General features: G+C 50.7%; 63 protein-coding genes, 1 tRNA gene and 1 riboswitch (1 of these 65 running past the window's edge). Of the genes, 9 read left to right on the forward strand and 55 right to left on the reverse strand.

Going from position 1 to position 56,525, the window contains the following annotated elements; translation table 11 throughout:
* Nucleotides 1-241: 241 nt before the first annotated feature.
* On the reverse strand, nt 242-1,210 hold the full coding sequence (locus PsAD46_RS21520; RefSeq protein ID WP_063292816.1) for a putative phage abortive infection protein: 969 nt from the start codon (nt 1,208-1,210) through the stop codon (nt 242-244).
* Between the two features lie 101 nt (nt 1,211-1,311).
* Here PsAD46_RS21520 and PsAD46_RS21525 point away from each other — a divergent pair, with 101 nt between their 5' ends.
* Nucleotides 1,312-2,376 carry a trypsin-like peptidase domain-containing protein gene (locus tag PsAD46_RS21525; protein WP_206599642.1) on the forward strand — a complete coding sequence of 355 codons (1,065 nt, stop codon included), beginning with the start codon at nt 1,312-1,314 and terminating at the stop codon, nt 2,374-2,376.
* 292 nt (nt 2,377-2,668) lie between these two features.
* Here PsAD46_RS21525 and PsAD46_RS21530 read toward each other — a convergent pair whose 3' ends face one another.
* The 3 genes from PsAD46_RS21530 to PsAD46_RS21540 all read right to left on the reverse strand — a co-directional run bounded on the left by PsAD46_RS21530 (nt 2,669) and on the right by PsAD46_RS21540 (nt 4,683).
* Nucleotides 2,669-4,030 (reverse strand): DUF6538 domain-containing protein, encoded by a 1,362-nt coding sequence (locus tag PsAD46_RS21530; RefSeq protein WP_084404506.1) that lies wholly within the window; start codon nt 4,028-4,030, stop codon nt 2,669-2,671.
* Nucleotides 4,031-4,149: 119 nt separating this feature from the next.
* Nucleotides 4,150-4,236: transfer RNA gene (locus PsAD46_RS21535), tRNA-Leu, on the reverse strand.
* Between the two features lie 180 nt (nt 4,237-4,416).
* Nucleotides 4,417-4,683, reverse strand: coding sequence for a FliM/FliN family flagellar motor switch protein (locus PsAD46_RS21540; protein WP_063289457.1), 267 nt, complete (start codon nt 4,681-4,683; stop codon nt 4,417-4,419).
* 143 nt (nt 4,684-4,826) lie between these two features.
* Here PsAD46_RS21540 and lipB point away from each other — a divergent pair, with 143 nt between their 5' ends.
* Nucleotides 4,827-5,546 (forward strand): lipoyl(octanoyl) transferase LipB, encoded by a 720-nt coding sequence (lipB, locus tag PsAD46_RS21545; RefSeq protein WP_063307854.1) that lies wholly within the window; start codon nt 4,827-4,829, stop codon nt 5,544-5,546.
* Nucleotides 5,547-5,564: 18 nt separating this feature from the next.
* Here the strand turns inward: lipB and PsAD46_RS21550 are convergent, their stop codons facing one another.
* Nucleotides 5,565-5,834, reverse strand: a complete 270-nt coding sequence (locus PsAD46_RS21550) for an acylphosphatase (RefSeq protein ID WP_057463397.1) — start codon at nt 5,832-5,834, stop codon at nt 5,565-5,567.
* Nucleotides 5,835-5,995: 161 nt separating this feature from the next.
* Here PsAD46_RS21550 and PsAD46_RS21555 point away from each other — a divergent pair, with 161 nt between their 5' ends.
* Nucleotides 5,996-7,261 carry a hypothetical protein gene (locus PsAD46_RS21555; RefSeq protein WP_063292662.1) on the forward strand — a complete coding sequence of 422 codons (1,266 nt, stop codon included), beginning with the start codon at nt 5,996-5,998 and terminating at the stop codon, nt 7,259-7,261.
* A gap of 46 nt (nt 7,262-7,307) precedes the next feature.
* Here PsAD46_RS21555 and PsAD46_RS21560 read toward each other — a convergent pair whose 3' ends face one another.
* The 4 genes from PsAD46_RS21560 to PsAD46_RS21575 form a co-directional block, all read right to left on the reverse strand.
* Nucleotides 7,308-8,207, reverse strand: a complete 900-nt coding sequence (locus tag PsAD46_RS21560) for a DMT family transporter (protein WP_063292663.1) — start codon at nt 8,205-8,207, stop codon at nt 7,308-7,310.
* Nucleotides 8,208-8,340: 133 nt separating this feature from the next.
* A riboswitch (FMN riboswitch) is annotated at nt 8,341-8,490 on the reverse strand.
* A 133-nt stretch (nt 8,491-8,623) separates the two neighbouring features.
* A complete protein-coding gene (locus PsAD46_RS21565; RefSeq protein ID WP_063292664.1) occupies nt 8,624-9,046 on the reverse strand; it encodes a gamma-glutamylcyclotransferase family protein in 423 nt (140 codons plus the stop codon).
* 24 nt (nt 9,047-9,070) lie between these two features.
* Entirely contained in the window at nt 9,071-9,727 is a 657-nt protein-coding gene (locus tag PsAD46_RS21570) for an HAD hydrolase-like protein (protein ID WP_063292665.1), read from the reverse strand.
* Nucleotides 9,728-9,768: 41 nt separating this feature from the next.
* Complete coding sequence (locus PsAD46_RS21575; protein WP_063307872.1) at nt 9,769-11,781, reverse strand: acetyl/propionyl/methylcrotonyl-CoA carboxylase subunit alpha; 2,013 nt, start codon at nt 11,779-11,781, stop codon at nt 9,769-9,771.
* Between the two features lie 248 nt (nt 11,782-12,029).
* Between PsAD46_RS21575 and folB the strand changes: the two genes are divergently transcribed.
* From folB to PsAD46_RS21605, 6 genes are all read left to right on the forward strand, one after another.
* The gene (folB, locus tag PsAD46_RS21580; protein ID WP_063289462.1) at nt 12,030-12,410 is read left to right on the forward strand and encodes a dihydroneopterin aldolase; all 381 of its coding nucleotides are present in this window, start codon (nt 12,030-12,032) and stop codon (nt 12,408-12,410) included.
* Nucleotides 12,411-12,547: 137 nt separating this feature from the next.
* Entirely contained in the window at nt 12,548-12,850 is a 303-nt protein-coding gene (locus PsAD46_RS21585; RefSeq protein WP_063292819.1) for a hypothetical protein, read from the forward strand.
* Nucleotides 12,851-12,864: 14 nt separating this feature from the next.
* Nucleotides 12,865-13,185 carry a hypothetical protein gene (locus tag PsAD46_RS21590; RefSeq protein ID WP_063289463.1) on the forward strand — a complete coding sequence of 107 codons (321 nt, stop codon included), beginning with the start codon at nt 12,865-12,867 and terminating at the stop codon, nt 13,183-13,185.
* A 551-nt stretch (nt 13,186-13,736) separates the two neighbouring features.
* A complete protein-coding gene (locus tag PsAD46_RS21595) occupies nt 13,737-14,027 on the forward strand; it encodes a hypothetical protein (protein WP_057463404.1) in 291 nt (96 codons plus the stop codon).
* A gap of 117 nt (nt 14,028-14,144) precedes the next feature.
* Complete coding sequence (locus tag PsAD46_RS21600; RefSeq protein ID WP_057463405.1) at nt 14,145-14,435, forward strand: hypothetical protein; 291 nt, start codon at nt 14,145-14,147, stop codon at nt 14,433-14,435.
* 121 nt (nt 14,436-14,556) lie between these two features.
* Nucleotides 14,557-14,856, forward strand: coding sequence for a hypothetical protein (locus PsAD46_RS21605; RefSeq protein WP_063292666.1), 300 nt, complete (start codon nt 14,557-14,559; stop codon nt 14,854-14,856).
* Between the two features lie 100 nt (nt 14,857-14,956).
* Here PsAD46_RS21605 and PsAD46_RS21610 read toward each other — a convergent pair whose 3' ends face one another.
* From PsAD46_RS21610 to rpoB, 46 genes are all read right to left on the reverse strand, one after another.
* A complete protein-coding gene (locus PsAD46_RS21610) occupies nt 14,957-16,489 on the reverse strand; it encodes an acyl-CoA carboxylase subunit beta (protein ID WP_057463407.1) in 1,533 nt (510 codons plus the stop codon).
* A gap of 174 nt (nt 16,490-16,663) precedes the next feature.
* The gene (gene bfr / locus PsAD46_RS21615; RefSeq protein WP_063307855.1) at nt 16,664-17,149 is read right to left on the reverse strand and encodes a bacterioferritin; all 486 of its coding nucleotides are present in this window, start codon (nt 17,147-17,149) and stop codon (nt 16,664-16,666) included.
* A gap of 235 nt (nt 17,150-17,384) precedes the next feature.
* Complete coding sequence (gene bfr, locus PsAD46_RS21620) at nt 17,385-17,870, reverse strand: bacterioferritin (RefSeq protein ID WP_063297923.1); 486 nt, start codon at nt 17,868-17,870, stop codon at nt 17,385-17,387.
* 252 nt (nt 17,871-18,122) lie between these two features.
* Nucleotides 18,123-18,917 carry an ATP12 family protein gene (locus PsAD46_RS21625; RefSeq protein ID WP_063307856.1) on the reverse strand — a complete coding sequence of 265 codons (795 nt, stop codon included), beginning with the start codon at nt 18,915-18,917 and terminating at the stop codon, nt 18,123-18,125.
* Nucleotides 18,917-19,597, reverse strand: a complete 681-nt coding sequence (locus PsAD46_RS21630) for an HAD-IA family hydrolase (RefSeq protein ID WP_057463411.1) — start codon at nt 19,595-19,597, stop codon at nt 18,917-18,919. The genes PsAD46_RS21625 and PsAD46_RS21630 overlap by 1 nt, the downstream gene beginning before the upstream one ends.
* Nucleotides 19,598-19,625: 28 nt before the next feature.
* Nucleotides 19,626-20,675 (reverse strand): RluA family pseudouridine synthase, encoded by a 1,050-nt coding sequence (locus tag PsAD46_RS21635; protein WP_063292669.1) that lies wholly within the window; start codon nt 20,673-20,675, stop codon nt 19,626-19,628.
* A 180-nt stretch (nt 20,676-20,855) separates the two neighbouring features.
* Nucleotides 20,856-21,236 (reverse strand): fluoride efflux transporter CrcB, encoded by a 381-nt coding sequence (crcB, locus tag PsAD46_RS21640; RefSeq protein WP_063289470.1) that lies wholly within the window; start codon nt 21,234-21,236, stop codon nt 20,856-20,858.
* Between the two features lie 53 nt (nt 21,237-21,289).
* Nucleotides 21,290-23,686, reverse strand: coding sequence for a patatin-like protein (locus PsAD46_RS21645; protein WP_063307857.1), 2,397 nt, complete (start codon nt 23,684-23,686; stop codon nt 21,290-21,292).
* A gap of 233 nt (nt 23,687-23,919) precedes the next feature.
* Complete coding sequence (locus PsAD46_RS21650) at nt 23,920-25,230, reverse strand: replication-associated recombination protein A (protein ID WP_057463415.1); 1,311 nt, start codon at nt 25,228-25,230, stop codon at nt 23,920-23,922.
* A 54-nt stretch (nt 25,231-25,284) separates the two neighbouring features.
* Complete coding sequence (locus PsAD46_RS21655) at nt 25,285-26,730, reverse strand: Do family serine endopeptidase (protein ID WP_063292671.1); 1,446 nt, start codon at nt 26,728-26,730, stop codon at nt 25,285-25,287.
* A 265-nt stretch (nt 26,731-26,995) separates the two neighbouring features.
* Entirely contained in the window at nt 26,996-29,194 is a 2,199-nt protein-coding gene (locus tag PsAD46_RS21660) for a methyl-accepting chemotaxis protein (RefSeq protein WP_063292672.1), read from the reverse strand.
* 336 nt (nt 29,195-29,530) lie between these two features.
* Nucleotides 29,531-29,965, reverse strand: coding sequence for a 50S ribosomal protein L17 (rplQ, locus tag PsAD46_RS21665; protein ID WP_057463418.1), 435 nt, complete (start codon nt 29,963-29,965; stop codon nt 29,531-29,533).
* Nucleotides 29,966-30,047: 82 nt separating this feature from the next.
* Nucleotides 30,048-31,076: a DNA-directed RNA polymerase subunit alpha gene (locus PsAD46_RS21670; RefSeq protein WP_057463419.1), complete on the reverse strand. Its 1,029-nt coding sequence runs from the start codon at nt 31,074-31,076 to the stop codon at nt 30,048-30,050.
* A 74-nt stretch (nt 31,077-31,150) separates the two neighbouring features.
* Nucleotides 31,151-31,540, reverse strand: a complete 390-nt coding sequence (rpsK, locus tag PsAD46_RS21675; protein ID WP_054664941.1) for a 30S ribosomal protein S11 — start codon at nt 31,538-31,540, stop codon at nt 31,151-31,153.
* A gap of 65 nt (nt 31,541-31,605) precedes the next feature.
* Nucleotides 31,606-31,974, reverse strand: a complete 369-nt coding sequence (gene rpsM / locus PsAD46_RS21680; protein WP_063289475.1) for a 30S ribosomal protein S13 — start codon at nt 31,972-31,974, stop codon at nt 31,606-31,608.
* Between the two features lie 221 nt (nt 31,975-32,195).
* Nucleotides 32,196-32,768 carry an adenylate kinase gene (locus PsAD46_RS21685; protein WP_063307858.1) on the reverse strand — a complete coding sequence of 191 codons (573 nt, stop codon included), beginning with the start codon at nt 32,766-32,768 and terminating at the stop codon, nt 32,196-32,198.
* Entirely contained in the window at nt 32,765-34,105 is a 1,341-nt protein-coding gene (gene secY / locus PsAD46_RS21690; protein ID WP_063292673.1) for a preprotein translocase subunit SecY, read from the reverse strand. The genes PsAD46_RS21685 and secY overlap by 4 nt, the downstream gene beginning before the upstream one ends.
* 48 nt (nt 34,106-34,153) lie before the next feature.
* Complete coding sequence (gene rplO, locus PsAD46_RS21695) at nt 34,154-34,621, reverse strand: 50S ribosomal protein L15 (RefSeq protein WP_063300623.1); 468 nt, start codon at nt 34,619-34,621, stop codon at nt 34,154-34,156.
* Between the two features lie 19 nt (nt 34,622-34,640).
* Nucleotides 34,641-34,835 carry a 50S ribosomal protein L30 gene (rpmD, locus tag PsAD46_RS21700; protein ID WP_057463423.1) on the reverse strand — a complete coding sequence of 65 codons (195 nt, stop codon included), beginning with the start codon at nt 34,833-34,835 and terminating at the stop codon, nt 34,641-34,643.
* A gap of 37 nt (nt 34,836-34,872) precedes the next feature.
* Nucleotides 34,873-35,436: a 30S ribosomal protein S5 gene (gene rpsE / locus PsAD46_RS21705; protein WP_063292674.1), complete on the reverse strand. Its 564-nt coding sequence runs from the start codon at nt 35,434-35,436 to the stop codon at nt 34,873-34,875.
* A gap of 41 nt (nt 35,437-35,477) precedes the next feature.
* Complete coding sequence (gene rplR, locus PsAD46_RS21710; RefSeq protein WP_057463424.1) at nt 35,478-35,831, reverse strand: 50S ribosomal protein L18; 354 nt, start codon at nt 35,829-35,831, stop codon at nt 35,478-35,480.
* An 11-nt stretch (nt 35,832-35,842) separates the two neighbouring features.
* Nucleotides 35,843-36,376, reverse strand: coding sequence for a 50S ribosomal protein L6 (rplF, locus tag PsAD46_RS21715; RefSeq protein ID WP_063297934.1), 534 nt, complete (start codon nt 36,374-36,376; stop codon nt 35,843-35,845).
* 44 nt (nt 36,377-36,420) lie between these two features.
* Nucleotides 36,421-36,819, reverse strand: a complete 399-nt coding sequence (gene rpsH / locus PsAD46_RS21720; protein ID WP_057463426.1) for a 30S ribosomal protein S8 — start codon at nt 36,817-36,819, stop codon at nt 36,421-36,423.
* A gap of 12 nt (nt 36,820-36,831) precedes the next feature.
* On the reverse strand, nt 36,832-37,137 hold the full coding sequence (rpsN, locus tag PsAD46_RS21725; protein WP_057463427.1) for a 30S ribosomal protein S14: 306 nt from the start codon (nt 37,135-37,137) through the stop codon (nt 36,832-36,834).
* 33 nt (nt 37,138-37,170) lie between these two features.
* On the reverse strand, nt 37,171-37,728 hold the full coding sequence (gene rplE, locus PsAD46_RS21730) for a 50S ribosomal protein L5 (RefSeq protein WP_057463428.1): 558 nt from the start codon (nt 37,726-37,728) through the stop codon (nt 37,171-37,173).
* The gene (gene rplX, locus PsAD46_RS21735) at nt 37,721-38,038 is read right to left on the reverse strand and encodes a 50S ribosomal protein L24 (RefSeq protein ID WP_057463429.1); all 318 of its coding nucleotides are present in this window, start codon (nt 38,036-38,038) and stop codon (nt 37,721-37,723) included. The genes rplE and rplX overlap by 8 nt, the downstream gene beginning before the upstream one ends.
* Nucleotides 38,038-38,406: a 50S ribosomal protein L14 gene (gene rplN / locus PsAD46_RS21740; protein WP_057463430.1), complete on the reverse strand. Its 369-nt coding sequence runs from the start codon at nt 38,404-38,406 to the stop codon at nt 38,038-38,040. The genes rplX and rplN overlap by 1 nt, the downstream gene beginning before the upstream one ends.
* A gap of 58 nt (nt 38,407-38,464) precedes the next feature.
* A complete protein-coding gene (gene rpsQ, locus PsAD46_RS21745; protein WP_057463454.1) occupies nt 38,465-38,707 on the reverse strand; it encodes a 30S ribosomal protein S17 in 243 nt (80 codons plus the stop codon).
* Nucleotides 38,708-38,717: 10 nt separating this feature from the next.
* The gene (rpmC, locus tag PsAD46_RS21750; RefSeq protein WP_063289479.1) at nt 38,718-38,918 is read right to left on the reverse strand and encodes a 50S ribosomal protein L29; all 201 of its coding nucleotides are present in this window, start codon (nt 38,916-38,918) and stop codon (nt 38,718-38,720) included.
* Between the two features lie 23 nt (nt 38,919-38,941).
* Nucleotides 38,942-39,355, reverse strand: coding sequence for a 50S ribosomal protein L16 (gene rplP / locus PsAD46_RS21755; RefSeq protein ID WP_057463432.1), 414 nt, complete (start codon nt 39,353-39,355; stop codon nt 38,942-38,944).
* 43 nt (nt 39,356-39,398) lie between these two features.
* The gene (rpsC, locus tag PsAD46_RS21760) at nt 39,399-40,115 is read right to left on the reverse strand and encodes a 30S ribosomal protein S3 (RefSeq protein WP_057463433.1); all 717 of its coding nucleotides are present in this window, start codon (nt 40,113-40,115) and stop codon (nt 39,399-39,401) included.
* Nucleotides 40,115-40,495: a 50S ribosomal protein L22 gene (gene rplV, locus PsAD46_RS21765; protein ID WP_057463434.1), complete on the reverse strand. Its 381-nt coding sequence runs from the start codon at nt 40,493-40,495 to the stop codon at nt 40,115-40,117. Before rplV ends, rpsC begins: the two co-directional genes overlap by 1 nt.
* A 2-nt stretch (nt 40,496-40,497) precedes the next feature.
* On the reverse strand, nt 40,498-40,776 hold the full coding sequence (gene rpsS, locus PsAD46_RS21770) for a 30S ribosomal protein S19 (protein ID WP_057463435.1): 279 nt from the start codon (nt 40,774-40,776) through the stop codon (nt 40,498-40,500).
* A gap of 12 nt (nt 40,777-40,788) precedes the next feature.
* Nucleotides 40,789-41,622, reverse strand: coding sequence for a 50S ribosomal protein L2 (gene rplB, locus PsAD46_RS21775; RefSeq protein WP_057463436.1), 834 nt, complete (start codon nt 41,620-41,622; stop codon nt 40,789-40,791).
* 13 nt (nt 41,623-41,635) lie between these two features.
* On the reverse strand, nt 41,636-41,929 hold the full coding sequence (locus PsAD46_RS21780) for a 50S ribosomal protein L23 (protein WP_057463437.1): 294 nt from the start codon (nt 41,927-41,929) through the stop codon (nt 41,636-41,638).
* Nucleotides 41,929-42,546: a 50S ribosomal protein L4 gene (gene rplD / locus PsAD46_RS21785; RefSeq protein WP_057463438.1), complete on the reverse strand. Its 618-nt coding sequence runs from the start codon at nt 42,544-42,546 to the stop codon at nt 41,929-41,931. Before rplD ends, PsAD46_RS21780 begins: the two co-directional genes overlap by 1 nt.
* Nucleotides 42,546-43,262: a 50S ribosomal protein L3 gene (gene rplC, locus PsAD46_RS21790; RefSeq protein ID WP_057463439.1), complete on the reverse strand. Its 717-nt coding sequence runs from the start codon at nt 43,260-43,262 to the stop codon at nt 42,546-42,548. The genes rplD and rplC overlap by 1 nt, the downstream gene beginning before the upstream one ends.
* Before the next feature lie 21 nt (nt 43,263-43,283).
* Nucleotides 43,284-43,592, reverse strand: a complete 309-nt coding sequence (rpsJ, locus tag PsAD46_RS21795; RefSeq protein ID WP_008547405.1) for a 30S ribosomal protein S10 — start codon at nt 43,590-43,592, stop codon at nt 43,284-43,286.
* 69 nt (nt 43,593-43,661) lie between these two features.
* Nucleotides 43,662-44,837: an elongation factor Tu gene (tuf, locus tag PsAD46_RS21800; RefSeq protein WP_063289481.1), complete on the reverse strand. Its 1,176-nt coding sequence runs from the start codon at nt 44,835-44,837 to the stop codon at nt 43,662-43,664.
* A 48-nt stretch (nt 44,838-44,885) separates the two neighbouring features.
* Nucleotides 44,886-46,961, reverse strand: coding sequence for an elongation factor G (gene fusA, locus PsAD46_RS21805; protein WP_063292675.1), 2,076 nt, complete (start codon nt 46,959-46,961; stop codon nt 44,886-44,888).
* A 24-nt stretch (nt 46,962-46,985) separates the two neighbouring features.
* Nucleotides 46,986-47,456, reverse strand: a complete 471-nt coding sequence (gene rpsG, locus PsAD46_RS21810; protein ID WP_057464825.1) for a 30S ribosomal protein S7 — start codon at nt 47,454-47,456, stop codon at nt 46,986-46,988.
* Between the two features lie 16 nt (nt 47,457-47,472).
* Complete coding sequence (rpsL, locus tag PsAD46_RS21815; protein ID WP_057464826.1) at nt 47,473-47,844, reverse strand: 30S ribosomal protein S12; 372 nt, start codon at nt 47,842-47,844, stop codon at nt 47,473-47,475.
* 581 nt (nt 47,845-48,425) lie between these two features.
* Nucleotides 48,426-49,190: an SDR family oxidoreductase gene (locus PsAD46_RS21820; protein ID WP_206599643.1), complete on the reverse strand. Its 765-nt coding sequence runs from the start codon at nt 49,188-49,190 to the stop codon at nt 48,426-48,428.
* A 196-nt stretch (nt 49,191-49,386) separates the two neighbouring features.
* The gene (locus PsAD46_RS21825; protein WP_057464828.1) at nt 49,387-49,689 is read right to left on the reverse strand and encodes a hypothetical protein; all 303 of its coding nucleotides are present in this window, start codon (nt 49,687-49,689) and stop codon (nt 49,387-49,389) included.
* A gap of 222 nt (nt 49,690-49,911) precedes the next feature.
* The gene (rpoC, locus tag PsAD46_RS21830; RefSeq protein WP_063289483.1) at nt 49,912-54,114 is read right to left on the reverse strand and encodes a DNA-directed RNA polymerase subunit beta'; all 4,203 of its coding nucleotides are present in this window, start codon (nt 54,112-54,114) and stop codon (nt 49,912-49,914) included.
* Nucleotides 54,115-54,215: 101 nt separating this feature from the next.
* Nucleotides 54,216-56,525: the 3' portion of a DNA-directed RNA polymerase subunit beta gene (rpoB, locus tag PsAD46_RS21835; protein WP_057464830.1), read on the reverse strand. Its footprint extends 1,833 nt past the window's final position; 2,310 of the gene's 4,143 nt are visible here — the last part of the coding sequence; its start codon lies off the right edge, out of view; it ends in the stop codon at nt 54,216-54,218.

A 56,525-nucleotide genomic window follows, 5' to 3' on the forward strand; every position in this document is an offset into this window, starting at 1 on the left:
TTCTCAGCTGCAGCGCTGGCGGTCCGTGTGTTGTGCCCCATTGTTCACTCCTAATCTCATGATCATGAGCCAAAACACTCCCTTATTCAAATTAACCGATCTGTCCATAAGGCTTCGATGGGGAACACGCCAGAGGTCGCTTCCTGTACCAAGAGCGGAAAAGGTCTTTTGCTGTGCAACCTGTGAACCATGGCTTTGCATCGCATCAATTGTCATTGAGATAAATGCATGCGTTTCTGCCTTATTCCACATAGTCTACATGTGGCGAGATCACATTTTTTTGCGAGTTTTGGATCGACTTTTTACCTTGCCCCTTTTTCTCATCATACTCCTGCGCGAGCAGTGAAGGAGGCCAACTTGTTGGTCTCGGTCGTTTGGGCTCCCCGAAAGATCGCCGCGAATATAGGTTTTTATGAGTTGGATCGATTAGCAAAGCTGGCAGTAAATTATCGAGCAATTGATACTTATGAATGTATACCCAATAGTTGATACCGTGCTTATTCAAAGCAGTATAGAAAAGCAAAACTAGTTCGTAGTCCGATAGCTGCGCCCGGAGCAACTTTACGTAAGGGACCTTATCCTCAATGCCTTCATAATCATAAACAAAACGTAGTACATTGTAGAGGTATCGATAGTAATGAGCTAGGTCCTGCTGACGGTCTACCCAGAAATTATCGTAGGCGTGTTGAAGGTGATCTTTCTCGTTCTCCTTCTCGTATAAAGCGGAGGAGTTATGATACTCATCGCGGAAATTTTCAAAAAATTGCTTAAAGCAATCACGCCCTTTCGTCTCTTTGCTAGTTGGTCGCTTGCTGTAATAGAGGTCGATCGAATTTACGATAGTATTGTGCAGAGTTAACATTTGGAAAAATGTTGACTCAAAGTTCTGACGATCTGTAGCTTTTAGCTGACTTTCTAATGCGGTCGCTGACCGTTTTAGTTCGCTCCGAGTTTCTCTAAGCTCGGCTTGCTGAAGGACTATTGTTAGCAACAATCCCATAAAAGTCAGAAACGTCAAAAGAGGATTTACAACGCCACCGAAAAAATCTCCAAAAGAACCAGCATCTTTGCCTAGAAAGGCAATGATACATGCGGTTAAAAAAACAACGGCTAGAATGCTTGCGGCAAAAACAAACAGGGTGAAAAGGCTGTTGTGAGAACTTTCTGCTTCAGGAGTTAGAAATTGATCAAACCGTTTACGAATACTCATCTTAAGTATACCCATCAACCAAAAGCAATTTAAAATGTACATATCAGTCAATAACCGCTGCTGAGTAAAATGCCAATGACATGATCTTATAGGAAAACGAAATGGCAATAAGATTTCCACTCGAGGCATTAAAATCACTATGGGTGCGCCGCCCGGACGGAAGGTGGGCGATGAGCAGCATGAAGGGGTTAACACTTTCATCTGAAACTGGTGGCGATGAGCAATATTTTCTTTTACGTGGAGATGTAGAGCTTCTGACCGATAGACCGAACTGTCGTTTTGATGATGCAATGTCGCTTTTTGGCACTGCAGACTTCTTAATGCAGCAAAGCATTGTTCCTGTCGTGGCATGGCTGGAAGGCGAGAATGCAATCAAGTGCATTGGGACCGCATCTATCATAAGCTGTACAGGTTACCTGATCACTGCCGCACACGTTTTACTTGATCCGTTAGAAGCCGGCTATGGTGCTTACCGAGAGGGGCAGCAGGTAAAGCTGCGGGATGACCTCAATTTTGGCGTCCTCATCCTTTATTGGACACAAGGAATAGGAATGCACTTTCACAAAGCAGTTCGTTTTTTTCCCATTGAAAAGATGTGGGCTTGGGGCAAGTGGAAACAAAGCCCACTGTTGTCTGAAGCAGACCGATGGGAGCACTCAACCGACGTAGCAGTGTGTAAAATCCCAGAAATGCCTAGTGGTCAAGCTCACCAGCCATTGAACATGTCATTAAACCCGTTTGTCCCGAATGAGGAGGCATATGCACTTGGATACGCGGAAATGCCTGATATCGAAATAGATCCGTATACTAGCCGGATCATGGACACCAGCATTCGATTTGATCTCTACGTTACCGTTGGAAATATTCTGCAGACATTTCCTCAAAATCACGTAGCCAAAGAAGTACCGACACCCGGCCCCTGCTTTGATTTCAACGCTCGTGTCCCTGGTAAAATGAGCGGAGCGCCTATTTTCGGTGCCAAGGGAGCGGTTATCCGAGGCATAGTCAGCCGGAGCTATTCGGGTGAAGAGCATGCTTACGGTTCTATGCTAGGCCCAGCAATGGAACTACCTATGAATGAGCCGGAGATTTACGGGCGTTCATTAAAGACATTACTCAAGAACGGTAATGAAGGAATGGCACAAGTTCACGGTTTAGGATTATAGCCACGTGTAGCAACTTGCATCTATTTTCCGAGAGCTTGGTCTCGGGCCCCTGTCTTCAGACGAAACAGAAAATTCAAGACTACATCGGAGGCAAATAACTGAAAGAGGAAAGTTTAAGTTACCACTTTTTGGTCCACTTACTTCAATAGATGGATGCCCAGTTGCTCCAAATACATTGATGGCTTCTCCTGATAGGCCGAGCCGCACCTATGAGATGAAATAGTTACGTCAATGTCGACCATGGGCTCAACAAGCTATTCTTAAGACTTAATCCTACTGACAAGAACTGGTACTACTTTTCCTTCAAGCCCTTAAACACCTCCATAGAAAACCCAAGCTCGATCTTCCGCAGCTCCCCTGCCCGATAACCCATAGACCCACCGTCCCCATATTCCGGCCGATCAATAGCGTGCCCCATCAACAGGCAACGCAGCTCATAATCCAGCCTGGTTTCTTTCATGCGGGTTTCAAAGGCATGGCGCAGAGAATAGATCCGGTGGTTATCAGAAGGCAGCAAACCCGCCCGCCGGAAAGCCTTCATAGCCGTTGCAGAAAAGTTGTTTTCCTTGTCCACATAGCGAGGAAAACCCTCAGGTGCCCGCCTCATCGCTTCATAAGATACACCCACCAGAGGAATATCGCGCACGCTGGATTCCGTCTTAATGGCACGATCCGGCTTAAACTTGATGGAGATATAAGGCACCTTGGCTTCCAGATGGATCTGCTGTGCAGAAATATTGCAAAGCTCAGAAGGACGGCAACCGGTTTCAATGCACGCAAACACAATCAGCGCTGCATCTCTATTCAGCGAGGCCAGAGCCCCAGGTTCAAGAATTTTCTGCTGTATCCACGAGGCAGGAAAAGGCGGCACATCCTGCCGCAAGGCTTTGGGACTGCGGAAATTGAGGTTTCTGAAAGGATTCTCTCGCTCCTCCTCCCCGACCCTCTCAAAATAGGCACTGTAGAGCTTGCGCATATTGCCAACATCGCGATTGGCGGAATTGCCGGAAAGCGGCCTTTCCCCTCCCTTGCCAGTCACACGATCTTGCCACCAGTTGAAAAACTGCAAGGCATCCTCACGGGTCACCTCTTCCAGATCTTTATCGCCAACAATCTTGATGAAGTTGCTCACAGCCCGGTTTTTGACTTTTTCATAACTTTTCTTCTGAGCTGCACTCATGCCCTTTTGCTCATCTGGTGCAATCTCAGCCAAATAGACTTCCATGGCCTTAGAAACCGCCACAGAAGGGCGTTTGGCAGTACCAAGCAATGCCTGCGCATCAGATTGCAAACCAGCCTCAGGCCGCCGTACCAACGCCAATGCACGCGCCACCACATCCACCACGGGGGCCGCTTCCAGCTCATAGGCAGGCTTAAACACAAAACCAAGCGCAAGCGCACGATGTTGCGCCGCCTTATAGTTCGCATCAGCAACATCCAGCACAGCTTCACCACCGCCATGCAGAGATAACCAGTAAAGCCGGTCAGCTTCTGCAAGCGCATCGCGCCGCGCACAGGCTTCTTCTAAGGATGATGTTTCAAGAGAGAGTTCAATTTTGCCGCGTTGGTCTAAATGCGCAACCTTTTTAGGCACGCGCCTGACGTAGTACCAGCGACTACCTCGCAACTTTAGGTATTTGTCTGACCCCTGCATAAAACCCCCAATTTGCAAATGTAGGGCAATTTGTAGGGCAAAAAGTGCGGTTTAGTAAACCCGCAAAAACAAAAACGGCGCTTTGCTAAGTAATATCAATCACTTAGCAAAGCGCCGGTTGGTGCGGCCGAGAAGACTCGAACTTCCACGGGTGTTACCCCACAGCGACCTCAACGCTGCGCGTCTACCAATTCCGCCACGGCCGCAAAACCTTGGCTTGCCTCCGGTTTGTTTGGCTCGTTGGCCTCGCCCCGTCGGCTGGTGAGCGGTGATATAGCCAACCCCTCGAACCTGCGCAAGTACCCTTTTTCAAAAATTCACAGCGCAGAGGAAAAAAATCGAAAAAACCTCTTTTAGACGGGCACTTATCCACTGCACCAGATATTTCAGATGCGATCTTCCATGTTTACAGGTCGCATATCCACAGCGCGCTGCAATACCTTTGTGATGACAATGCCAACTTTATCGCCAACCACAGTCACCTGCCCTTCAGCAACAGGTGTACTGTTTGCCAAAATCGTAACATCATCAGCTTCATGGGTGTCCAGCTCAATCACCGCACCACGCCCCATGCGCAACAATTGGTGCACTGGCATTTCAGATTTGCCCAGCACTACTGATATGTCGACGGAGATATCATCAAACCTGTTCATCTCTGTCTGCCTCCATCTGAGGGAATAAAATGCACCCGTCTCGTCTCTGTGAGTTGGTGCCCTGTTATTTTTAGTGTAGACGCTTACATCTCATTAGGGCAAACCAACTAACCGAAATCCGCAGATCATTTTGGGATAACAACATGGCCGATCGTCAAACCCTTAAAACAGACTTCTTCCCCCTAGAGGGATCTCCCCCTGTTGAGTGGGTGATCGACGACGATCTCGTGCCATACGAAGTTGCCCAGAAGGAAATGGAAGACCGCGTTGCCGCAATCGCAGCTGGCGAAGCGAATGAACGCGTCTGGCTTTTGGAACACCCGCCCCTCTACACAGCAGGCACAAGCGCTGATCCAGTCGACCTGATCGCCAAAGACCGCTTCCCGGTTTATGAAACAGGCCGCGGAGGGCAGTATACTTATCACGGTCCGGGACAACGTGTTGCTTATGTTATGCTCGATTTGAAGCGCCGCCAGCAAGACGTTCGCGCCTTCGTCGCAGCGCTGGAAAAATGGCTCATCGACACCCTGTGGCAGCATCACGTCCGCGGAGAACGACGAGAAGATCGTGTTGGCGTCTGGGTTCAGCGTCCCGAAAAAGGCAAAGACGTCGAGGATAAGATTGCCGCCATCGGCATTCGCCTGCGCAAGTGGGTAACCTTCCACGGTATCTCACTGAATGTAGACCCGGACCTGGAGCACTTCACCGGCATTGTCCCCTGCGGCGTGCAAAAACATGGTGTCACCAGCTTTGTGGATCTCGGTCTTCCACTCACAATGCCAGAGGTGGATATCATCTTGCGAGAGCAATTCGAAGAGATCTTCGGAGCCACAGAAACCTTTGGTCCGTCCGGCCTCGTTTAAAAGCCTGAGAGTGGATAACTAGTATTCAATGCGGAAAGACCCCTTCTCGTCAGGGGCATCCGCCAGCAGTGTCACCGCTTCAACTTGTGCCCCGACGGGCCCCTGCTGAACAGCCATCAACAGGGCATCCACTTTCTCCGGATCACCGGTGACAACTGCCTCTACCGATCCATCAGCATTGTTCTTGCACCAGCCGGAAACACCGAGCATTCCGGCCTTTTTATAAAGCCACGCACGATATCCAACACCCTGCACCAATCCCGTAATGGAAAAGTGTTTGGTTTTCATTGGTATCTCCCGATGCACTTAAAGGCTTCACAGATAAAACTTTTCTCGATTCAGAGGACGAAGTTGGCAACACAGCTCAGCCTCGCCACAGCCTTAGATTGCAAGCCATAAAAAAAACATCAACTCCTATATCTAATAGGTAGCCCTTTAGGAGAGACTTTATGAATTTTCTCAAATCCCGCCTGACTGCTCTTTCATTCTCCGCAGTCATGATTTTTCTACCAGTTCAGAGCTTTGCTCAGATCAATTTCACCAGTCAGTTCAACGAGATCATAGAAATGGCTGATTATGAAACCGGCATCGCTTCTTTTGTAAGCAACACTAAGCAGAATCCGGAAAACAATCAGGCAAAGCTCGCATTGGGCGCCCTGCAGTTTCTCAATGCCCTCCAAGGCATTCAACAGGACCTATACAAATATGGCGCCGGAAACACATCCCCAAACAGAAGCCTGAGGTCGATCCTCCCCGTCTTCAGAATCCCGGTTGCCCCAAACCCAACGCCAGAACCCGTTACCTACAACAAGACAAGGGAAATGCTGGAGAACTTCGTGTCTCAGCTGGAACAGGCAAATGAAACTTTGAATGGGATATCAGAGCAACCAGTAAAGCTCACGGTAGACCTTTTGAAGATCAACTTAGATGCAGACAACAGCGGAACCGTGGAACCCCACGAAAACCTCGCCACAATTCTCTCAGGCCTTTCCAGAAGAAGCCCGTTTCAGCTTGAGGATGATACAACAACGTTTCCTATTACCTTCGATCGGGCGGACGCAAAGTGGCTACAGGGGTACTCTAACCTACTCATGTCGATGGGCAATTTCCTACTCACCTTTGACTATGAGAACACCTACGACCTCACCTTCCATAGTGTCTTCGGCGCATCTGCAACCACCTACGGCCAGCAGTTAGAAGACATGGGCAAAGCAGACAACGAGCGCGGATTTGGCTCCTTCGCCACCCCAATCAACTTCCTGCATTCCATCAACTGGACTGTGCAGAACCCTGATCGCCTAAAAGCAACGCGCCAGAACCTCTTGCAGGTGATGCAGCTGAACTACGAGACATGGGATCTCATTCAAAAAGAAACGGATGACGACAACGAATGGTTGCCAAATCCCAATCAGACCAGCCCCTTTCAAGCCCTCCCTGTCACGCAAGAGACCATCGACAGCTGGCTGGAAGCCGTCAAAGCCTCCGAACAGGTGTTGACCGGCGAGCTTCTGATTCCATCCATGGTGTTTGAAGGCGGGATCAACATGAAGACCTTCTTCGAGACCGCAAAGACCTTCGACCTTGTGCTCTTCATCACCGGACCAAACTCCGTTGACTATGTGGAACAAGGCCCTGTTTGGGAAGGAGATTTCATGCGCACCATAACGCGCCCAATGGGCCGAAACTTCGGTTCATTTGCGGTCTGGTTCAACTAACAGCTCATACAAAGAAAAAGCCCGGCAATTAGACCGGGCTTTTCAATTAGTTCTGTTTGCGCTCCACATGCACAGTATAGAGCGATGCGCCAATGATCAGCGCAGCCCCAAGCCACAAGTTGCCCGGTGGTACCCAGCCGAAAATAAGGAATCCACAAAGCACATTAAGCGGCAGCTTGAGATGATCAAACGGCTGCAGATAAGCTGCATCGACCTTCTCATAGGCCATAGCCAATGAGCCTTGCGCAATCGCCCCCAAAAGCCCCGCCAGAATAATCAACCACCACATACTCATGCCAACTGGCATTGCCAAACCACCCGGAGCCAGGAAAGCCAGGACGAAATTAACTGGTGTCAGCAGCAGAAGAAGATAGAGCGTAACAGATTGCGGGCTCTCACGTTCTTCCAGCTTCTTCATACAAAGAATAGAAGAACCCCACAGTAAAGCTGCGATAATCGGCAGGAAAGCAACCAGCTGAAAGGCATCATCCCAAGGACTCAGGATAATCATGCCGCCCACAAAGCCAACCGCTGTCGCCGCCCAGCGCTGCCTGCTTGCGGTCTCACGCAAGAACAACGCCGCTCCAATAGTCACGAAGAACGGAGAGGTCATCAAAAGCGCAATCGCCTGCCAGATCGGCACACCATTCGCCAAACCGGCTACCCAGAACTGAACGCCCAATGCTGCCAGAAAGACGCGGAAGATATGCAGCGCCAGCTGTTCTGTGTGCAGCCCGTCAACACCAATGCGCCAGATCACCGGCAGCATCGCAACAAGCGAGATCAGGTATTGCCAGAAGGTTGCACTGGTAGAACTCAGCCCCTGCACCATCGTCAGATACTGTATGGCAGAGTTGGTGATAGCAAAAGCAGCACCGGCAAAAACCATCCAGCTTGCGCCCACAACAGCTGCGGACGCACGAGTAGAACTGCGTGTTGAGCTCATGCACGCACCTCAAATTCACGAGATAAAAACAGAATAAACATAAGAAATCTTTCTGATCCAAAGGGCCAACAACAGCCACGTTTCATTGAATCAGGACGCGCAAGCCAACAGTGCTCTTCAAAGCACCCCTCACCTACATTCTCTTTCATCCGGACTATAACCGTCGGTTCCGGGTTCTCACCGGATCTGCTGACCCTTCCTGAATATGGAAGGCGCTCGCGGACTTATGGCTCGAAGGCCCATCACCACCGGTAGGGAATTACACCCCGCCCTGAGAATTATCTCCCATCATTGGGAGACCTGATTTCTAACAGATTCTCAGGAAATTGCGAGTTGTCTTTCAGTCTAACTGAAAACACATTTGTGAACGGACTGTCACTCGAAGGCAGCCTCGCAACTTGATGCCAGGAGAGCTGCTATCGCAGATCCCATTGGCGCAGTTCCTCACGGTATGTCTCGGGGAAATCCCAGTGTTCTGCAGCTTCCAGAATACCTTCCCACGCTTTAACATGAGGCTTCCCCGTCCGCACAGTGCGGCTCATATACATAATGGCAGACTTATTCTGCCCACCGCTGCGAACCGGAAGAAAGACCTTGTCCAGACCCTTGCGGAAAAGCGCTTCAGCGCCATCCACAATTGTAACTTCCCCGATGCGGCAATCCCACAGAACACCGTGAACACGCTTCCCCGGCGCTTTCACCATGGAAGGAACACCTTCAGACGTCACGATAAAGCGATAGCCATCCATGGAAGCTGGCCCCAGCGCTTTGGCTTGCGGGCAACGGCTTGCCATGGTTTTCGGGTTCATCAGGCGGCCATAAGCGAAATAAATCGGCATCAATTCAACTCATTACAAAGAAGGTCAGGCGACAAGACTGTCAGCAAGGTGAGCGGCAAGCTCTTCACGCGAAGCAACCACTGTATCAGCTCCGCAATCTGCAAGCTCACTTTCAGAGCCATAGCCCCAAAGCACACCAACGGAGCGGACGCCATTTTCCTTCGCTGCGATAATGTCGTGCTTGCGGTCACCAATCATAAGACACTGAGAGGCGTCCAGATTTTCTTGTTCCAACAGATAGGCCAAAAGGTCCACCTTGTTGCCACGGGTCATATCAAGCTCGCAGCCATAGGTTTTCTCAAAAAAACCATCCATCTCAAAATGCGCGACAATCTTTTTCGCATAAACCCAAGGTTTGGATGTGCAAACAAACAAGCGATCTCCGCGATCCTTAGCAGCCTGCAGCAGCTCAATGATCCCGTCATAACGCACGTTTTCATAAAGCCCAACAGTGGTGAAGCGCTCGCGATAAAGGCGAATCCCCTCAAGGATCAGCTCTTCATCTTCCGTATTCAGAAGTTGGCGATAGGTTTCTGTGAGAGGCGGCCCGATGACAAAGGCAAGATCTTCAGCAGGAGGAACCTCGCGGCCAAGCTTTTCCAGCGCGTATTGAACGCTCGTTACAATGCCGACAAAAGGGTCTGTCAGCGTTCCATCCAGATCAAAAAGCAGAGTGCGCAAAGCCAAATCCTCAACATAGGAATTGGCTTCGCACCAACTCCTTATTCAAATTCCATGATAACAGCATCAACTGCCAGACTGTCACCCGGAGCAGCCTTGATAGCGCTTACCACACAATCACGTTCGGCCCGAAGTACATTTTCCATTTTCATGGCTTCAACAATGGCCAGCTGCTCTCCAGCTTTCACGTCCTGCCCCTCTTCTACATGAAGAGAAACAACAAGGCCCGGCATTGGGCAAAGCAACAGGTTGGATGTATCCGGTGCAACCTTCTCTGGCATCAATGCAGCAAGTTCAGCGTTGCGAGGCGTCATCACCTTGGCAACAACAGAATAGCCTTGCCAGTCCAGCTGGTAGCCATTCTCAACAGACCGCACTTGGGCACTTACAGCACGATCACCAACGTGACCTTTCCAAAGCATATCGCCCGGAACCCAGGAGGACGCAACGCGTTCGCGAGCACCACCCTCAACACACACATCAATATCAAGTGGTGTTGCCGCCATGCCTTCAATCAACTCAGCATCCAGCTTCTCACCATTGATCAAAACACCCCACTCACGGCGTACACCTCCATGATGCGGACGCAGGCGACCCGGCAAGTGATCCAGACGCTCACGCTCAATCAGGTGCATGGAAAGCGCAACAGACGCCAACACATTACGGGCCTCTGCATCAGGTGTAGCTGGTTCAAACCCATCAGGATACTCATCAGCAATAAAGCCGGTTGCCAACTGACCAGAACGCCAGCGCGGATGCTTCATGAGAGATGCAAGAAACGGCACGTTGTGCTGGATACCATCCACCTGAAACTCATCCAGCGCAGTGCTCATGCCTTCAATCGCTTCAGCTCGTGTCGGCGCATAGGTCACCAGTTTTGCGATCATCGGATCGTAGAACATGGAGATTTCAGAGCCTTCCACCACGCCAGTATCATTACGCACCACATAAGCGCCGTGATCACCTTCTGCAGGCGGACGATAGCGCGTCAGGCGGCCAATGGATGGCAGGAAGTTGCGGTACGGATCCTCAGCATAGATACGGCTTTCAACAGACCAGCCATTCAGCTTGACCTCATCCTGCTTCAAAGAAAGCTCTTCGCCAGCGGCAACTCGGATCATCTGCTCAACAAGGTCCACACCAGTGATCAATTCAGTTACCGGATGCTCCACCTGAAGGCGGGTGTTCATCTCAAGAAAGAAGAAGCTCTTGTCCTGTCCAGCTACAAACTCAACTGTACCCGCGCTATCATAGTCAACAGCCTTGGCCAGCGCTACCGCCTGCTCGCCCATCTTGCGACGAGTTTCTTCATCCAACAATGGAGAAGGCGCTTCTTCAATCACCTTCTGGTTACGACGCTGAATAGAGCATTCGCGCTCACCCAGATAAACAGCATTGCCGTGTTTATCGCCCAGCACCTGAATTTCAATATGGCGCGGGTTCTCAATAAACTTCTCGATGAAGATACGATCATCGCCAAAGGAGCTGATAGCTTCAGACTTTGCGCGCTCGAAGCCATCCATGGCCTCTTCATCATTCCAGGCAATACGCATGCCTTTACCACCGCCACCAGCGGAGGCTTTAATCATCACCGGGTAACCAACCTCAGAGGCAATCCGCTTGGCATCTTCAGGGCTTTCAATCAGCCCCATATATCCAGGTACAGTGGAAACATCAGCTTCAGCCGCAAATCGCTTGGAGGTGATCTTATCTCCCATCACCTCAATCGCTTTTGGATTAGGGCCGATAAAGACAATGCCTTCCTGCTTCAAACGCTCACAGAATTCTGCGCGTTCGGAAAGAAAGCCATAACCTGGATGCACAGCCTCAGCACCGGTCTGCTTACATGCTTCAATAATCTTGTCGATCACAAGGTATGATTTCGCTGCAGCCGGTTCACCAATGTGTACGGCCTCATCAGCCATCTCCACATGAAGCGCATCTCGGTCCGCATCAGAGTAAACAGCAACCGTTTTGATCCCCATCGTTTTTGCCGTTTTGATAACACGGCAAGCGATTTCCCCACGGTTTGCGATCAGAATCTTTGAAAACATGCCCATCCCACATACACACCTTCTTTATTTACAGTGCAGGGTTGTAGGCATCTCTACGCACTTCCGCAACCTCACAATTGGGCGAAGAACCATCGCACTTTCGTAGGGGCAATGGATGCACAAAGCATCTAAGTTTTGACGGGGCTTCACCCGAATACAGAGCATTATCACTTAAAATGCGTTGAGTTTCGCGCTCACCTCTGGCAACACAGTTTTCCAACAGTCGGAAAGTTCTCAGGAGCCAAACAATGAATGAAAACAAGATTTTTCTGGAAGGCCTGTCTTTCTATGCATTCCATGGTCTCCATGATGAAGAAGCTAAATTGGGCCAACGCTTTATCATTGATCTGACCTGTTGGGCGGATTTTGAAAAGGCAACTGTTTCAGATGATTACGAAGACACCATCTGCTACGGCACCCTTGCGAAAACTGTCGAGGATGTTGTGACCAACTCCCGCTTCAACCTGCTGGAACGTCTTGCCGGAGCTATTTGTGAGGCCGTTTTCGCGATGGATCAGCGAATCTCCAAGATCACTGTGAAAGTGAATAAACCCTCTGCCCCGGTGCCGGTTCATACAGGCGGGTTTGGCGTAGAAGTCACACGTGCACGACCTGCAGCAAAAAGTTAAATCAACGGCATCTTCTTTAGAACCGGCTAACCACCGCTCACCTTGATACTCGCACTTTTGAGCTATTGCCTTCAAAACATATGGAACTGCGGCGTTCACGCCAGCATCAACATCTGCATTGTAAGGCAACTGATCCCATGCGTAGTGCCTCCACCACCATTATTGCCAGTAGTCTCATAACTCTGTTGTGGGTAGCCTCAGCCAATGCTCAAGCACGTCCAGATGCGAGGGCCCTGACATGCGAGCAGGCAAAGCAACTGGTCGACAGTCGTGGAGGCATCGTCCTGACCACAGGCCCGCGAACCTATGAGCGCTTTGTGAGCAACATCAGATATTGCCTGCACAACGAAGTGCTTCGCAGAGAGTGGGCCCAGACCAAAGACAACAACTCCTGCCAGATCGGTTATCGCTGTTCACCACGCACACGGCAGAACCAGTAATAAGGGAGGAGACTATGCGGATATCAACACTGCTCGTTCTTTCGAGCACTCTGGCTCTCATGGTTTCCACCACAGCGCACGCACGCCCTGATACACGGCAAATGTCCTGTCTTGAAGCCCGCTCCGTCGTACAGCGTGCTGGCGGCATTGTATTAAGCACTGGCGTTCGTACCTACGACCGTTTCGTCGCGGGCCTTCAGTTCTGCCAGCCTTACGAACGCTTGATGAGCCGCTGGGTCCCCACAAAAGACCAGAAGCGCTGCTTCATCGGCTATTCATGTGAGCCGGGTTACAACAGCGGCGAAGGACCATTCGGCTCCGATATCTTCGACTGAGCCCTTTGAAGATCCACGTTTCACGCAAATACACTGCAGTTGCACCATAAAACGCAGCTGCAGTTACCCACATTCGAATCCTTCATCCACATCCTGCGAAACTCACCTTGCCCGTTCGGCATGACCAACAGGCGGTTGAGAACTCCTTTCTGCACCACCATCAAGCAAAAGTGTGAGCTTGATCACAGACAGGCAAGTAATCCCCAAGAACACGAAGACACGAGTTCGTTACCGGCTTAAATTCAAAGTTGCGAAAAGAAAATTTTGTGTTCCAAAACACATCTTACTCAAAAATTTCCAGTAAACATACAATCATCAACGAACAACAACAAACCACAAACATCAAAAAACAAAGCATACAACAAAAATAAGCTTGAAGAAAAACAAGATAACTACAAAACACAAGATATAAGGCGGCACGGAGTTGCCTTGTATCAGTCTAAATTGAAAAGACACGCCGAAGTAACAACCAACATCGGCAAAACCCCATCAGAAAGACTGCTCCTCCCGGTCTTTCGCTCTGAAAATGACTAGAACTGAAAGTAAAACAAATGAAAAAGATCGCTCTGACCCTATCCGTACTTGGCCTCGTATCTGCTGCTTCTATCGCTCAGGCTGCTCTGGTGAACACCGGTGACCTGACTGCCTCCCAGGCAAAATCACTCGTACAGGACAAAGGCGCAATCGTCCTCGCAACCGGCCCAGGTCTTTACGACCGCTACGTTGCAAACGCTTCTTACTGTGCTTCACACGAAGAAACTCAGCGCGCTTACGTCGTAACCAAAGACTCCAACAGCTCCCTCATCGGTTACACCTGCGTCGTCGAAAACAGAGATAACTAAGCCTCTAATCCGCCTCAAGTTAGAGAGCCTCCCCCCATCAACTTCTTAGGGAAAGACTGTTCCTCCCCAGTCTTTCCCTCCCCAAATGACACAAATTAAAAATCGAAAGTAAGACCAATGAAAAAGATCGCTCTGACCCTATCCGTACTCGGCCTCGTATCTGCTGCTTCCATCGCTCAGGCTGCTCTGGTGAATACCGGTGACCTGACTGCCTCTCAGGCAAAATCACTCGTACAGGACAAAGGTGCAATCGTCCTCGCAACCGGCCCAGGTCTTTACGACCGCTACGTTGCAAACGCTTCCTACTGCGCAACACATGAAGAAACAGAGCGCGCCTATGTTGTGACCAAAGACTCCAACCATTCCCTCATTGGTTACACCTGCGTAGTTGACAACAAAAACAACTAAAATCTAACTCGCCCCAAGTTAGACGCACGTCCCCCATCATCACGCTCCAGGGAAAGGCTTTGCCTCCTAGTCTTTCCCTCCCCCATTTCCCAAAAGAATTAAGAAACCGAAAGCTAAACAAATGAAAAAGATCGCTCTGACCCTTTCCGTCCTCAGCCTTGTCTCTGTTGCTTCTGTTGCTCAGGCTATGAACGCTCCACGCACCAATACAACTGACCTCACAGGGTCTCAGGTAAAGTCTCTGGTGCAAGAAAAAGGTGCGATCGTTCTCTCCACAGGTCCTGGCCTTTATGACCGTTACGTAGCAAATGGCTCTTACTGTAGCCCAAGCGAAGAAACACAGCGCGCCTACGTTGTGACAAAAGACTCCAACCACTCCCTCATTGGTTACACCTGCGTGGTCGAAAACGACGAAAGATAAGACCTAACTCGCCCCAAGTTAGTCTCCCTTCCCATCAAAAAACCCGGCCTTCATGTGAAGGCCGGGTTTTTTGATGTTTCGTTCGATCAGACAACAATTCTTAGAGCGGGATGTTGTCGTGTTTGCGCCAAGGCATCTGCTGGTTCTTAGTCCGCAACATCGCAAGTGCTCTCGAAATGCGCATCCGTGTAGACTGCGGCATGATCACCTCATCAATGTAGCCACGCTCCGCAGCAACAAACGGGTTCGCAAACCGGTCTTCATAATCCTTGGTGCGCTCAGCAATCTTCTCGGAATCACCCAGCTCATTGCGATAGAGGATTTCAACGGCACCCTTTGCACCCATCACAGCAATCTCAGCAGATGGCCACGCATAATTCATATCACCACGAATGTGTTTGGAGCTCATCACATCATACGCGCCGCCATAAGCTTTACGCGTGATCACTGTGATTTTCGGAACAGTCGCTTCACCATAAGCAAACAGCAGCTTTGCGCCATGCTTGATCAACCCGCCATATTCCTGCGCAGTCCCTGGCAAGAAGCCCGGAACATCCACGAAGGTTACCAGCGGAATGTTGAAGCAGTCACAGAAACGAACAAAACGCGCAGCCTTCCGGCTTGCATCACTGTCCAGAACACCCGCAAGAACCATTGGCTGGTTGGCGACAATACCAACTGTGCGCCCTTCGACGCGGCCAAAGCCAGTGATAATGTTTCCGGCAAAGCTTTCCTGAATCTCAAAGAAGTCCTGCTCATCGACAGTCTTCAGGATCAGTTCTCGCATATCATACGGTTTATTCGGATTATCCGGAACCAGCGTATTGAGGCTCTCATCCAAACGAGATGGATCATCATAAACGGAAAGTTCAGGCAGCGGAGCCTGATTGTTCATCGGCAGGTAATCCACCAAACGACGAATCTGCAGCAACGCTTCCACATCATTGTCAAACGCACCATCGGCGATGGAAGATTTGGTCGTGTGAATGCTCGCGCCGCCCAGTTCCTCAGCCGTCACAGTCTCATTGGTCACTGTTTTCACAACATCAGGACCAGTGACGAACATGTAGGAGGTATCGCGCACCATAAAGATGAAATCGGTCATGGCAGGTGAATACACATCACCACCAGCACATGGACCCATAATCACAGAAATCTGCGGAATAACACCAGATGCCTGAATGTTACGCCAGAACACTTCACCGTATCCACCGAGCGCAGCAACACCTTCCTGAATACGAGCACCACCTGCATCAAAGATCCCGATGATCGGTGCACGATTCTGCAGCGCCATATCCTGGATCTTCATGATCTTCTCGGCGTGTGTCTCAGACAGCGATCCGCCAAACACAGTGAAGTCTTTCGAGAAGAGGTAAACGGTACGGCCGTTGATGGTTCCCCAACCAGCAACAACACCATCCCCCGGAAAGTGCGTTTCCTCCATACCAAACTCGGTACAGCGGTGTTGCTTGAACATATCGAATTCTTCGAAGGAACCTTCATCTAGCAGAATTTCAATGCGCTCTCGTGCGGTGAGTTTTCCGCGTTTGTGCTGCGCATCAATTCGGCGCTGTCCCCCACCAAGCCGCGCTTCATCACGTCTTTTTTCTAATTCAGCTAGAACTTCCTTCATCAGATATCTCAGCTCCCAATCTAACTGAGTTATCTCCTAGCACGCCCCTACGCACAAAAACTAGTAAGCCGTTGGATTGAGAAGCCTCATGCAATGCAACTGATTACTGCCTCAACCCAACAACCAATAACCCTTGGGAAACCAAGCATTCTTTGATGCTTTGACAGCTAAAACTCACTCTGCCTCATCAGCACTGCCAGCATTGAGCAATCCATATTTTTCTTCGCCTATTTTCTCAAGAAGCTCCAATTGAGTCTCAAGGAAATCACAATGGCCTTCTTCATCTGCCAGTAAACTGTCAAAGAGAGCCATTGTCACGAAGTCACCTTGCTGCTCACAGAACACTCGAGATTCGCTGTAATACACAATCGCTTCACGCTCCCCTGCCAGATCAGCTTCCAGCACTTCCTTCACTGAGGAACCGATGCGCAAGGGCGTGATATGCTGCAGGTTTGGGTGACCTTCCAAAAAGACAACTCTTTCCACCAACCGATCCGCATGATGCATTTCTTCAATCGATTCAGCCCGCTCTTTCTTTGCGAGTTTGGTGTAACCCCAATCTTCAAGAAGTCTGAAATGCACCCAGTATTGATTGACAGCTCCAAGTTCCATGGAAATGGCTTTGTTCAAACGTTCAATGACACCGTCTTTTGCTCTCATGAGTTCTCAGCGCAAGCACTGCTCCTTAGGGAATGCAGGTGAAACACAACTCGTTTTGAACCGACCCTAAAACGAGCTTTGATCCAGTAAACATAGATCAGCCTAACCCGCCGCCAACCCAAATCACCTATCGTTCCTAATGAAGCGCTAGTCTGAAACAAACAACTTTAACCCAACAAAAAAGAGCCGCCCAACAGGACAGCTCTTTCTAATCAAAACAAACGGTTAGGCGAACTTATTCGCCAGCATCAGCCGAGTTTGCATTCAACGCGCCGTAGTGCTGTTCACCAATCTTCTCAAGGAGATCCAGCTGAGTTTCAAGGAAGTCAATGTGACCTTCTTCATCAGCCAGTAGATCATCAAACAGCTTCATGGTGACGTAATCACCTTCAGCATCACAAATCTCACGGCTCTTCTTATAAGAGGTGCGAGCTTCATGTTCACCAGCAAGATCCGCTTCCAGAACTTCCTTAAGATTGGTGCCTATCTTCAAAGCGCCAACAGTCTGCAAGTTTGGATGACCACCAAGGAAGAGAATGCGCTCAATCAGCTTGTCAGCATGTTGCATCTCTTCAACGGATTCTTCGCGCTCTTTCTGCGCCAACTTTCCAAAACCCCAATCATCCAGCAGGCGGTAATGCAGCCAGTACTGGTTGACGGCACCAAGCTCCAGTTTCAGAGCTTCGTTAAGCCGCTCAATAACTTTCTCATTATGTTTCATCGGCGGAATTCCTCAATATTCTTGATTAGGGCAGTATTTGGCGATGTTTTCGTTATTACGAAAGCCCTGAACTCATATGTGCAGCAAGAGTGCATAGTTCAACAGATTCGATGGTAACACGGCAAATGAAATTCACTTGCCCACATACTACAAACTATTGATTTCTTTCTACGATATCAGGAGAAGCCACAACACCAACAAAAAAGCGCAGCCAAAAGCCGCGCCTTAAGACAACTTCGCAAAGAATAAGCCTTAGCTTTCTTCTGGTGCTCCAACGAGAATAAGCACTGCTGCGTTGAACTCGTCGTTTTTGAAACGACGAATACGAGCAGCCTCTTCATCCTGCCCCCACTGCTCAATGTTCCAATCTTCATCAACATGAGCTGCAGACCAGACAACATCCGCCTCAAAAGCTTTTTCAGCCAGCGCTAGCGCCAGCAAAGCAGAACCGCTAATGGACGTCACTGTATGGATCGCAGTTAACTGAAGCGCATCATATTTGCCCAGTTGCGCACGATAGGCTGTTGTCACCGCCTCATCTTGCGCGACATGCATAATCCCTTCAACGAGCTTGAAGCGACCAGCAAACAACTTCTCCGCCCAATCCAAGACTGGGTCCCACTGATTTTTCTGGCGAGTGACCAATTCTGCAGGGGAAGCTGCGCGGTAACACAAATGATCATTTCCGGCATACCGTGTGATCTCGTCTGCAACTTCCGCAAACTTGTCTTCAACGGCATCAATCGCAGAATGGGCGATGCGCGTCAGCGGCATCGTCGCCGGATCAATCTCTTCTTCCTGCAGCTCCCATTCGGCAGCCACGCCTTCAGCAATCACTTCATCCTTAAACACCAGCGCATTGCGACCGGGTGTTTTAATAAAGCGTCCATCCAGCAAAACAGCGAAGACGTCATCTTTCAGCTCAACGCTCACACGCTCATAAAAGCGTTTCGGTAAGTTCCGTTTGGTGTGCTCACGTGCAGCCTGAACAGCATCAACAGGCCCTTTTGCAATGTCATCTGCAATCTGCTCAAAAATGTCACGCATTATGCAACTTCCTTATTCCATTTGAAGTGCTCACTAAGCACCGGAATGAGTTCCTTAAACTGATTGATAACATAGGTGGCTCCAGCGCTCTTCACATCTTCAGCGCTGTGATAACCCCATGTAACTCCGACAGATTTCACACCTGCATTGCGCGCCATGTGCATATCAAAAGTCGTGTCACCAATCATAATCGTGTTTTCCAGATCAACACCAGTTTCGCTCATCGCCTGAAAAATCATACCTGGATTCGGCTTGGAGGGTGCAACATCTGCTGTCTGCATGGTGGTAAAAAGCCCTTCCAGCTCATGCAAGCTGATCAGGTGTTTCATACCGCGGGAATGCTTGCCTGTTGCGATACCAAGAAGCACATCCTCCCGGCTATCCAACTCTCGCAAAGCGTCAATCGCCCCCTCATAAAGAGGATCATAATCACGCCCTTTGGAACGCATTTCCCAAACGATCTGCTGGTATCCCTTGACCATCTGCTCAATCAAGTCCGGGTCATTCCGCCCCAGCAATTGCTCAAACGCCACATCCAGTGTCAGACCAACCGTTGCAAGAATTTCATCTCGCGATGGCATAGGCAGATCGACAAACCGATACGCTGCAGTAAAACCAATCATGATATTGTCTTGGCTATCCGCAAGCGTGCCGTCGCAATCAAACACAATGAGATACATGAAGATCAGCCCGTAACTTTGCTATTACTTATTCTGGTTCATTGATATCCGGATCATAGTCCTTCACATCCATACCAAGCAAGTTCCAGGTTTGCTGCATATGCGATGGCAGCGGAGCAGAAACATCAATCACACCATTACCTGACGGATGCGGAATCATAATCCGACGAGCTAGCAAGTGCAGCTTGTTCTGGATGCCACCGGGCAGCTCCCAGTTCTTGATATTGAAGTACTTTGGATCACCGACGATAGGGCAACCAATATGCGCGGCATGGGCACGCAGCTGGTGCGTACGGCCTGTTACAGGCTTCAGTGATACCCAGGAAAGCTTCTGACCGGACTGTTCAACCACATTGTAAAGGCTGACTGCGTGCTGTGCTTCATCATCACCATGACGGGCAACACGCATGCGCTCTTCACCTTCATCACGCGCCAGATAGGTCGAGATACGACCCTGACGCGGCTTTGGTACGCCAGCAACCATCGCCCAGTAGATTTTACGCGTGTTGCGATGACGAAATGCCTTTGTCAGCTCCTGAGCTGCACGGCGGGTCTTCGCAACCAGCAAAATACCGGAGGTCTCACGGTCAAGACGGTGCACCAGACGCGGCTTATCACCCTTCTGGTTGGTGAAGGCGTCAAGCATACCATCCACGTGACGCGTCAAACCTGAGCCACCCTGCACAGCAAGGCCAGCAGGTTTATTCAGTACCATCACATGCGCATCTTCAAAGAGCATCATCTGCTCAATGGCTTCACGGTCACTGTCAACCAACTTGCGCGGACGAGGTCTGGCATTCTTGCGGTCATCAGCAGCCAGCTCAACACCGAGCGGTGGAATGCGGACTTCTTGCCCCTTTTCCAATCGGGTAGAGCTTTCGGCACGTTTGCCATCAACTCGAACCTGCTTAGTGCGCAGCAGTTTCTGCAAACGGCCAAAGCCAAGTTCCGGGAAGTTTTCTTTAAACCAGCGATCAAGACGCATGCCTGCTTCGTCGGCATCAACGCGGCGCATCTCAATTTTAACTGGGCTGCCACCGTTGTTTTGCGGCGCTGCTTTGTTCTGGGAGCCACTCATGGGTGAAGGTCCTGACTTCTAACGCGGCGGCAGCACGAAGGGTGCGCCAGCCGTTCCTAATAAATCCGTTGGCGCTCATTTGGCAGCTGAAGGCAAAACATGCAAGTCTTTCACGCAGATTCAGCCCCTAAAAACGAAAAACCATCAAGTTTCTATGAGTTTTTGCGGGCAACTTGCAAATTAGGCGAGAACCTGCCGTGTGAGATAAAGACCTGCAAACAAGGCTGAAACGGAAAGAACAAGCGAGACCAACACATAAGCGGCGGTTGCAATAGGTTCTCCGCGTTCCCACAACACAGCGACATCCAGCGAGAAGGTTGAGAAGGTAGTGAAACCGCCAAGGAAACCCGTCGCGATCAGATAACGCAGCTCAGAAGAAGCATTCAGTCGCTGAGCAAGAACCTCAACAAAGATCCCCATCAGCAATGAACCAAGAATGTTTACGGTGACAGTGCCCCACGGAAATGAAGGGCCTAGAAGACGAAGTCCGGCCATTGAAACCAGATGTCGACAAACCGCTCCTGCCCCTCCACCAAGTGCTATCAGGATGAGATTTTTCATGCATTCTCCCTATCGGATTTTGAATGGCATGTCTTGCACAAATTGCACAGTAACTAACATCCCTTAGAGAAGACCTCATCAACCTTCTCACGACAAGCTTCCACCAACTCTTCATGATCTTCCAGATGCGCTTCTTCCTCATCCAGAATGTCAAGGAATATCGCGCGCAGGTTCATATCATCACCAGGAGCAATCCGCTGTGCCGACCCGTGGCACTGATGATAAACATCCCGCAGTAACCGCACCAGCCGCTCTGCAGCGTTGAGCCGTCCCCACAGATAATCATGCTCGCGCCATCCGCGGTTGAAGAAGGCACCAAACATCTGCAATTGCGCGCCTTTCAAATCAACGCCACCGGGACAAAGCAATTGCGCATCTTTTGGACTGATGCGCCCCACCTCAATCTTACGAAGTTCAAAAGCATCAAGCGCCTGCTGAACCGGAAACATACTGGTGTCGAAGAACGGAAAGCCGATATAGCCTTCAAGAATACCTTGCGCCGCCTTCAGATCACCCAGCTTGCCAACTCCCTCAAACACAATGGAATCTGTCAGTTTATCAAGGTCGGCAAGCCCCATACGAAGGCTGAGAACCCCAAGCACTTTGCGCACTGTCTCCAATTGCGGCGATACTTCCTTCAGCAGCGTCGCAAGGTAGATGGTCTCTGTGCCATAAAACTCCTCGGACCAACGGCTCCGCAAGTTGGCAATCTGCCCATAAAGTTCACGCTTAAACACATCCAGATGGCGCGCAAACTCAACAGACCCAGCAATCTCTTCATGGTGATAGAACTTGTTGATCTGCTCGATCAAAAACCGCAACTGCCGAATGCGATAGTCAACATCAAGGCTCTTCAGCTCACGAAGTATCTTAGCCTGATCCCGCTGCGCTTCCCCCTCCTCTTCTTTGGAGAAGGTTAGCGCATTCACCACCACTTCTTCCACGCTTTCCCAGGACCAGAGAGCAACCTCCTCGCCCTTTTCAACGCACCCCTCTTGCTGCGTGCCGGAAAGTTCGGAAATCAACAAGACAACCCGGTGGGCCAGATGCCCCAAACGAAGCTGAAGATAACCGGCATTGGCAAAACCAGATTGCTCCATCGCTGCCAGCTCAGACCCTTGCCGCACAACTGAAAAGTCACCCTCGGTCTCTGGCAGGCTGCCATGCTTTTCAAGCAACAGCTGCACTTCATGGCGGACCATCGGCAATGCAGCTTCAGCCACTTCCTGAATCCGCCGCACCTTCATGTTGATTTGCTCAATCTCCTGCAGTTCATCACCAATCGGTTCATTACGCGGAATGTGAGCTAACGATGCGAAAATGCTTTTGAAGAAGCCCGGAGGCTCTGGCTCAGCTGGCACATCACGGTGCGAGAAGGGCAACGGATCCAGATATAGTAAACGACGCACCACTTCGCGAGCTGCAGGTCGTTGTGCAATGGAACCAATAAGCGGTTCGAAGGGCTTGTTCATCACCAACGATCCATCAATGAAGATACGCTCCCCTTCTGCATCGCAATTGGCATGAAGCACGTTGGTTAGGAACGCTTCACGCCCGCTCCACTCAAGACCCTGACGTTCAAGAACGCCATCCATCTCCTCAGCACTCATAGGCGGAAAGGCTCCAGGGAAACTAGAAGTCGCTCTCGCAGCAAAGACCAGATCAGGAATACACTCCGCACTCATCTGGCTATGCAAACCGCTGGACACCCGATGAATGGCATTGAACTTTACAATACGTCGATGATCCAACTCCTCAATAAACTCGGGATCATGCAACGCAATACGCCGCAACACACCGTGAAAATCCGTGAGTGTCACGAACAGCTCCAACCGCTGTCCATAAGGGATCAGCGTCTCCCCGCGATCCTCTTCATCCATCGCGCGGCAAGCATCCACCAGCCATCCTGAGTAGCGCTCACCTGAGAACGGCGGCGTAAACCATCGTGAACTGATAAAATCTCGCAGCTTGGTGCGTGTTTCCTTGTTTTGGGGAACGTCAGTCCCAAGGAAAACCAGCAGCTTATCCAGAATGGGCGCAAGCACCCGCTTGGCATGTTTGCTGACCCCGGATGTTTCATTGGCCAGCTTGTCAACATCAGCAAGCGACAGCCATAAATCGCTATGGTGCTTGAGCGGCAGATCATGCGCCAGTGCCCGCGCCAGCATGATCGCATTCACACCTCCGGCAGACGCGCCAGAGATTGCATCAATCACAACCCGCAGGTCCAGCTGTGGCCCAAAACTTTCAAGAAGGTCGAAGTAGGATTTCGCTGAGCCTTCGAGAGTGACATCACTCTCAACACCGCGCTCACGGTCCCGCCGCAACTGATGCAACGCATGGGAAGCACGCTGAAGATTTAGGAGTTCACGGGTGACACCGTGCATGTAGATGGCGAGTGAAACCCCGCCATACAGCACCAGTCCCAATCTCAGCTCAAGTTGCCTCATGCATGCACCAGAATTCGCTTAAATAAAGAAGTCAGAGTATGATGCGCAGATATAAATGAACGCAACAAGCTCATATGTCAGTGTGCGAATTAGGATGCCCGAATGCAATCGGGAAACCCAAACAAAGTTACGTGTAGTTTATGTGTAGTCTTGAAAAGTGACCGCCAGTTTTCAGAAAAGGCGAAACAACGAATTCTGTCGCAACGTCCCAACGAGAACCCAGACAGACAGCTCTAGGCAGTGCCGCGCTCTTTTCTCAAGCGATCCCAATAGCTCAGTCGTTTTTGAACATCACGCTCAAAGCCACGGGCATTCGGCTCATAATATTTTTGCCGGCCCATCTTCTCAGGGAAGTAATCCTGACCAGAAAACGCATCTGGCTCATCATGATCGTAACGATAACTCTCACCATACCCCATCTTCTTCATAAGCGTGGTTGGTGCGTTCAGGATGTGCTTTGGCGGCACAAGAGATCCATGTTCCCGCGCATCCATGCGAGCAGCTTTATAAGCCAGATAGGACGCATTGGACTTGGGAGCTGTAGCCAGATAGACTGCGGCTTGAGCCAGTGCATACTCCCCTTCTGGTGAACCAACCAGCTGAAACGCATGACGTGCAGCATTCACCTGCACCAGCGCATTGGGATCAGCCATGCCAATGTCTTCAGAAGCCATCACTGTCAAACGGCGGATGATGTATAGCGGATCTTCTCCGCCCTCTAGCATCCGGCACATCCAGTAGAGCGCCGCATCCGGGTCCGACCCGCGAATAGACTTATGAAGCGCAGAGATGAGATTGTAATGCCCGTCCTTGGTCTTGTCGTAGATCGGCGCACGTCGCTGCACCACTTCCGCAAGGCGTTCCGTGTCGAAAATCTCGTCATCGCCAGCCGTACGCCAAACGTCTTCCGCCAAAGTCAATGCAGACCGGCCATCACCATCTGCCATACGCACGAGAGATAAACGCGCATCCTCATCCAGCGGCAAGTCACGCCCCATCACCTCTTCCGCGCGTTTGAGCAAATCAATCAGCGCATCTTCATCGAGTGAATGGAACGTCAACACATGCGAACGGGACAGCAGCGCCGCATTCAGCTCAAAGCTCGGGTTCTCAGTCGTCGCACCGACCAGAGTGATGGTGCCATCTTCCATCACGGGCAAGAAACTATCCAGCTGAGCGCGGTTGAAGCGATGGATCTCGTCAACAAACAGCAAAGTCCGTTTGCCGGAAATCTGACGTCCTCTAGCCCGCTCAAAGCACTTTTTGAGATCAGCAACACCGGAGAAAATGGCAGAGATCTGCTCAAATTCCAGTTCCGTAGCATCTGCAAGCAAACGGGCAACCGTGGTCTTACCGGTACCCGGAGGCCCCCAGAAGATGAGAGACCCCAGAGAGCCGGACCGCAGCATGCGGCTTAAAATACCAGCATCACCCAAAAGGTGGCCTTGTCCGACAACATCCTCCAGAACACGAGGCCGCATGCGGTCTGCAAGCGGCCTGTCTTCCAGCTGATCCATCCCATTGGCGGAAAATAGATCACTCATGGTCTCTCAACATTCCTCTAAACTGTTTTGGAGGGTAAAACTCTCAAAACAGCATTATCGCAAACTTACCTGTCGTAGCTGACCATCACGTTTGAAAGTGATGTTCCAGGTGCGCTGCTTTGTGCCGGTCAGCTTGGAAAGGTCTTTGGTGCTTTGAACTTCAGCGCCATTAATCTCAACCACGATATCACCGGGTTTAAAGCCGACATAGGCAGCAGTACTACGAGCTTTAATATCAGCAATTACAACGCCTGAAAACTCGTTGTACATGCGCAACTCTTCAGCCACAGCAGGAGAAAGATTCATAACCCGTACACCAGTAAATGGCGAGTTCCCTTTGATCTCTCTTTCATCTCTAGCCACAGTTTCCGGCGCACGCTCAAGGCTGATCTCAACAGCAAAGGCCTCACCACCGCGCAACATCTCAAAACGCGTAACACCACCAACTTTCTTCGTAGCCAAACGGTAACCATAAGCATCTGGATCATCCACCTGAGTGCCTCCAACAGACATGATCAGGTCGCCGACACGAATACCAGCACGGTCAGCTGGGCTTCCTTCCTGAATACGTGTCACCAGAACCCCGCTAGGACGCTCCAGCCCAAGGCTGGCAGCAATATCAGAGCTGACTGGCTGCACACTGGTGCCAACCCACGGGCGGCGCACGATACCGCCGTCATCAGCAGCTGAAGCAACCACTTCCACCATATTGGCAGGGATTGCAAAACCAATACCGTTGGAGCCACCGGAACGCGAGAAGATCGCAGTGTTCACACCAACAAGATGACCGTTTAGATCAACCAGCGCCCCACCCGAGTTACCCGGATTGATGGCGGCATCTGTCTGAATGAAGAACTGATAGTCCGAGACGCCCACCTGATTTCGCGCAACAGCAGAGACAATTCCCTGCGTCACTGTCTGCCCAACACCAAACGGGTTCCCAATCGCCAGCACCAGATCGCCCACTTCAAGTTCATCAGAGTTGGCAAACGGCACAACAGGGAACGCCCCTTCTGCATTGCGCACCTTCAAAACGGCAAGATCTGTGCGCTCATCCATCAAGATGATATCAGCATCAAACTCACGCCGATCAGAAAGTGCCACACGCACCTCATCAGCGCCCGCGATAACGTGATGGTTGGTAATAATCGTGCCATCAGCAGAAACGATCACACCAGAGCCCAGGGAGCTTTGAACGCGGCTGCGCGAACGAGGTGCGAACCGATCGGATTGCTCACCAAAGAAACGACGGAAGAACGGATCATCAAAGAATGGAGAAACTCTGCGGCGCTCTTGCACGGTACGACTTGCGTACACATTCACCACCGCTGGCGCGACCTTCTTCACAATAGGAGCGAAGGAAAGTGAAATCTCGGCTTGAGATGTTGGAACAGTCTTTTCACTGGCCAGTGCACCAGTGCTTTGCATTGCAACAACGCCAGTAGTCCCAAGAACTGCACAAAAAAGCAGGTGAGCAGCTGACTTCCTGATTTGACCCATTCTTAAATCCCTTCGGCAAGAGCCCCCAGTTCACAATGATTTTCTTTCAAAAGATTTGGGAGCAGCAGGTTACAGATAAGTCTGCAATATGGAAATGAAAAGGCCAATCTGTCGGTTTTAAGCAGCGAGCTCGTATCCCCGAAAACTGCATGTGGATTTCAAACTAGTAACAGTTTGAGTGTACTAAAAAAGATCTCACCTGCTCAAAACGCAAAACGCCGGGTCTCCCCGGCGCCTCACTCGTCTCGATAAAACCTGACAGAATTTAGGCTGCCCGGATGTTCTCAAGGTATTGTTCAACCATGTTCTTCAGCTCTTCTGACTGGTGTGTCAGCTGATTTGCAGCGCCAAGAACATTCTCTGCTTCATGACCAGCGTCACTTGCGATCATGCTCACACGGGTAATAGCCTGAGCAACCTCAGAACTACCAGAAGTCACCTGCTGAATATTGCTGGAGATATCTGTTGCAGTCACGGCCTGTTCCTGAACAGCACCTGCAATCGCAGTCGCCGCTTCATTCACGTCACCAATAACCGTGCTGATTTCCTTGATAGCCGCAACAGCCTTCTCGGTCTCAGCCTGAACAGACTGAATCTGAACACTGATCTCGCCAGTTGCCTGGCCAGTCTGGTTTGCAAGGCCTTTAACTTCGGATGCAACAACCGCAAAACCCTTACCAGCTTCGCCAGCACGAGCAGCCTCAATCGTCGCATTCAGTGCTAACAAGTTGGTCTGATCAGCAATATCATTGATGAGAGATACAACTTCACCAATGCGCTGAGCAGCTTCCATAAGACCGTTCACAGACACCTCAGCCGCAGCAGCCTTCTCAGCCGCTTGCTTGGAAACATCAGCAGAACGACGAACCTCACGGTCAATCTCACCAACAGTCGCAGAAAGCTCTTCAGCAGCACCCGCAACAGCCTGAAGGTTCATCAAAGACTGTTCAGAGGCTGAAGACACCGTCTGCGCTTCAGTGTTGGTCTGCTCAGAGATGCTTGCCATACTCTTCGCGGTGGTTTCCAGATTACCGCCAGCATCAGTCACAGTGGTCAGGATGTCTCGAACGCCAACATCAAAGTTCTCGTTCAAAGCATCCACGCGTTTCACGCGCTCTTCCTGTTCATGTTGCTCACGCACCTGTTTCTCATCCAGCTCTCTTGCACGGACAAGACCAACTTGGAAAGACTGAACAGCTCGGCCAATATCGCCAATCTCATCCTTACGCTGAGCAGAGATAATCTCCACATCCAGATTGCCGTTCGCAATCTTATTAAGATTGGCTGACAGTCGATTAAGCGGAGTAGACAGACTACGTGCCATGAAGATGCCAATTGCAGCAACAACTGCCAACACGATCAATCCGCTAATGATGATCTCTTTAGCGAGGGCATGAACCACAGCCAGCGCTTCGCTTACATCAGTCTTTGCAACAATAACGGTTGGGAGTTTTTCAAAACCAAGTGGCAGGGCCAGAACAAACTGTTCCTTCACTTCAGCAAAACCAACATTGCTTTCCAGGTTCGCCTGCAGGTCTTCAACAACTTTGGCAACAACCTCTGGATCATCTTTCTTCACCAGTGCCGTCGGCACATCAGACAGAACCTGATTGGAAAGGATGGTGCCATCAATGCGTGCCAGATAGGTCTGACCAGTCTCACCCATATTCTCACGATTTTGCAAAACACTATCGAAGAACTCAGAGCCGAGACGAATGGAGATAACCCCCTTAAACGTGACCTGGTTGAAGTCTTCAACAAACACAGGAGCCGAAATCAAAAGAGATGCAGAATTTCCATCAGGCGCATATTGAGCGATCTCAGAATAGACCACGTCGCCTTCAGTGGCTTTCGCCGCCTTATTGAATTCCTGACTGAGCAATGTGCCGGATAGTTTGCCATCCTTCACGCTCTCAAGAAACTCAGAGGATTTGGTCGCAGAGTAAATTACCAGACCGTTTGCATCCATGATCAGGATGTCCGCATAACCTCCACCGGTTACACTCGCCACAAAGTCTGGATGAACAACAGCATGACGCCAGGAATAAAGCGTCTTGTTACCATTCCCAGTCAGCTGCAGACGATCAGCAACAGAAGAGCCACTCTTTTGGAAGTAGCTAAGGATGTCATCCTTATCTGCACTCAGAGAATCCATGGAGGCCAGCAAGTCGGTCATGGTAACGCGCATAGCGCTACTCTTGACCAGACGCTTGATATCGCTATCAACGCGCTCCAGCTTTTCATCGAGAGTATCCCGACGAGCCTGTGCCACGAGTACGAGCTGTGTCTTGCTCGCTTCAGTCAGCGCGCTCTCAGCACGCGTATACCCAAGGAATGCCACAACGGCACTCGCAATAATTGCAAGCCCAACCATAATGAATGGAAGACGAACAGCAATACGATTAAAATAATTTTTGACTCTAGGTGAGGATACAGAGCCGCTCTCATCAGATTTAGAACGCATATTTGCCCCCGAGTAATACGTTGGGAGCATAGTCGGGCTATAGTGTTAATCTCCGCTTAAAACAAATATTTAAAATGCTTTTCAAATCGAAGAAAAATTGAAATACCGATATGATTTAGCTATGTTTTCTCACAAAACTCGGAGCGCCTTGCACTATGATAAGTTGCAGTAGCAACCTGACCCGAGCAATTCAGTTCCACCTGTTAAAACTCACGCTACGCAAACTATTTCATCAGATTCGTTCTGCAAAAAGTAAGAGCTCTTGAGTGAATTTCATTCAGGCAACAAAAAAGGGCACCCGAAGGCACCCTTTTTCAAATCGCTTATGCGAAAAGCTTATGCAGCAGCTTCAGCTGTCTCAGCAGCTTCTTCAGCAGCAGCGCGTGCACGATCTGCAGCGCCTTTAGCTTCTACGTCGCGCTCAACCAGCTCGATAACAGCCATTGGTGCATTATCACCATGACGGAAACCAGCTTTCAGCACGCGAGAATAACCACCCTGACGGTCCGCATAACGCTCTGCGAGGGTATCAAACAGTTTTGCTACCATTGCAGTGTCGCGGATCTGGGAAATTGCTTGACGACGTGCATGCAGGTCGCCGCGCTTGCCCAGAGTGATGAGCTTCTCGATGATTGGACGCATCTCTTTTGCTTTCGGAAGCGTCGTAACAATCTGCTCATGCTGGATGAGCGAAGCTGCCATGTTAGCGAACATCGCTTTACGGTGGCTTGACGTCCGATTGAGCTTGCGGCCGGAATTACCGTGGCGCATGGCCCTCTCCTTTGTTAAGTCAATTACGATCTAGTACATCAGATCGCCGGAACCTCACGCAACGCGCTCGGTTCCTGTTCCTTTAATATTGGTGGTCTTCGTAGCGCTTAGCGAGCTCATCGATATTTTCAGGCGGCCAGTTTGCCACTTCCATACCGAGATGCAGGCCCATTTGCGCCAGAACTTCTTTGATCTCGTTGAGAGACTTACGACCGAAGTTCGGTGTACGAAGCATTTCTGCTTCTGTCTTCTGAATGAGATCGCCAATATATACGATATTGTCGTTCTTCAGGCAGTTTGCCGAACGTACAGACAACTCAAGCTCATCAACCTTCTTCAGCAGTGCTGGGTTGAACGCAAGTTCCGCGACTGTGTCTTCCTGAACTTCACGCTGTGGCTCTTCGAAGTTCACGAAGATAGACAACTGATCCTGCAAGATACGAGCAGCAAATGCTACTGCATCTTCAGGGATCACAGATCCGTCAGTTTCAACAGTCAAAGTCAACTTATCATAATCAAGAACCTGACCTTCACGGGTGTTCTCAACCTTATAAGAAACCTTCTTAACCGGAGAATACAGGCTGTCAACCGGAATCAGACCGATTGGAGCGTCTTCTGGGCGGTTAGCGGCAGCTGGAACATAACCCTTGCCGGTGTTTACAGTGAATTCGATGCGAACTTCCGCACCTTCATCAAGGTTACACAGCAGCAGACCTGGGTTAAGAACCTCAACGTCACCTACAGTTTCAATATCGCCAGCGTAGACCGCACCAGGACCCTGCTTACGCAGAACCATACGCTTTGGTCCCTCGCCTTCCATGCGAAGCGCGATTTCCTTGATGTTCAGGATGATGTCAGTCACATCTTCACGAACGCCAGGAATTGATGAGAACTCATGGAGAACGCCATCAATCTGAACCGCAGTCACTGCAGCACCCTGAAGAGAGCTAAGCAGAACGCGGCGCAGAGCGTTACCAAGAGTCAGGCCGTAGCCACGCTCAAGAGGTTCTGCAATCACAGAAGCCTTAAAGCGTGCATCATCGCCAGCACGAATGTCGAGTTTAGTTGGCTTGATAAGCTCTTGCCAATTTTTTTGAATAGTCACGTTCATAAACCCTCTGGCTTTCCCGTTGACCTAAAAGTCAACTAATCCTTGCCTGGGTGGAAAACTAGCCTAACGAACTGTTAGACGCGGCGACGCTTGCGTGGGCGGCAACCATTGTGCGGGATCGGAGTTACATCACGGATAGATGTAATAACGAAACCTGCAGCCTGAAGCGCACGCAGAGCGGATTCACGTCCAGAACCTGGACCACGTACTTCTACTTCGAGAGTACGCATGCCGTGTTCAGCAGCCTTACGACCAGCGTCTTCGGCAGCGACCTGTGCAGCATAAGGGGTAGACTTACGAGAACCCTTAAAGCCAAGCGCGCCGGCAGACGACCAAGAGATCGCATTGCCCTGAGCATCGGTGATGGTGATCATGGTATTGTTGAACGTAGAGTTCACATGCGCGACACCTGAAGAAATATTCTTCCGTTCGCGACGACGCACGCGCGTCGATTCTTTAGCCATTATATTTCCTAACTTCGATATCTACACCGCCGTATAGCCGGCGGCTCCACCGGATAACCGGCTAGTTATTTCTTCTTACCAGCGATCGCTTTAGCAGGGCCCTTACGGGTGCGAGCGTTGGTATGAGTGCGCTGACCACGGACAGGCAGACCACGACGGTGGCGCAGGCCACGGTAACAGCCAAGGTCCATGAGACGCTTAATGTTCATTGCAGTTTCACGACGAAGATCACCTTCAACGGTGTATTCAGCGTCGATTGCTTCACGGACTTTCAGAACTTCTGCATCAGAAAGTTCGTTGACGCGACGCTCTGCAGCAATACCGACTTTCTCGGTGATTTCCTGCGCGAACTTCGCACCAATGCCATGAATGTACTGCAGCGCGATAACTACGCGCTTATTCGTCGGAAGGTTGACGCCAGCAATACGTGCCACGTTTGTTTTCTCCAATTACGAGGGTACGTTTGTTCCCTCTCCCATTTTTTTGCCGATAACACACCTACAACCAGGCAGGTTGAGGGCGCACCATCACACAGCAAAAAGATCAGCCTCGGTTTCCCAAGGAAAACCGGCGCCAATCGATTATGGTGTCGATGTGCGCCGGCTATACTTTATTATAAAGGCAAGCGCAAGCGCCTGCCTTCAAAAAGCACGGATTAAACCGTGCTCAAAATCGTATCGATCTCTGAAGCAACCTCGTCAACGGACTTCATGCCATCAACGCCCATCAGCATGTTCCGCTCACCATAGTACTTGATAAGCGGGGCTGTCTGCTCGTTGTAAACTGCAAGACGTTTCTTCAAAGACTCTGCATTGTCATCGGATCGAGCTTCCGCGCTTTCACGAGCACGTGTTTCGATACGCTCAAGAAGGATACCTTCATCAACCTTCAGCTGCACAACAGCATCAAGTCTCTGGTCCTTCTTCTCAAGCAGTTCGCCAAGAGCGTCTGCCTGAGCAATGGTGCGTGGGAAACCGTCCAGAATGAAGCCTCTTGCACAATCAGCCTGATCAATACGATCAGAAATGATGGAACAAATCAGGTCATCAGAAACCAGGTCACCACGTGTCAGAACATCTTTGACCTTCAAGCCGACTTCGGTTTCAGCTGCAACAGCTGCACGAAGCATGTCACCAGTCGAAAGCTGGACAATACCATGCACCGCAACAAGTCGACCTGCCTGAGTGCCTTTACCAGCACCAGGAGGGCCAAGAAGAATCAATCTCATCTACGTTTCCCCCTCAACTTCGTTTTCTTCACCAAGCCCTCGTACTGATGAGCAAGAAGGTGCCCCTGGATCTGAGAAACGGTATCCATGGTGACGCTAACAACAATGAGCAGAGACGTACCACCGAAGTAGAACGGAACACCCGTTGCTGAGATCAGGAACTCTGGCAACAAACAAATGAGAGTAATGTATATTGCACCGACAACCGTAATGCGAGTTAGCACATGGTCAATGTACTGCGCAGTACGTTCGCCTGGACGAATTCCTGGAATGAAGCCACCATGCTTCTTGAGGTTGTCTGCTGTCTCCGACGGATTGAAAACAATCGCGGTGTAGAAGAAGCAGAAAAAGATGATTAATGCTGCATAAAGAGCCATGTAGGCTGGTTGACCGTGTCCCAGCAGCGCAGTGATTGTTGTCAACCACGCCATCGAACCAGTGGAATCACCGGTTTGGAAACTGGCTACAGTCGCTGGTACCAGCAACAAGGAGCTCGCAAAAATCGGTGGAATAACACCAGCCGTATTGAGTTTGAGTGGCAGGAACGATGTGTTCCCCTCAAACATCTTATTGCCCTGTTGGCGACGTGGATACTGAATCAGCAAACGTCGCTGTGCACGTTCCATGAAGACGATAACGCCGATAACCACCACAGACAGTATGATAACTGCCAAAATGATTGGAGTTGCGAGCGCGCCCTGACGACCAAGTTCCAAAGTGGAAGCAATCGCAGAAGGAAGCCCGGCAACAATACCGGAGAAAATGATCAAAGAAATGCCGTTACCAATGCCGCGAGAGGTGATTTGCTCACCCAGCCACATCAGGAACATAGTACCACCAACAAGGGTAAGAACTGTTGCAATACGGAAGAACCAGCCCGGATCGATAACAATGTTCGCGCCAGCCTCAAGACCAACGGAAATACCGTAGGCCTGGAAGGTTGCCAGAATCACTGTACCAAAACGTGTGTACTGGTTAATTTTTTTCCGGCCTTGCTCACCCTCTTTCTTCAGCTGTTCCAAAGCAGGAACAACAGAAGTCATAAGCTGGATGATAATCGACGCAGAAATGTAAGGCATGATGCCGAGGGCAAAAATAGCCATACGCTCGACAGCACCACCGGAGAACATGTTAAACAGGCCAACAATGCCAGTTTGTACGTTTCCGAAGGCCTGTGCGAGCGCGTCAGGATTAATTCCAGGCAGAGGGATATAGGTTCCGAATCGATAAACCAAAAGCGCGCCTAGCGTGAACCAGATCCGCTTCTTCAGTTCCTCGGCTTTAGCAAAGGCAGAAAAGTTAAGGTTTGAAGCAAGTTGCTCGGCAGCAGAAGCCATTCCGCGCTCCGGTCAGTTTGGATACACCCCGAAAAAAAGACAAGGCTGTTAAGCCTTGCCTTCCTTGATTACGACCTTGCCACCTGCTTTTTCAACTGCTGTAACAGCAGTTTTGGAAGCACCAGCAATTTCGAAAGTTACAGCAGTTTTCAGTTCACCGTCGGACAGAAGGCGTACGCCATCCAGAACGCGGCGAACAACGCCTGCTGCAACAAGTGCTTCAACAGTCACCGTCGCGGAAGCGTCAAGCTTACCAGCGTCGATTGCTGTCTGAACACGACCCAAGGACACAATGTTCAGGTCCTTAGCAAAGATATTGGTGAAGCCGCGCTTTGGAAGACGACGATGCAATGGCATCTGCCCGCCTTCAAAGCCCTTGATAGCAACACCCGAACGGGACTTCTGACCTTTGACACCACGGCCGCCAGTCTTGCCCTTACCGGAACCGATACCGCGTCCTACGCGGGTTCGGTCCGAAACAGCACCCGGGTTATCCCGGAGTTCGTTGAGCTTCATGATAGTTCTCCCGGTCCGCTTATGCTTCGTCTAAAACGCGAACCAGATGCTGAACCTTACGGATCATGCCGCGTACTTCTGGAGTATCCTTCAGAGTACGACGACGGTGCATCTTGTTCAACCCCAGACCAATCAACGTAGCACGCTGACTAGCAGGACGGCGAAGCGGGCTACCGATCTGTTCGACTGTTACAGTCTTTTCAGTATTAGCCATGACACTAACCCTTGTTCTCAGTCAGCAAAAGCGAGGCTTATGCCTCAGCCTTTACTGGCGCCGCATCATCGTTGTCACGACGACGAGCCTGCAAGGAAGATACCTTGAGACCACGACGTGCTGCAACAGAACGCGGGCTGTCTTCTTTTTTCAGTGCATCGAAAGTCGCACGAACCATGTTGTACGGGTTGGAAGTACCAAGGGACTTCGCAACAACGTCCTGGACACCAAGTGTCTCAAACACAGCACGCATTGGACCACCAGCGATGATACCGGTACCGGCAGGTGCTGCACGAAGTACAACTTTACCTGCGCCGTGACGGCCTTCAACATCGTGGTGAAGAGTACGACCTTCACGAAGTGGCACACGAACCATAGTACGCTTAGCAGCTTCCGTTGCTTTGCGGATGGCCTCTGGCACTTCACGAGCCTTACCGTGACCAAAGCCAACGCGGCCTTTCTGATCACCAACTACTACAAGAGCGGCGAAGCCGAAACGACGACCACCCTTTACAACTTTAGCGACGCGGTTGATGTGAACGAGCTTATCGACAAATTCGCTGTCGCGCTCGTCACGATCCCGGTTATCCTGTCTCGCCATAATAATGTTTCCCGTTCTCTAGGAGCACCAAAAGGCGCTGATCAGAAGCTCAGACCGCTATCACGTGCTGCATCTGCCAAGGCCTGAACACGGCCATGATAGATATAACCACCACGATCAAACACGACTTCTTTGATACCAGCAGCAATAGCGCGTTCAGCAATAAGCTTGCCTACAGCAGCAGCAGCATCTTTATTGCCGCCGTTTTCTACTTTTACGTCTTTCTCAATGGTAGACGCGGACGCAAGGGTTACACCCTTGGTATCGTCGATGATCTGAGCGTAAATCTGCTTGGATGAGCGGAAAACGGACAGCCGAGGACGACCGTTCGCTACCTTTTTGATCGAACGGCGCACACGGGCGCGACGACGTTCGAAAGAATTTCCATTCGCCATGGTCCGTACCGTTACTTCTTCTTGCCTTCTTTACGAACGATGAACTCGTCCGCATAACGAATACCCTTGCCTTTGTATGGCTCAGGTGGGCGATATTCACGAATGTTCGCGGCAACCTGCCCTATCTGCTGCTTGTCAATGCCGTTGATGACAATTTCTGTCGGCTTCGGACATTTGATTTCTACACCCTCAGGAATGTCGAACTTGACATCATGAGAGAAACCAAGAGCAAGATTAAGGGTCTTACCTTGAACCTGTGCACGGTAACCAACACCGGTAATCGCCAGCTGCTTTTCGAAGCCGGAGGTCACACCTGTGATAAGGTTAGCGACCATGGTGCGGGACATACCCCACAAAGAACGCGCAGTCTTTGACTGGTTTCGCGGATCAAGACGGATACCATCATCCGCCATATCGACCGAAACGAGATCGTTGACCACGAAGGAGAGTTCCCCCTTCGGGCCTTTAACGATAACATTCTGGCCGTTGATCGTTGCCGTTACCCCGCTTGGCACGGGGACTGGCTTCTTGCCAATTCGAGACATAAGATCAACCTGTCTGTTATTTTAGTTAATCGTGCAATGCCGCGTCAGAAGACGCGACAAAGTACTTCACCACCCACATTTTTCTCACGTGCATCGTGGTCTGCCATTACGCCCTGAGGAGTAGACAGAATAGATACACCCAAGCCGTTTGCAACGTGTGGGATGTTCTTGACCGAAGAATATACGCGACGACCAGGCTTAGATACGCGCTCAATCGTGCGAATCACTGGTTCACCGTCGAAATACTTCAACTCAATTTCAAGCTCAGACTTGCCTGCACCGAAGTCAACAGCGGTATAACCGCGGATGTAACCTTCAGAAATCAGAACGTCCAAGATGTGTGCGCGCAACTTAGAAGCAGGTGTGCTTACTTTAGATTTGCGACGCATCTGCGCATTACGGATGCGCGTGATCATATCCCCGACTGGATCGGAAATCGACATAGCAGTAACTCCTTACCAGCTCGACTTCACGAGACCCGGGATCTTGCCCAGGGAACCCAACTCACGAAGCGCAATACGCGACATCTTAAGTTTGCGGTAGTAACCGCGTGGGCGACCTGTGACTTCACACCGGTTGCGTACCCGTGTAGGCGCGGAATTGCGCGGCAGCTTTGAAAGCTTCAGCCGTGCATTGAAACGCTCCTCCAGGGACAAGCTCTCGTCCTTGGCCATGGCCTTCAGGGCAGCACGCTTGTCAGCATATTTACTAACAAGAGCTACGCGCCGCTTGTTTTTCTCGACCGCGCTTTTCTTCGCCATCGTCTGTCCTCGTTCCTTTCCCGTATACCGCTTTTATTTGCGGAACGGGAAGTTGAACGCGCGCAGCAGTTCACGCGCTTCGTCATCGGTTTTAGCATTGGTACAAACAACAATGTCCATACCCCACATTTGATCTACTTTATCGTAGTCAATTTCAGGGAAAACAATGTGTTCTTTAAGTCCCATAGCGTAGTTGCCACGTCCGTCGAAGCTTTTCGGATTCAAGCCACGAAAGTCACGTACACGCGGAAGCGCGATTGTGATCAAACGATCCATGAATTCGAACATCTGGTTACGACGAAGTGTAACTTTAGTACCCAGCGGCATATCTTCACGAACCTTGAAGGTCGCGATAGATTTTCTAGCACGGGTAATAACCGCCTTTTGACCAGCAATCAAGCTAAGATCTTCAGCAGCGATACGAGCCTTCTTGCTGTCACCAACAGCTTCACCAACACCCATGTTCAAAACGATCTTTTCGACCGAAGGGATCATCATTGGGTTGGTGTAGTTAAACTTCTCCTGAAGCTCACCACGCACTACATCATTGTAGTGCGCCTTGAGCCGTGGAGTGTAAGTAGCGTCAGCCATCAATCACGTCTCCTGAACGCTTAGCGACACGAACAGTGGCGCCTGCATCATTAGTCGTGAAACCGACGCGGGTCGGCTTGCCATCCTTAGGATCAGCAATGGCAATATTGGAAAGCTGAATAGGAGCTTCCTTTGTGATGATACCACCTTCGCTCTGTTGGGTCTGGCGCTGGTGACGTTTCACCAAGTTAACGCCACGCACGACAGCGCGGTTGTCAGATGGAATCATCTGGAGAACTTCCCCAGTCTTTCCTTTGTCACGACCGGCAATTACGACGACTTTGTCGCCCTTTTTGATCTTCGCGGGCATCAGAGCACCTCCGGCGCAAGCGAAATGATCTTCATGTGATTCTTGCCACGCAGTTCACGAGGAACTGGGCCAAAAATACGTGTTCCGATCGGTTCTTTGTTGTTGTTGATCAGGACGGCAGCATTGCTGTCGAACCGGATCACACTGCCGTCAGCACGACGGATGTCTTTAGCCGTGCGTACGACGACCGCTTTCATCACGTCGCCCTTCTTTACACGACCCCGAGGAATTGCTTCTTTGACGGAGACAACAATGATGTCGCCAACGCCAGCATACTTCCGTTTGGAGCCGCCGAGCACTTTGATGCACATGACACGACGTGCGCCGGAATTATCGGCTACGTCGAGGTTAGTTTGCATCTGAATCATGACTCGTCGCCTTGTTCTTTCTCAGCACTCTAAAAGTTAGAAATGCTGGATGCGTTCACTAGCTCGCTGCTTCCGTAGAAACAACGGTCCATTTCTTATTCTTAGAGATTGGAGCACACTCTTCAATTTGAACGGTGTCGCCAACCTTGTAAGAATTATTTTCGTCATGTGCACGATACTTCTTCGTACGGCGCACAACTTTTTTCAGCAAAGGGTGGGTAAAGCGACGCTCTACCTTCACCGTTACTGTCTTTTCGTTCGCATCGCTAACAACGACACCCTGCAAAATACGCTTTGGCATCATTAGCTCCTTATGCGTTGTCAGACACGCGCTTGTCGCGCAAGACTGTCTGGATCCGCGCAATGTCCCGGCGAACCTGACGGACACGAGCGGTGTTTTCGAGCTGACCAGTTGCTCTCTGGAAACGCAGGTTGAACTGTTCTTTTTTCAGTTCTTCCAGGTTTGCCTTGAGCTCATCTGAGGTCTTAGCTCTTACGTCGCTAGCCTTCATGGCCTTTTCCTTTCGATGTCCGATTACTCACCAATGCGCTGGACGAACCGGCACTTGATTGGGAGTTTAGCAGCGGCCAGACGCATTGCTTCACGAGCAATATCTTCAGACACACCGTCCATTTCGAACATGATGCGACCAGGTTTCACCCGGCACGCCCAGTACTCAGGAGAACCTTTACCCTTACCCATGCGGACTTCAGCCGGCTTGGAGGACACAGGAACGTCCGGGAAGATTCTGATCCACACGCGACCCGCACGCTTCATGTAACGGGTCATTGCACGACGGGCAGCCTCAATCTGACGAGCGGTGATCCGCTCTGGTTCCATGGCTTTCAGGCCAAAGGCACCAAAATTGAGGTCCGTACCACCCTTGGCATTACCATGGATGCGGCCCTTGTGCTGCTTGCGGAACTTAGTACGCTTTGGTTGCAGCATCGTTTTCTCTCGCTTTAATAGTTAAGCCGTGTGAAGGCGCTGCTTACGCAGCGCGCTCACGCCGACCGCCACCTTGGCGTTCGCTCTTGCCACCACCTTCAGTCGCACGACGTTCAGAAGCCATTGGGTCATGCTCAAGGATTTCGCCCTTGAAGATCCAGACTTTAACGCCACACGCGCCGTAAGCGGTGTGTGCTGTAGCAGTGCCGTAGTCGATGTCTGCACGAAGAGTGTGCAGAGGCACGCGACCTTCACGGTACCATTCGATACGTGCGATTTCCGCACCACCAAGACGACCACCGCAGTTAATACGGATGCCCTGGGCGCCAAGACGCATTGCAGACTGAACTGCACGCTTCATGGCACGGCGGAAAGCAACACGACGCTCGAGCTGCTGAGCGATAGATGCTGCAACAAGCGCTGCATCGGTCTCCGGCTTGCGCACTTCAACGATGTTGAGGTGCACTTCCGAATTTGTCATCTCGGACAGCTTCTTGCGAAGACGTTCGATGTCTGCACCTTTTTTACCGATAACAACACCTGGACGACCAGAGTGAATAGTTACACGGCACTTTTTGTGCGGACGTTCAATGACGACCTTGGATACAGCAGCCTGCTTAAGTTCTTTAAGCAGATATTCGCGGATGCGAAAATCTTCATGAAGAAGATCGCCGTATTCGTTCTTGCTAGCAAACCAGCGAGAGTCCCAGGTACGGTTGATGCCAAGACGAAAACCGATTGGATTAATCTTCTGACCCATCAGGCAGTCTCCTCAACTTCCCGAACCACGATAGTCAGGTTGGAAAACGGCTTTAGAATCCGTCCAACACGACCACGAGCTCGCGGCTGGAAACGCTTCATGACAAGCGCTTTGCCAACATAAGCCTCGGCGACGACAAGATTGTCGACGTCGAGATCATGGTTGTTTTCCGCATTAGCAATAGCAGACATCAAGGTCTTCTTGACGTCGCCTGAAATGCGCTTACGGGAGAAGGTAAGATCAGCAAGTGCTGTACCAACCTTCTTACCGCGAATGGATGCAGCAACGAGGTTCAACTTCTGCGGGGAAACCCGCAGCATGCGGCAAACCGCCTTTGCCTCGTTGTCTGGGAGCATCCGCTCATGCTTCTGCTTGCCCATCGCTACTTCCTCTTTGACTTTTTGTCAGCGCCATGGCCGTAGTAGGTACGAGAAGGAGCGAATTCGCCCAACTTGTGCCCAACCATGTCTTCACTGATCAAAACAGGAATGTGCTTTTGACCGTTATAGACGCCAAAAGTCAACCCCACAAAGTGCGGCAGAACGGTAGAACGTCGGCTCCAGGTCTTAATGACCTCATTCCGGCCGGATTCACGAACCTTATCCGCTTTCTTCAGGAGGTAACCGTCAATAAACGGCCCTTTCCAGATCGAACGTGCCACGATCCGTTCCTCTTACTTCTTACGCGCGTGACGAGACCGAACGATAAACTTATCGCTGGACTTGTTACTGCGTGTGCGCTTGCCTTTGGTCGGCTTGCCCCAAGGGGTAACCGGATGACGTCCACCGGAGGTGCGACCTTCACCACCACCATGTGGGTGATCGACAGGGTTCATCGCAACACCACGAACGTGTGGGCGACGACCCAGCCAACGGGAACGACCAGCCTTACCAAGGTTGATGTTCGCGTGGTCCTGGTTGGATACCGCACCAACGGTAGCCATACAGGTGCCAAGAACGCGACGCTGTTCACCGGAAAGCAGACGGATGACTGTGTAACCAGCATCACGACCAACGATCTGAGCGTAAGCACCAGCTGAGCGAGCAATCTGCGCGCCTTTGCCTGGCTTCATCTCGATGTTGTGGATGATGGTACCCACTGGAATAGAAGCCAGAGGCATAGCGTTGCCTGGCTTAATATCCACAGCTTCACCAGCTACAACCTTATCGCCAGCAGCAAGACGCTGTGGTGCAAGGATGTATGCCTGCTCGCCATCATCATAAGTGATGAGAGCGATGAAAGCGGTGCGGTTTGGATCGTATTCCAGACGCTCAACAGTACCGACAACGTCGAATTTACGACGCTTGAAGTCGATCAGGCGGTAGGTACGTTTGTGACCACCACCAATGTTGTTCGCAGTCTTACGACCGTGGTTGTTACGACCACCGGACTTGGACAGACCTTCAGTCAATTTCTTGACTGGCTTGCCTTTCCAAAGATCAGAACGGTCTACCTGGACCAGCTGACGACGGCCAGGAGATGTCGGATTAAATGTCTTAAGTGCCATTTTGTCCTACCCCTTACAGACCGGTCGTCACGTCGATGGACTGACCATCTTCCAGAGTGACCACAGCTTTTTTGAAGTCGTTCTGTTTGCCGACAACACCTTTGAAGCGCTTGGTTTTACCCTTGCGAACCAGTGTGTTGACTGCTTTGACTTTTACGCCAAACAGAGCTTCAACAGCTGCTTTGATTTCCGGTTTTGTTGCAGTGAGAGCAACCTTGAAAACAACCTTATTCTCTTCAGAGGCAAAAGTAGCTTTCTCGGTGATCACCGGAGATACGATTTTGTCGTAGTGAACGAGCTTGCTCATTAGAAGCGCTCCTCCAAAGCTGCAACTGCCGCTTTGGTCAGGACCAGCGTATCACGACGAAGAATGTCGTAAACGTTGATACCCTGTACCGGCAGTACATCTACGAGTGGAATGTTACGAGTAGCCAAACCGAAGTTTGCATCTACCTCAGAACCGTCCACGAACAACGCACTGTTCAATCCGAGAGAACCGAGCTGGTCCTTCAGAGCCTTGGTTTTGGCTTCTGCTGATTTCGCGTCTTCAACAACAACAAGGTTGCCAGAAGCTGCTTTTGCAGACAGAGCATGCTTCAGACCCAGAACACGAACTTTTTTAGGAAGCTCATGAGCGTGCTCACGCACAACTGGACCAAATGCCCTACCACCACCACGGAACTGAGGTGCTTTACGGTTACCGTGACGTGCGCCGCCAGAACCTTTCTGGCGTACGAATTTTTTGGTGGTACCATTAACTTCGGAACGACCCAAAGTTTTATGTGTACCAGCCTGGCGCTTTGCAAGCTGCCAGCGAACAACACGCTGGATTAGGTCGATACGTGGCTCGAGACCAAAGATCTCGTCAGACACTGTGATCGAACCCGCTGCGTTACCGCCGAGGGTTTTAACCTCGAGTTCCATCACTCACCTTCCTTCCCGGCTTCAGCCGCTGCAATAGCAGAGTTCTGACGGAATGCACCTGGTACAGGAACGTTCTCTGGCAGAGCCTTCTTAATTGCATCACGAACCAGGATCCAACCGCCTTTAGAGCCAGGTACAGAACCTTCAACCATGATCAGACCACGTTCTACGTCAGTACGTACAACTTTCAGGTTCTGAGTGGTTACGCGTTCAGCACCGAGGTGTCCGGCCATTTTCTTGCCTTTAAACACCTTACCTGGATCCTGACACTGACCGGTAGAACCGTGCGCACGGTGTGAAACAGACACACCATGAGAAGCGCGACCACCACCGAAGTTGTGACGCTTCATCGCACCAGCAAAGCCCTTACCGATAGAGGTGCCGGTTACATCCACGAACTGACCGTTAAGGAAGTGGTCAGCTGTAAGCTCAGCACCAACTTCGATCAAGTTCTCTTCAGAAACACGGAACTCAGCGAGTTTGCGCTTAGGCTCAACTTTTGCAACTGCAAAGTGGCCACGCATCGCGCGGTTCGTGTTCTTAACTTTTGCCGCACCTACGCCCAACTGAAGCGCAGTGTAGCCGTTCTTGTCTGCCGTCCGGTGAGCAACAACTTGACAGTTGTCTAGACGCAGTACTGTAACGGGCACGTGTTCGCCTGCCGCGTTATAGATACGGGTCATACCCACCTTCTGTGCGATCACTCCAGAACGCATTACTGTGTCCCCTTGCCGCACTTAGAGCTTGATCTCGACATCAACGCCAGCAGCCAGGTCGAGCTTCATCAAAGCATCTACTGTCTGTGGTGTTGGGTCGACGATGTCCAAAAGACGCTTATGAGTGCGCATTTCGAACTGATCACGGCTCTTTTTATCAACATGCGGTCCGCGAAGTACTGTGTACTTCTCAATCCGCGTCGGCAACGGAACTGGTCCACGCACTTGTGCGCCGGTCCGTTTCGCCGTGTTCACGATTTCCTTAGTGGAAGCGTCAAGAACACGGTGATCAAACGCCTTCAGGCGGATCCGTATATTCTGACCGTTCATGACTAATCCTTAACTGAGCAAGGCAACTGCGGTTTAACACAAGATCAAACCGCAGTTCGAACTCAATTCTTATTCGATGATTTCAGCTACAACACCAGCGCCGACGGTACGACCGCCTTCACGGATAGCGAAGCGCAGACCATCTTCCATAGCGATTGGTACGATAAGTTCAACTGAAACAGCAACGTTATCACCAGGCATCACCATTTCTGTGCCTTCTGGCAGAGAAACAACACCAGTCACGTCAGTCGTACGGAAGTAGAACTGTGGACGGTAGTTGGTGAAGAATGGAGTATGACGCCCACCCTCTTCCTTGGTGAGGATGTATGCCTCAGCCTTAAACTTAGTGTGAGGAGTAACGGAACCTGGTTTACAAAGAACCTGGCCACGCTCAACATCTTCACGACCAACACCACGGATCAATGCACCGATGTTGTCGCCAGCTTCGCCCTGATCGAGCAGCTTGCGGAACATTTCAACACCAGTAACAGTGGTCTTAGATGTGTCTTTAACGCCAACGATCTCAACTTCGTCACCAACGTGAACGATGCCACGCTCTACACGACCGGTTACAACAGTACCACGGCCAGAGATAGAGAACACGTCTTCGATCGGCATCAGGAATGGCAGATCGCGTGGACGGTCAGGAGTTGGGATATAGTCGTCAACTGCAGCCATCAGCTCTACAATTTTGTCTTTGCCGATCGCGTCATCGCGGTCTTCAAGAGCAGCAAGTGCAGAACCAGCAATGATTGGAATATCATCGCCTGGGAATTCGTAGGAAGAAAGAAGTTCACGAACTTCCATTTCTACGAGTTCAAGCAGTTCTTCGTCGTCAACCTGGTCAACTTTGTTCATGAAGACAACCAGAGCAGGCACACCAACCTGACGAGCGAGCAGGATGTGCTCGCGTGTCTGAGGCATTGGGCCGTCTGCAGCGTTAACAACAAGGATCGCGCCGTCCATCTGTGCAGCACCAGTGATCATGTTTTTCACATAATCAGCGTGGCCTGGGCAGTCAACGTGTGCGTAGTGACGAGCTTCGGTTTCATATTCAACGTGTGCTGTTGAAATAGTGATACCGCGAGCACGCTCTTCAGGAGCGCCATCGATTTCGTCGTATGCTTTAAAATCACCGAAGGATTTAGTAATCGCTGCGGTCAGTGTAGTTTTACCGTGGTCAACGTGGCCAATTGTGCCGATGTTGACGTGCGGCTTATTACGTTCAAATTTTTCTTTAGCCATCGGATCTCTCCGTTCTCTCTTGAATCCCTTTGACTGGTCTAATGAGGTTTAGGCGTATTTCGCCATAACCTCGTCAGCAACAGCCTGCGGGACTTGGTCGTAATGATCGAACACCATGGAATACTGCGCACGTCCTTGGGACATGGAACGCAAGTTGTTCACGTAACCAAACATGTTGGCCAGCGGAACCATAGCAGTGATAACGGTCACGACACCGCGGTTTTCGGTACCGGCGATTTGTCCACGACGGGAATTCAAATCACCAATCACGTCACCCATATAGTCTTCTGGAGTGACAACCTCAACCTTCATGATAGGTTCCAGAAGCTTTGGACCTGCTTTAGCCACAGCTTCGCGGAAACCAGCACGACCTGCGATCTCAAATGCGAGCACAGACGAGTCAACATCATGGTAAGCACCGTCAGTGAGGGTAGCTTTAATGTCGACCATCGGGAAGCCAGCAAGTGGACCAGAGGACATGACGGATTCGATACCTTTGGATACACCAGGGATGTATTCCTTAGGAACGTTACCGCCAACAATCGTGTTAGCAAACTCAAAACCTTCACCAACAACATTTGGTTCGATAGAGAGTTTGATGCGAGCAAACTGACCAGTACCACCGGACTGCTTCTTGTGGGTATAATCCACATCAGCAGGCTTGGTAATGGTTTCACGGTAAGCAACCTGAGGTGCACCGATGTTTGCTTCAACCTTGAATTCACGCTTCATGCGATCAACAAGGATGTCCAGGTGAAGTTCGCCCATACCAGCAATGATTGTCTGGCCGGACTCTTCATCTGTCTTCACGCGGAAGGACGGATCCTCAGCAGCCAGGCGATTCAGGGCAAGGCCCATCTTTTCCTGGTCACCTTTGGTTTTAGGCTCAACAGCGATCTCGATAACCGGATCCGGGAACTCCATGCGTTCCAGAATAACAGGCTTCAGAGGATCACAAAGCGTATCACCAGTGGTCGTGTCCTTCAGGCCTGCGATAGCCACAATGTCGCCTGCATAGGCTACATCAATGTCATCGCGGGAATTTGAGTGCATCTGCATCATGCGACCAACGCGTTCGCGCTTGCCCTTAACAGTATTCAGCACGGATGAGCCTTTATTCAGCACACCAGAGTAAATACGTGCGAAGGTCAAAGAACCAACGAACGGATCGTTCATAATTTTAAATGCGAGCATACCAAGCGGCTCTTCGTCAGAAGATTCGCGTGTGGTTTCTTCTTCAGTCTTGGCGTCGATACCTTTAATCGCCGGCACTTCAACCGGGTTAGGAAGGTAATCTACAACAGCATCAAGAAGAGGCTGAACGCCTTTGTTCTTGAATGCTGTACCGCACAATACTGGAACGAAGTTGCCAGCAATGGTACCCTTACGAATAAGCTCTTGAAGCTTTTCGTTGGATGGCATTTCGCCTTCCAAGTATGCTTCAGTAGCTTCTTCTTCTACTTCTACAGCGATCTCGATCAGTTTTTCGCGGTATTCAGCAGCTTGGTCAGCGAGATCTTCTGGAATATCCAGCTCATCCCAGCTTGCTCCAAGAGCTTCACCGTTCCAAACCAATGCTTTCATCTTCAGCAGATCGATAACACCAGCAAATTCGCTTTCAGCGCCGATCGGCAGCTGAACACAAGCTGGGGTCGCACCAAGACGTTTCTCGATCATTTCTACACAGCGGAAGAAATCAGCACCGAGCTTGTCCATCTTGTTGACGAAGATCATGCGTGGAACGTTGTACTTATCAGCCTGACGCCATACGGTCTCAGTCTGAGGTTCAACACCAGCATTCGCATCGAGAAGTGCAACTGCACCATCAAGAACACGCAGGGAACGTTCAACTTCAATCGTGAAGTCAACGTGACCTGGAGTGTCAATGATGTTCAGACGCTTACCGTTCCAGTGGGCAGTCGTAGCAGCTGAAGTAATGGTAATACCACGCTCCTGCTCCTGCTCCATCCAGTCCATGGTAGCTGCACCATCATGAACTTCACCGATTTTATGGGACTTACCAGTGTAATACAGAATACGTTCTGTAGTGGTCGTCTTACCAGCATCGATGTGAGCCATGATACCGAAGTTACGGTAGTCCTCGATTTTGTGCGTACGTGACATAGCGTCAGCCTCTATCCAGGGTGATTACCAACGGTAGTGCGAGAATGCACGGTTAGCTTCAGCCATCCGGTGAGTATCTTCGCGCTTCTTAACGGAGTTACCACGGCCATTCGCAGCATCCAGCAGTTCACCGGACAGACGACCAACCATTGTGGTTTCGTTACGACCGCGAGCTGCAGAAATCAGCCAGCGGATAGCAAGTGCCTGACGACGCTCTGTACGAACTTCGACTGGAACCTGATAAGTTGCACCACCAACACGACGGGAGCGAACTTCAACCTGTGGCATAACGTTTTCGAGCGCCTGATGGAACATCTCGAGTGGGCTAGCCTTAGCCTTAGATTCGATCGCATCGAATGCACCGTATACGATGCGTTCTGCGGTGGATTTTTTACCATCGAGCATTACTGCGTTCATGAACTTAGTAACGACGATATCTCCGAACTTAGGATCCGGAATAACTTGACGCTTTTCAGCGGCGTGACGGCGGGACATATCGGTCTATATCCTATTATTTCGGACGCTTAGCGCCATACTTGGAACGACGCTGTTTACGATCTTTAACACCCTGGGTGTCAAGAACGCCACGGATGATGTGGTAACGAACACCAGGCAAATCCTTTACACGACCACCACGGATCATGACAACGGAGTGCTCTTGGAGGTTATGACCTTCACCCGGGATATAACCAATAACTTCAAAGCCATTGGTCAAACGGATTTTTGCCACTTTACGAAGCGCTGAGTTAGGCTTCTTAGGAGTGGTTGTATATACGCGAGTACACACGCCGCGCTTCTGCGGGCACGCTTCCATCGCTGGAACTTTGTTCCGCTTCGCCGGCACTGTACGCGGCTTACGGATCAACTGGTTGATCGTTGGCATAATTTGCCCTTTAACTACTTTTGCTCTTCGACCGGACGCAGTTTCTGGTAGACATACGCATGCGCACCAAATCCACGAACGATTATTCGTGAAGGGCACCGCGAAACCAGAGGACCACGGACGGATCCGCGGTCTTGCATTCGACTTGTATTCGCCTTTGAACCCGACAACGTTTAAGCTTCAGTACTCCGAGGCGAGGCGCCTCAGGAGAAGGACATTGCTTACTGCTTGCCATAAGGTTGCCGGAACCTACTCATCAGGACACTGTTCGTCAAGTCCCTTCCAAGAGATTCTTGGCCCCAGCCTCTCAGATTCATACGGTGTATCCCAAGATTCGCGTAGATTCAGCAATTTCCTCTCGGAAGACGTCAAAATTTGGAGGCGCTTAAGTGTTCATTGCAGTTTGACTCTGAAGATTAAAAGGAAGTTAAGCACATCCCTACTCTGACTCATCGTCATTTCCGCAGGTCATTTGATTCTTGCTGCTTTAACTCAAATTCAATTACGCCCCTTAAGTGCAAATACTGCCACAGGGCGAAGGCACGTCATCGCCTCAAGTCTCAAGCACCCAACACACCCAGTTAGGGAGCAAGGCCGCCGGCAACCGTCAGTGTCGTCCCACTCACGAATCCTGCCCCGGATGATCCAAGCCAGACAGCAGCCTCTGCAATATCTGAAGGCTCGGCTATACGACCAAGAGGTGTTGCAGCAGCAACAAGGGCCGGGCGATCAGGATTTCCCTCCCGCTGGTGCATGTCGGTCGCAGTTGTTCCCACACGGATCGCATTCACCCGAATGCCGAGGGGCCCAAACTCTTTACCTGCACCAACCGTCAATGTTTCCACTGCACCTTTTGAAGCGGCGTAGTGAACATACTCCCCTGGGCTCCCCATCACGGCGGCAATCGAAGACATATTTACAATCGCACCACCAGAACCACCTTCGTCAATCCTCATGCGTTTAGCTACTTCTTGCATGCAATAAATCATGCCGAACACATTGGTCTGAAAAGTCGAAACCAACGCCGAGCTATCCAAGTCCACTAAGGAGGACGATCCCCCTATGATACCAGCATTGTTCACGAGGCAAGTGATCGGCCCGAGGCTATCATCACAAATGACAAACATCTGACGCACGGCCTCAAGATCAGCAACATCCGCAGCAACAGCAATCGCGCGAACGCCAACCTCCTTGCATCGCCGGACAGTCTCTTCCGCTCCGGCCTCATCAAAATGATAGTTCACACAGACATCATAACCAGCTTCGGCAAAAGCAACCGCGGTGGCCTGACCAATGCCCTTGCTGGCACCTGTTACCAATGCAGTCTTCGAAGTAGCATTCCCCAAGAACGTTCGCTCCATTTAAATCTGGCTTCAACTGCAAAGCCAAAAGATCACTGTACTCACAAGTCAGGCAAGATCACTACATTTTTAAAGCCACCCAGCAAAGAGGCATTTACACCTCTCTTTTTTCCCAAAACGCAAAAAAGGAGAGGTAACCCTCTCCTTTCCAAAATCCAAAATCGGATCATCAGTTCAATTTTTAGAACGTGATCACTGAAACATTGCCTGCCAGTGCATCTTTATAAGGCTGAACGAAGAATTCTTCCTCCGGAGTTTCCGTGATGTATCCCAGCTGATCAAGAGCTGCATCCACGAAACCCTGTTCACCCAACGCTTCAACGGCACGGCGAACTGCACCATCGTCATCAGGCGCGGTCACCATTACGTGGAACGGAAGACCATCTTCTTCTTCACCGTCCTCCTCTTTCCAGGCACGGCCCATAATCAGGTAGACAACTGGAGGGGTGTCATCACCATTTTCTTCTTCAATCTGATCAGACATTTTATTTCCTTCATCACGCACTCAATCAGTCCAGCCCGACCGAAAGGATGCGTTTCAATTCAAAACACCAGACGTATCTGCCAAGATGTCTCAGCTTCCAAAATCAGATACGCGTCTTTCTTGTTAGTGGCAGGTCAGCAGGTCGCCACAAGCAACCATCTGCCATAAACGGAAAAGCCGCCCCGAAGGGCGGCTTGACCTCAATTTAGATTTTGCAGCTCACTAGAACTGACCGTCACGGCTGAAATCTTCCAACATGGAGTCCGCAGTTCCAGCAGTAGAAGCTGAACGGCGAGCGTCCTGGATGAGATCATCACGCAATGTCGCAATCTTACGAGTGCGGTTCATCGCCCCGCCTGTACCCGCTGGGATCAGACGACCAACAATCACGTTCTCTTTCAGACCGTCCAGTGGATCGATCTTACCGAAGACAGCTGCTTCAGTCAGAACACGCGTTGTTTCCTGGAACGATGCAGCAGAGAAGAACGAACGAGTCTGCAAGCTTGCCTTCGTGATACCCAGAAGAACTGGAACACCCTTGGCAGGATCACGTGCATTATCAATCGCACGCTGGTTAGCTGCATCAAATTCGATCTTATCGACCTGCTCACCAGAGAAGTACTCTGTTTCGCCCGGATCAGTGATCTCAACCTTCTGGAGCATCTGACGAACAATCACTTCGATGTGTTTGTCGTTAATGCCCACGCCCTGCAGACGATAAACTTCCTGGATCTCGTTAACGAGGAAGGCAGCCAGTGCCTCTACGCCCTTAATCGCAAGAATGTCATGCGGTGCCGGGTTACCATCAACAAGGTATTCACCCTTCTCGATAGTGTCCCCTTCCTGCAGGTGGAAGTGCTTGTTCTTCTGGATGAGGTACTCAACAGGCTCCAGGCTCTCATCGGTAGGATCGATGATGATGCGGCGCTTGTTTTTGTAATCTCGGCCAAAGCGGATCGTACCGTCAAGCTCAGCGATAATCGCGTGATCTTTCGGACGACGTGCTTCGAACAGTTCAGCAACACGTGGCAGACCACCGGTGATGTCTTTCGTTTTTGCAGATTCCAGAGGAATACGTGCAAGAACGTCACCAGCAGAAACCATGTCACCTGGCTGCACGGACAGAATAGCGTCAACGGAAAGCAGGGAACGAGCATCGCCACCGCGAGCCAGTTTCTTGATCTTGCCGCTGTCATCCTGAATAACCATCGCAGGCTTCAGATCAGCGCCACGCTGAGAAGAACGCCAGTCGATAACAACACGCTTGGTGATACCGGTCGCTTCATCAGCAGTTTCCTGCATAGAAGAACCATCCACCAGATCTTCAAAGCCAACACGACCGGAAAGTTCTGTCAGGATCGGACGAGTGTACGGATCCCATTCAGAAATACGATCACCGCGCTTGATGACGTCACCTTCGTCAACGAAGATTTTACCACCGTAAGTCAGACGATGCGTAGAACGCTCATTACCGTCACTATCTACGATAATGATGGACATGTTACGTGCCATAACAATGTTGTTGCCATCAGAGTCGCGAACCACATTACGGTTGCGCATCTTCACGGTGCCTTCAAAGTTGGATTCAATGAAGGAGCTATCAACAACCTGTGCCGTACCACCAATGTGGAACGTACGCATGGTCAACTGAGTACCAGGCTCACCAATGGACTGCGCAGCAATAACACCAACAGCCTCACCGATGTTCACCGGAGTACCACGTGCAAGGTCACGGCCATAACAGGTCGCACATACACCAGTCTTGGTTTCACAAGTCAGCACGGAGCGGATCTTGACCATCTGGACCTTGGCAGCTTCAAGAAGCTCCACGTCCTTCTCGTCAATCATACGTCCCTTAGGAACGAGCACTTCGCCAGTCTTGTTGTTGCGGATGTCTTCAGCCGCAGTACGGCCAAGAACACGCATACCAAGGGTCGCGATCACGTTACCAGCATCAACGATTGGCTGAACGGTAATGCCACCGGTGGAACCACAGTCAACTTCAAGAATGATGCTGTCCTGTGCAACGTCCACGAGACGACGTGTCAGGTAACCGGAGTTCGCAGTTTTCAACGCCGTATCGGCAAGACCCTTACGGGCACCGTGGGTGGAGTTGAAGTACTCGAGAACCGACAGACCTTCTTTAAAGTTCGCGATAATCGGGTTTTCGATGATGGAACCATCTGGTTTCGCCATCAAACCGCGCATACCGCCGAGCTGCTTCATCTGCGCTGGAGAACCACGCGCACCGGAGTGAGCCATCATGTAAACAGAGTTCATCTGTTTCTGACGACCTGTGTCCTCTTCGAACTCAGTCGCAGAGATGCGGCCCATCATTTCATCAGCGACTTTGTCAGTACACTTCGCCCAGGCGTCAACAACCTTGTTGTACTTCTCGCCCTGAGTGATCAGACCGTCGTTGTACTGCTGTTCGTATTCAGTCACCAAAGTGGTGGTGCTTTCAACGAGTGTCGCCTTGGCATCAGGGATAACCATGTCATCCTTACCGAAGGAGATACCAGCACGACATGCGTTTTTGAAGCCAAGCTGCATAACCCGGTCACAGAAGATAACGGTCTCTTTCTGGCCACAAGCACGATAAACCGTATCGATCATCTTGGAGATGTCTTTTTTGGTCATCAGCTTGTTACAGGCGTCGAACGGTACTTCGAAGTGCTTCGGCAGCAGCTCTGCAATCATCAGACGACCAGGAGTGGTCTCGTGGATTTCAGAGGTTGGGTTACCCAGCTCATCAACAGACTTGAAGCGGCCACGGATCTTGGAGTGAACAGTGATAACACCGTTTTCCAGCGCGTGGTGCAACTCACCCATGTTACCGAAGGCCATGCCTTCACCTGGCTCACCATCTGCCATAATGGACAGGTAGTAGAGGCCAAGAACAATATCCTGGGACGGTACGATGATCGGACCACCGTTCGCCGGATGCAGAATGTTGTTGGTGGACATCATGAGAGTACGGGCTTCAAGCTGCGCTTCCAGAGAAAGCGGAACGTGAACAGCCATCTGGTCACCATCGAAGTCAGCGTTAAACGCGGAACAAACGAGTGGGTGCAGCTGGATAGCCTTACCTTCAATCAGGGTAGGTTCGAAGGCCTGAATGCCAAGACGGTGAAGCGTAGGCGCACGGTTCAGAAGAACCGGATGCTCGCGGATCACTTCATCAAGGATATCCCAAACTTCCGGACGCTCTTTTTCAACGAGCTTCTTCGCCTGCTTAACAGTGGAAGAATAACCCTTTGCATCGAGGCGGGAATAGATGAACGGCTTGAACAGCTCAAGCGCCATCTTCTTCGGCAGACCACATTGGTGCAGCTTCAGTTCAGGACCCACAGTAATAACGGAACGACCGGAGTAATCCACGCGCTTACCGAGAAGGTTCTGACGGAAACGACCCTGCTTACCCTTCAGCATGTCTGAAAGGGACTTCAAAGGACGCTTGTTAGCACCCTGGATCACACGACCACGACGACCATTATCGAACAGCGCATCTACAGATTCCTGCAGCATACGTTTTTCGTTACGAATAATGATGTCAGGCGCTTTAAGCTCGATCAGACGCTTCAGACGGTTGTTACGGTTGATCACACGACGATAAAGATCGTTGAGATCAGACGTAGCAAAACGGCCACCATCCAGCGGAACCAGCGGACGCAGATCCGGTGGAATCACAGGAACAACGGTCAGAATCATCCATTCAGGACGGTTTCCAGACTCGATGAACGCTTCAACAACCTTCAGACGCTTCGCCAGTTTCTTAGGCTTCAGCTCTGTGGTTGCTTCTGCAATTTCCTGACGGATCTTTTCAGATTCACGCTGCAGATCCATGCTGGCAAGGATTTCACGGATCGCCTCAGCACCAATCATAGCAGTGAAGCTGTCTTCACCGTATTCGTCCTGAGCGGCAACAAACTCTTCTTCAGAAAGCAGCTGACGCAGCTTCATAGGAGTAAGGCCTGGCTCAATAACAACGTAGTTCTCAAAGTACAGGATGCGCTCAAGATCCTTAAGCGTCATATCCAACAGCATGCCGATACGGGATGGCAGCGACTTCAGGAACCAGATATGCGCAACGGGAGCTGCAAGCTCAATGTGGCCCATACGTTCACGGCGTACACGGGACAAGGTGACTTCTACGCCACACTTCTCACAGATAACGCCTTTATATTTCATGCGCTTATACTTACCGCACAAGCACTCATAGTCCTTGATAGGACCGAAAATCCGAGCACAGAACAGCCCGTCGCGCTCTGGCTTGAAAGTTCTGTAGTTGATCGTCTCCGGCTTTTTGATCTCACCGAACGACCAGGACAGAATTTTCTCCGGGCTGGCGATCGAGATGCGGATATGATCGAAGGTCTGTGCGGGAGCCTGTTGATTGAACAGGTTCATGACCTCTTGCGACATCAGCTCTCTCCTAAAATGCGCAGGTCGGGGAGCGTGCTAATAAGCAGGCTCCCCTCTTCCGGCATGAATACATGACTTACAGCGAAATACCTTGAAAGGTCTTATTCCGCGGCATCGATTGCTTCAGCGTCATCATTGGCTTTCTGACGCGGTTCCTTATCCTGCAACTCGACATTGAGGCCCAGGGAACGCATTTCCTTGACGAGAACGTTAAAGCTCTCAGGAATACCCGCCTCAAATGTGTCGTCACCCCGGACGATAGCTTCATAAACCTTGGTACGACCTGCCACGTCATCAGACTTAACAGTGAGCATTTCCTGCAAGGTGTACGCTGCGCCATAAGCTTCCAGCGCCCACACTTCCATCTCACCGAAGCGCTGACCACCGAACTGCGCCTTACCACCCAGCGGCTGCTGAGTAACAAGAGAGTAAGGTCCGATAGAACGCGCGTGGATCTTATCGTCAACCAAGTGGTGAAGCTTGAGCATGTAGATGTAACCCACAGTGACCTGACGGTCGAACTGTTCACCGGTACGTCCGTCATACAATGTAGACTGACCGGATGGCTTCATCTCAGCAATGTTCAGCATGTCAACAACGTCAGGTTCACGTGCACCATCAAAGACCGGAGTCGCGATGGAAACGCCATGACGCAGCTGCTCACCAAGTTTAGCAATGCCTTCGTCGTCGTATTCCTGAACCGGCTCACCCTTGATGTTGTCGCCGTAGATCTCAACGACCTTGCCACGAAGCTGCTCGATCTCGCCAGACTTACGATATTCGTCGTAAAGCTCGCCGATCTTCTGCCCCATGCCGGCACAAGCCCAGCCAAGGTGTGTTTCAAGAATCTGACCAACGTTCATACGGGATGGAACGCCGAGTGGGTTCAGAACAATATCAACGTGTTGACCGTCATCCAGGAATGGCATGTCTTCACATGGGTTGATTTTGGAAACCACACCCTTGTTACCGTGACGACCAGCCATCTTATCACCAGGCTGAATCTTACGCTTAACCGCAACGAAGACCTTAACCATCTTCATCACGCCAGGTGGCAACTCATCACCACGCTGCAGCTTCTCAACCTTGTCGATGAAGCGCTGTTCCAGACGCTTACGGCTCTCATCATAAGAACCACGAAGCGCTTCCAGCTCGCTCATCAGCTGCTCGTCTTCGACCGCAAACTGCCACCACTGAGAACGTGGGAATTCGTTCAGAACGTTTCCGTCGATCTCAACACCCTTGCGGAAGTTCTTCGGACCACCAACAGTCACATGACCCATGATCATCTCAGCCAGACGGCCATAGACGTTACGGTCAAGAATTGCCTGTTCGTCGTCGCGGTCTTTCGCAAGACGTTCAATCTCTTCGCGTTCGATAGCCATTGCGCGTTCGTCTTTTTCAACGCCGTGGCGGTTGAATACACGAACTTCAACAACAGTACCGGATACACCTGGAGACAGACGCATGGATGTGTCGCGAACGTCAGAAGCTTTCTCACCGAAGATCGCACGCAGAAGTTTTTCTTCTGGTGTCATTGGGCTTTCACCCTTTGGAGTGATCTTACCAACGAGAATGTCGCCTGGTTTCACCTCAGCACCAACATAAACAATGCCGGCTTCGTCAAGGTTCTTCAGCGCTTCTTCAGAAACGTTAGGAATATCGCGAGTGATTTCCTCAGGGCCAAGCTTCGTATCACGCGCCATCACTTCGAATTCTTCGAGGTGGATGGAGGTGAAGACGTCATCGCGAACGATACGCTCGGACAGAAGGATGGAATCTTCGAAGTTGTAGCCGTTCCAAGGCATGAACGCGACCATAACGTTACGGCCAAGCGCCAGATCACCCAGATCAGTCGAAGGACCGTCTGCAATGATATCACCCTTACGAACCCGATCACCTACGTTCACCAGCGGACGCTGGTTGATACAGGTGTCCTGGTTGGAACGCTGGAACTTCATCAGGCGGTAGATGTCTACGCCAGACTTGGAAGGATCCAGATCTTCTGTCGCACGAATAACGATACGTGTTGCATCAACCTGGTCAACCACACCGCCGCGACGTGCGCCAATAGCAGCGCCAGAGTCACGAGCAACGATTGGTTCCATACCGGTGCCAACAAATGGAGCCTGTGCACGAACGAGCGGCACAGCCTGACGCATCATGTTGGAGCCCATCAATGCGCGGTTCGCATCATCGTTCTCAAGGAACGGAATGAGCGACGCAGCAACGGAAACCAGCTGCTTCGGAGACACATCCATCAGATCAACGCGATCAGAGGTGACCAAGATGTTTTCACCCGCATGACGACACTGAACCAGGTCGTTCACGAAGCTACCATCTTCGTTCATCTCAGCGTTCGCCTGAGAAACATAGTACTTGCTCTCTTCCATAGCGGAGAGATAGACAAC

Source organism: Pseudovibrio sp. Ad46 (assembly GCF_001623065.1).
Taxonomy (GTDB): Bacteria; Pseudomonadota; Alphaproteobacteria; order Rhizobiales; family Stappiaceae; genus Pseudovibrio.

Bases quoted from the DNA above. Each gene is read 5' to 3' on its own strand.
- PsAD46_RS21520 (WP_063292816.1), bottom strand. From the start codon at position 1,210: ATGAGTATTCGTAAACGGTTTGATCAATTTCTAACTCCTGAAGCAGAA.
- PsAD46_RS21525 (WP_206599642.1), top strand. From the start codon at position 1,312: ATGGCAATAAGATTTCCACTCGAGGCATTAAAATCACTATGGGTGCGC.
- PsAD46_RS21530 (WP_084404506.1), bottom strand. From the start codon at position 4,030: ATGCAGGGGTCAGACAAATACCTAAAGTTGCGAGGTAGTCGCTGGTAC.
- PsAD46_RS21540 (WP_063289457.1), bottom strand. From the start codon at position 4,683: ATGAACAGGTTTGATGATATCTCCGTCGACATATCAGTAGTGCTGGGC.
- lipB (WP_063307854.1), top strand. From the start codon at position 4,827: ATGGCCGATCGTCAAACCCTTAAAACAGACTTCTTCCCCCTAGAGGGA.
- PsAD46_RS21550 (WP_057463397.1), bottom strand. From the start codon at position 5,834: ATGAAAACCAAACACTTTTCCATTACGGGATTGGTGCAGGGTGTTGGA.
- PsAD46_RS21555 (WP_063292662.1), top strand. From the start codon at position 5,996: ATGAATTTTCTCAAATCCCGCCTGACTGCTCTTTCATTCTCCGCAGTC.
- PsAD46_RS21560 (WP_063292663.1), bottom strand. From the start codon at position 8,207: ATGAGCTCAACACGCAGTTCTACTCGTGCGTCCGCAGCTGTTGTGGGC.
- PsAD46_RS21565 (WP_063292664.1), bottom strand. From the start codon at position 9,046: ATGCCGATTTATTTCGCTTATGGCCGCCTGATGAACCCGAAAACCATG.
- PsAD46_RS21575 (WP_063307872.1), bottom strand. From the start codon at position 11,781: ATGTTTTCAAAGATTCTGATCGCAAACCGTGGGGAAATCGCTTGCCGT.
- folB (WP_063289462.1), top strand. From the start codon at position 12,030: ATGAATGAAAACAAGATTTTTCTGGAAGGCCTGTCTTTCTATGCATTC.
- PsAD46_RS21585 (WP_063292819.1), top strand. From the start codon at position 12,548: ATGCGTAGTGCCTCCACCACCATTATTGCCAGTAGTCTCATAACTCTG.
- PsAD46_RS21590 (WP_063289463.1), top strand. From the start codon at position 12,865: ATGCGGATATCAACACTGCTCGTTCTTTCGAGCACTCTGGCTCTCATG.
- PsAD46_RS21595 (WP_057463404.1), top strand. From the start codon at position 13,737: ATGAAAAAGATCGCTCTGACCCTATCCGTACTTGGCCTCGTATCTGCT.
- PsAD46_RS21600 (WP_057463405.1), top strand. From the start codon at position 14,145: ATGAAAAAGATCGCTCTGACCCTATCCGTACTCGGCCTCGTATCTGCT.
- PsAD46_RS21605 (WP_063292666.1), top strand. From the start codon at position 14,557: ATGAAAAAGATCGCTCTGACCCTTTCCGTCCTCAGCCTTGTCTCTGTT.
- PsAD46_RS21610 (WP_057463407.1), bottom strand. From the start codon at position 16,489: ATGAAGGAAGTTCTAGCTGAATTAGAAAAAAGACGTGATGAAGCGCGG.
- bfr (WP_063307855.1), bottom strand. From the start codon at position 17,149: ATGAGAGCAAAAGACGGTGTCATTGAACGTTTGAACAAAGCCATTTCC.
- bfr (WP_063297923.1), bottom strand. From the start codon at position 17,870: ATGAAACATAATGAGAAAGTTATTGAGCGGCTTAACGAAGCTCTGAAA.
- PsAD46_RS21625 (WP_063307856.1), bottom strand. From the start codon at position 18,917: ATGCGTGACATTTTTGAGCAGATTGCAGATGACATTGCAAAAGGGCCT.
- PsAD46_RS21630 (WP_057463411.1), bottom strand. From the start codon at position 19,597: ATGTATCTCATTGTGTTTGATTGCGACGGCACGCTTGCGGATAGCCAA.
- PsAD46_RS21635 (WP_063292669.1), bottom strand. From the start codon at position 20,675: ATGAGTGGCTCCCAGAACAAAGCAGCGCCGCAAAACAACGGTGGCAGC.
- crcB (WP_063289470.1), bottom strand. From the start codon at position 21,236: ATGAAAAATCTCATCCTGATAGCACTTGGTGGAGGGGCAGGAGCGGTT.
- PsAD46_RS21645 (WP_063307857.1), bottom strand. From the start codon at position 23,686: ATGAGGCAACTTGAGCTGAGATTGGGACTGGTGCTGTATGGCGGGGTT.
- PsAD46_RS21650 (WP_057463415.1), bottom strand. From the start codon at position 25,230: ATGAGTGATCTATTTTCCGCCAATGGGATGGATCAGCTGGAAGACAGG.
- PsAD46_RS21655 (WP_063292671.1), bottom strand. From the start codon at position 26,730: ATGGGTCAAATCAGGAAGTCAGCTGCTCACCTGCTTTTTTGTGCAGTT.
- PsAD46_RS21660 (WP_063292672.1), bottom strand. From the start codon at position 29,194: ATGCGTTCTAAATCTGATGAGAGCGGCTCTGTATCCTCACCTAGAGTC.
- rplQ (WP_057463418.1), bottom strand. From the start codon at position 29,965: ATGCGCCACGGTAATTCCGGCCGCAAGCTCAATCGGACGTCAAGCCAC.
- PsAD46_RS21670 (WP_057463419.1), bottom strand. From the start codon at position 31,076: ATGAACGTGACTATTCAAAAAAATTGGCAAGAGCTTATCAAGCCAACT.
- rpsK (WP_054664941.1), bottom strand. From the start codon at position 31,540: ATGGCTAAAGAATCGACGCGCGTGCGTCGTCGCGAACGGAAGAATATT.
- PsAD46_RS21685 (WP_063307858.1), bottom strand. From the start codon at position 32,768: ATGAGATTGATTCTTCTTGGCCCTCCTGGTGCTGGTAAAGGCACTCAG.
- secY (WP_063292673.1), bottom strand. From the start codon at position 34,105: ATGGCTTCTGCTGCCGAGCAACTTGCTTCAAACCTTAACTTTTCTGCC.
- rplO (WP_063300623.1), bottom strand. From the start codon at position 34,621: ATGAAGCTCAACGAACTCCGGGATAACCCGGGTGCTGTTTCGGACCGA.
- rpmD (WP_057463423.1), bottom strand. From the start codon at position 34,835: ATGGCTAATACTGAAAAGACTGTAACAGTCGAACAGATCGGTAGCCCG.
- rpsE (WP_063292674.1), bottom strand. From the start codon at position 35,436: ATGGCGAGACAGGATAACCGGGATCGTGACGAGCGCGACAGCGAATTT.
- rplR (WP_057463424.1), bottom strand. From the start codon at position 35,831: ATGGCGAATGGAAATTCTTTCGAACGTCGTCGCGCCCGTGTGCGCCGT.
- rplF (WP_063297934.1), bottom strand. From the start codon at position 36,376: ATGTCTCGAATTGGCAAGAAGCCAGTCCCCGTGCCAAGCGGGGTAACG.
- rpsH (WP_057463426.1), bottom strand. From the start codon at position 36,819: ATGTCGATTTCCGATCCAGTCGGGGATATGATCACGCGCATCCGTAAT.
- rpsN (WP_057463427.1), bottom strand. From the start codon at position 37,137: ATGGCGAAGAAAAGCGCGGTCGAGAAAAACAAGCGGCGCGTAGCTCTT.
- rplE (WP_057463428.1), bottom strand. From the start codon at position 37,728: ATGGCTGACGCTACTTACACTCCACGGCTCAAGGCGCACTACAATGAT.
- rplX (WP_057463429.1), bottom strand. From the start codon at position 38,038: ATGCCCGCGAAGATCAAAAAGGGCGACAAAGTCGTCGTAATTGCCGGT.
- rplN (WP_057463430.1), bottom strand. From the start codon at position 38,406: ATGATTCAGATGCAAACTAACCTCGACGTAGCCGATAATTCCGGCGCA.
- rpsQ (WP_057463454.1), bottom strand. From the start codon at position 38,707: ATGCCAAAGCGTATTTTGCAGGGTGTCGTTGTTAGCGATGCGAACGAA.
- rpmC (WP_063289479.1), bottom strand. From the start codon at position 38,918: ATGAAGGCTAGCGACGTAAGAGCTAAGACCTCAGATGAGCTCAAGGCA.
- rplP (WP_057463432.1), bottom strand. From the start codon at position 39,355: ATGCTGCAACCAAAGCGTACTAAGTTCCGCAAGCAGCACAAGGGCCGC.
- rpsC (WP_057463433.1), bottom strand. From the start codon at position 40,115: ATGGGTCAGAAGATTAATCCAATCGGTTTTCGTCTTGGCATCAACCGT.
- rplV (WP_057463434.1), bottom strand. From the start codon at position 40,495: ATGGGCAAGCAGAAGCATGAGCGGATGCTCCCAGACAACGAGGCAAAG.
- rplB (WP_057463436.1), bottom strand. From the start codon at position 41,622: ATGGCACTTAAGACATTTAATCCGACATCTCCTGGCCGTCGTCAGCTG.
- PsAD46_RS21780 (WP_057463437.1), bottom strand. From the start codon at position 41,929: ATGAGCAAGCTCGTTCACTACGACAAAATCGTATCTCCGGTGATCACC.
- rplD (WP_057463438.1), bottom strand. From the start codon at position 42,546: ATGGAACTCGAGGTTAAAACCCTCGGCGGTAACGCAGCGGGTTCGATC.
- rplC (WP_057463439.1), bottom strand. From the start codon at position 43,262: ATGCGTTCTGGAGTGATCGCACAGAAGGTGGGTATGACCCGTATCTAT.
- rpsJ (WP_008547405.1), bottom strand. From the start codon at position 43,592: ATGAACGGTCAGAATATACGGATCCGCCTGAAGGCGTTTGATCACCGT.
- tuf (WP_063289481.1), bottom strand. From the start codon at position 44,837: ATGGCTAAAGAAAAATTTGAACGTAATAAGCCGCACGTCAACATCGGC.
- fusA (WP_063292675.1), bottom strand. From the start codon at position 46,961: ATGTCACGTACGCACAAAATCGAGGACTACCGTAACTTCGGTATCATG.
- rpsG (WP_057464825.1), bottom strand. From the start codon at position 47,456: ATGTCCCGCCGTCACGCCGCTGAAAAGCGTCAAGTTATTCCGGATCCT.
- rpsL (WP_057464826.1), bottom strand. From the start codon at position 47,844: ATGCCAACGATCAACCAGTTGATCCGTAAGCCGCGTACAGTGCCGGCG.
- PsAD46_RS21825 (WP_057464828.1), bottom strand. From the start codon at position 49,689: ATGTCTGATCAGATTGAAGAAGAAAATGGTGATGACACCCCTCCAGTT.
- rpoC (WP_063289483.1), bottom strand. From the start codon at position 54,114: ATGTCGCAAGAGGTCATGAACCTGTTCAATCAACAGGCTCCCGCACAG.